Origin of the sequence: Sphaerisporangium flaviroseum (assembly GCF_039537005.1) — a bacterium.
Taxonomy (GTDB): Bacteria; Actinomycetota; Actinomycetes; order Streptosporangiales; family Streptosporangiaceae; genus Sphaerisporangium; species Sphaerisporangium flaviroseum.
Genome location: NZ_BAAAZR010000002.1, coordinates 828479 through 885965, shown reverse-complemented (window position 1 = coordinate 885965; position 57487 = coordinate 828479). Strand labels below are relative to the sequence as shown.

The following is a 57487-nucleotide window of genomic DNA, read 5'->3' as shown; positions in this document are numbered from 1 at the left end:
CGTCACCCCGGCGAGGGAGTCTGCGACGCCTTCGGCGAGGTCTTCGACCACCCCGGGCTGTTCATCGCCGACGGCGCCGCGCTGCCGGGTCCGGTGGGGGCCAACCCGTCGCTGACCATCGCGGCGCTGGCCGACCGCATGTGCACCCGGCTGCTCGAACAGAGGCCCGTGGGAATCCGGCACAGGAAAGAAGGACAGACGCGCATGACCGTGGGAACCGGGCGGGTGGCGGCTGACCCGTCCGAGAAGGCGACCAGCCTCGCGGCGGCCGATCCCGCCGAACGTACATCGCTGTCGTTCACCGAGGAGATGAGCGGATTCATCGCCCTTGGGGGAAACGATCCTCGATCTGGTGACATGGCCGGACGGTCGCATGGCGACCGGTTCTCGTTCCGGCTCACCATCCGCGTCGACGACGTCGACCGCTTCCTGGCGGAGCCCGAGCATCTCGCCCGGGCGGAGGGATGGGTGGACGCCGCCGTCTGCGGGGGCCGGCGGCCGATCGAACGGGGTTGGTTCAACCTCTTCGCGCCCGGCGACACGCCGGACCGGCGTGAGATGCGTTACCGGCTGTGGTTCACCGACACCCAGGACCGGCCTCGCACCCTGTCCGGCTGGAAGGACGTTCATCACGGGCCCGCCACGCGGCTGTGGCTCGACACCTCGACCCTGTACACACGATTGTTCGAGGGTCACGTACCGGAGGGCGAGGACGACGAGGCGACGGTGGCCGGCGCGGGGACGCTGCACATCCAGCCCATGGACCTCGCCGCGACCCTGAAGAGCTTCGACCCGGAGGGCCCGCACGGAATCGCCGCGCTGGCCCGGTTCGGGAGGTTCTTCGTCGGTCAGCTCTGGGACGTCTACGGACCGGGGTGAGGCGGAAACCCCGAGGCGGCCGATCGGTGAGAGGGAGGTGGATCCCCCGCCGATCGGCCGCCGGCTCCGGGGGTTCGGCGGCGCCGGTCGCGGTCGAGAGCGATGGCTGGTGGAGCAGATGGCGTTTTGCGGCTTCGTCCCCTATTTGGAGGGGTTAGGGGAGGGAGGCGGGGGCGTGGGCAGGGCGGCGAAATCGACTCTGCCGGTGCTCTCGAGAAGCGTCATGTGCTTCATCACCACATCGACCGCGACCTGCGCGAAGGAGCGGATCTCGGCGTTCTTGGTGCCGGCGCGGACCGCGGCGACCGCCGTGAAGACCTTGCCGTGGGCCGCGCGAAGGCGGTCGGCGAAGGTCTTGTCGTATTCCTGACCCGTCTTGGTGGACAGCTCGGCCATCCACCCCTGCTGGTCGGGGTTCGGCGTGCTGGGCAGCTCGACGCTCAACTTGGCGGCGAGAGCCAGTACCTGGGCGTCCAGCTTGGTGTGGTCCTCGATCAGATGCCGGCCGACCTCTTTGACCCGGTTGCTGCCGGCGCGCTGCTGCGCCTGCTGCCCGGTCGGGATCTCCCACAGACCGGCCTGGCGGACCTTGACGAGGAAGTCCCGGTCAGCGGGTCCGAGGGGGCCGGAATCGGTGTCGCTCCAGTCGCTGGGGGACGCTCCGATCGCCGCGGTGAAGGCGTTGGGGGCGATCGTGAAGACCGTGATAGTGGCGATGACCAGGAAGCCGAGCGCCGCGATGACCTCGACGATCCGCATGGACTTGAGTTGAAGACGGCTCACCGAATGCTCTCTTTCCTTTCATGTCCCGGATCCTCCCGGCGCGCTTGCACGGGGAGGTACGGCAGCACCGCTTCGACGGTTCAACCGATGTGACGAGATTTTCGAATCTTTACGGAAGTTGCCCGATTTGCCCACGCGACGCCTGATCCACTGCCACCATGTGCCTGTGCAGCGTCATCGCAGCGTCCGGTCCCTACCGGAGGAATCGCACGACGACTCCGAAGAGCAGCTGGTCACAACGCTCTACCGCGAGTTCGGCGGCCCACTCCTTCGCAATGTGCGCAGATTGACTGGAGGCGACCAGCAATGGGCAGAGGATGTCGTACAAGAGACGGTCTTCCGCGCATGGCGGAACGCGGGCAAGCTGAACCGGGAGCCTGGCCTCCTGTGGGCGTGGTTGATGACCGTCGCCCGCAGGATCGTCATCGACACCCATCGTCAGCGCTCCGTGCGCCCGCAAGAGGTCGAACCTGACAGGCTCGACAGCGTCGCCATACCCGACGGGTCTGAGCCGATGCTGTCGGCGATGGTGGTATCGGAGGCCTTGTACAGCCTCTCGGAAGAACACCGGGAAGCGCTCGTGCAGACCTACCTCCACGACCGTACGATCAATGAAGCGGCAGAAGTGCTGGGAGTTCCGCCCGGGACGGTCAAGTCCCGGGTGTACTACGCGCTTCGCGCCCTCCAGAAGACGATGAAGGAGAGGGGGTGACCGGTCTCATGGATTCACCCCCTCACGTCGAGGTGGCCGCGTACATCCTCGGAGCCCTCAACAAGGAGGACTCCGAGGCGTTCGATCGCCACCTGCTCGACTGCGCGAGCTGCCAGGACGAGCTAATGGACATGTACGAGCTGCCAGACGCGCTGGACGTGATCAAGCGTGGCATGAAGGGGACGGTGAACGGCGCGGCCCGGGGCACGGTGAACGGCACGGGATACGGGACGGGGTACGGGACGAACGGCGCGTCACGCGGCGCTGTGAACGGCTCCCCCCACAACGGCGTGGCCAAGGACCTGTGGTCACCTCATCCGCGCCAGCGGTCCCCCGTTCCGAGCCATCGGCGGGTCGACCATCGGGCCGACAGGCACGACGATCTGGCCGAGGCCCGCGGGCGGCGCCGGCGGGCCATGTGGCTCGGCGTCGCCGCGGCCCTGGTCATCGGCATCACCGGCACGGCCACGGCCCAGCTGGTGTGGCCACGCGGAACCTCTGCCACGATCGTCGCCGCTCCTCCGGACGGCTCCACCAAGCCGGACGTCCGGGAGGGCACCAGCCCCGACACCGGGGTGAGCGGTTCGGTGGGCCTGGTCGCCAAGGGGTGGGGCACCGAGGTGGCCTTCCAGCTCAGCGGGGTCACCGGGCCCGAGCGCTGCAGCCTGATCGCCGTATCGCACTCCGGGGACACCGACGTGGTGTCCGGCTGGCGGGTGCCGCCCGGGAAGGGGTTCGGCGTTCCCGGGTTTCCCGATCCGCTGCGGCTGACGGGCGGCACGGCGCTGGCCAAGACCGAGATCGACCATTTCGAGGTACGCAGGGACGACGGGGTCCGCCTGCTTGCCATCCCCGTCGCCTGACCAAGGGCAACGGGAACGCGGGGGCCAGGCCAGGCGACGATGCCTGGCCTCGACCATCGGCATACCGCGCCCGTCCGGGCGGCGGCGACGCCGGACCCGGCCGCCGGGCCAGCCCGGGGCCGTGAACGGGGACGGGGAGTTCCTTCGATGTGCTACCGCCTGCTCTCGGTGGGCGCGGGGGTGAGCCGGAGCGCGAGCGCGGGGCACATCTCGATCGCCCTGCGCGCGTCGCCCTCGAGCCGGTTCGGCACGGACGCGGTGCTGACCACCGGGTAGCCGTGCTGGTCGAGCCTGATCAGCTCGGGTATCACCAGGGAGCACAGGCCATGGCCCTCGCACCGTGACCAGTCGAGGATGAGCTGCGCCTCGGCGGCACGGGACCCGGGCTCGGCCGGCAGCGGCAGCACGCCGCGGACCGGCAGCCCGCAGGTGCCGTACGCCGCGTGCGTCATGATGTCCTCGGCGAAGACGTCGATGGCCGACAGCACGAAACGGGCGGTGCCGTCGGGGTGGCCGCAGGCGCCCCGCCCTCTCATCGTCGCGGCGGCACGCTGCACCGCCTCGATGTGCCCGTTGCCGTCGGCGAGCGCGCCGAACGTCTGCGCCAGGTCGGGCAGGCCCATGTAGCACGGCCCGCACTGGCCGGCGCTCTGGCCTGCCATGTACCTCGCGACCCTGGCCGTCTCGCCGAGCGGGCAGGTCTCCCAGCCGAGCGGCACGACGATGCCGGCGCCGAGCGCTCCGCCCATCGCCTCGAACCCGGCGCGGGACACCTCCACCCGCTCCGCCGCCTCAGGGGTCATCCACTTGCCGTGGTAGCCGCCGAGCAGCACACCCTGGCCCACCGTGGCGTCGCACAGGTCCAGCACCTCGCGGAGCCGGACCCCGGTGGGGGTCTCCACGACCGCGGGGCGCCTTGCGGCGCCGGTGACGCTCAGCAGCACCGTTCCCGGTTCGGACGGCAGGCCGACCGAGGAGTACATGTCGACGCCCAGCATGGCCATCAGGGCGAGTTGGGCGTAGGTCTCGGCGTTCGACAGCATGGTGGGCATCCCGCCCACGCCGCTGTCGCTGGAGCGGACCTTCCTGCCGGGCGGAATGGGGCGCTCGCCGTTGATGCCTCGCACCAGCGCCCCTCCCTCGCCGGAGATGAAGCGGTCGGGCATGCGGACCACCCGTACGGTGTCCGTCATGCCGCGCTCGTGGATGGCGTTGAGCAGCGAGCGCTCACCGGGGCCGCCGTGGGCCACGCCCACGACGATCTCCACGGCCGAGAGCGCACGCGCCACCAGGTCGGCGCCGTCGAGGATCAGGTGCGGTGCCCGCGTGAGCAGCACCTTGTCCTTGTGGGCCGCGGGCTCGCCCTCGGTGGCGTTGACCACCACCGTGATGGGCGCCCCGCGCCGGCCCGCCGAGTCGATCACGGCCCTCAGCTTGCGGGCGAAGGGGAAGGCCGCGCCGCCCCGGCCGCGCAGGTCACCGAGCTCGGCCAGCGCGATCAGGTCGTCGATCGGCAGCCGGGGCATGTGACCGTGCACCCGCCGGTGGGTGTCGTAGTCGAGGCGCGGCGAGCTGTCGAGGCCCGCGGTCAGGCGACCCGGCCCGATGCGGAACACGTCCTGGACGCCGTAGGTGGTCATCGCCGTACCTCCTTTCGCAATGTGACCCAGAACTCCTCGTCGAACACGTCGTCGACGCGGATCTGCTCCGCCTTCCGCCCGATGTTCGCAGGGCGGACGACGGCGGGACCGTCCTTGGGCCCGACGGTCACGACCAGCCTTACAAGCACGACCAGCGAGACTCCTACGAGCGAGCCGACGTAACACATGGTCACCCAGTCGCCCGCGGGGCGGCCCGCGGTCAGCCCGTGCACGATGGCGACGGGCCAGGAGACGTAGGCGAGGACGTGTATCACTCGCCACAGCCACGGCCACTTGATGCCCACGAACCGCCCGCGGAAGGCGCCCGAGGCCGCCACCAGGATCATCAGATCGGAGGCGATGGTGCCGAGGCCGACCGCGAAGCCGGCGTCGCCGAACGGCAGGAACACGTCCGCCGTGACCACTCGCCCTCTGAATATCTGCAGGATGACGTGCGTGATCAGGAAACCGACGGCGAAGACGGAGAAGGCACGATGCAGTCCCTGCATGAACACGCGGTGCCGTACCGCGAGGATTATTCGATCGGTGGCGGCCAGTCCGACGACCACCGTTCCAGTCAGTCCAAGGAGAGTGAACACCCCCGAGTAGAAGATCAAAAACTGTTGTACCGACGCGAGGACCGATGCTCCGAGGAGAGCGGTTCCCGCGAGGAGCGACGTGGACGTGAACAGTCCGACCACGATTGGGGCCCGTGATCGAGACCGTTGCGGAGCTCGTCGATGTCGCGTTTGATTCATCCCGTCCTCCGCCAGATAACGCGGTACCGGCATAAACCGGACAACGTGCCGCTGGGTGCCTACCGGGATCTATCGGGACATTTGCGCGCGCGATCACACTAGCGCCTCCGCAGCCCCGCTGGTACCAGAACGTTACAGAATTTCGGTTCACTTGGCGTTGTGCTACCTGAGGGTAATACTTATACGGACAATCCCGACAAAGTCCCACATATGTCCGCAAACCACCCGAAAACTAGTGGCCAGACGCTGCCGGCCCACTCTACCGTTTCACAACGTGGAGACTCTCAGCCGTCAGACGATCACCGATCGCGTGGGCCGTCCGGTGCTCAGCTATGTCGAGGGCACCCGTGACGGACGCCCGTACGCCGACCTCGCGCAGGTTCTCGGACCAGGCGCCGTGGAGGTCATCCTCCGCGAGCTGCCGGGCTGGGTCGTCTCGGGTGACGAGGCGCTCGGCCGGAGCCTGCTCGCGGCCGGCGCGAAGCGGCTACGGCACGCGCACACCTACTCGCGCGACCTGCGCGCCGAGCCCGCGCCTCCGCAGTGGGCCGAGACGGGCTACGGCGTGGTGGCCTGTGACGCGGTGCCCGCCGCCGAGGTCTTCCCCGTGTGGCGCAGCGCCTACCCGCCCGGCCATCCGGACCACCACGCCACCGACGACACCGCCGCGCTGGAACTCGACCTCGCGCCGATGCTCGCCGGCACGTCGTACGGGCCGATGCTGCCCTGCGGCGGCCTGCTCCTGCGGGGCGAGCGCGTGGTGGCCGGGGTCCTGGTCGGCGAGCTCCACGGCGATCTGCCCTTCGGCGGCCCGTGGGTCCTGGACGTCTTCCGCGACCCGAGCCCCGAGTTCGCCGGCCTCGGCTCCGTGATGCTGCGCCGCGCCCTGGCCCTGGCCACCCTGCACGGCCTGCCCGCGCTCGGCCTCGCCGTCAGCGACGGCAACCCGGCACGGCGCGTGTACGAACGCCTCGGCTTCCGCCACACGATGTCGTCGATCACCGTGATCGTCCCTGGATGATCCGGTGACCTCCGGGGTCAGGAGCGCAGGTAGGCCAGGACGGCGAGGACCCGGCGATGCTGGTCGCCGTCGTCCGCGTACAGCCCCAGCTTGTTGAAGATGCTTCTCACGTGCTTCTCCACCGCGCCGTCGGTGATGACGAGCTGGCGCCCGATGGCGGGGTTGGACTTGCCTTCCGCCATCAGGCCGAGCACCTCGCGCTCCCTCGGGGTCAGGGAGCCCAGCGGGTCGTCTCTGCGACGCCGGACCATCAACTGCGCCACCACCTGCGGGTCGAATACGGTGCCGCCGGAGGCCACACGCCGGAGCCCGTCGAGGAACTCCTCGACGTCGGCCACCCGGTCCTTCAGCAGGTAGCCGACCGCTCCGCGCGCGTCGGCGAGCAGATCGTCGGCGTAGGAGACCTCGACGTACTGCGAGAGGATCATCACCGGCGAGCCGGGCACCTGGCGCCGGGCCTCGACGGCGGCCCGCAGGCCCTCGTCGGTGAAGCTCGGCGGCATCCGCACGTCCACGACGGAGATGTCCGGACGGTGGGCGGCGACGGACTTGACCAGCGCGTCGCCGTCGCCCACGGCGGACACCACCTCGCAGCCGAACTCCTCCAGCAGCCTCACCAGGCCGGATCGGATGAGAACGGCGTCATCGGCCACGACTACCCGCACGGAACCTCCGCAATGATCGACGTCGGCCCGCCGACCGGCGACTGCACGACCAACTCGCCGTCGACCGCCCGCAGCCGGTCGGCAAGGCCGGCCAGGCCGTGCCCCTTGGCGACGTGTGCGCCGCCCACCCCATCATCGCCGATCGCCAGCAGAAGTGTGTCACCCGTACGGCTGAGCGAGAGGGTGCACAGCCCGGCCCGGCTGTGCTTCGCGACGTTGGTCAGCGTCTCGGCCGCCACGTAGTAGATCGAGTTCTCCACGCCGGCGGTGTACCGCTCCACCGTCTGCACGTCGAGCTCGACCGGGACGGTGCAGCGGCCGGCCAGCGCCGCCAGCGCGGGCGCCAGACCGCGGTCGCTCAGGATCGGCGGGGCGATGCCCCGCGACAGCGCCCGCAGCTCGTCGAGCGTCTCGCGGGTCGCCGTGATCGCCTCCGAGAGCGTGGCGTGCGCCGCCTGCGGGTCCTTCTGCAGCTGGCGCTGGGCCCGGGAGAGCTCCATCGCCAGGTACACGAGGCGCTGCTGCGGCCCGTCGTGGATGTCCCGCTCGAGCCTGCGCAGGGCGCTCGCTTCGGCCGACACCGCGGCGGCCCGTCCCTCGGTGAGGTCGTCGATGCGCTCGTGTAACTCGGCCACCCCGGTCAGCAGGGCCCTGCCGAGCCCGGCCTGGAGCAGCGCCGCCCCCCGAACGATGCCCGGCAGGGTGATGGCGAAGACCGCGCCGAGCACCAGATAGAACGCGCTGTCGGTGAAGTAGCCCCTGCCGAATCCGAGCAGCTCGGGCAGCTGGGTGTTGCCGGGGATGTTGGAGGTGATCCAGCCGTAGAGGGGGTAGAGCAGGCCGGCCACCGTCACCGCCCACCACGTCACGGTCACCACGAACGTGACGATCGCCACGGGGAACACCACGACGCCGTGCAGCAGGTCGAGCCAGGACTGGCCGTTGGCCAGCGGCTGGACCAGCCTGCGTGCCCACCCGGCGCTCTCCGGTGGCTTCTTGTAACGCGGCCGGGCGACCGGGCGGCCGAGGATCTCGGGGAGCCAGCGCCGCTCGACGTCGGCGAAGGCCCGGGCCGCCAGCAGGGTCACGGCGAGGATGGGGAGCCCGACCCACACCACCATGGTGCCGAGCCCTGCGGCCACTCCGGCGATCAGCAGGCTGAAGCTCAAGATGGCCAGCGGCAGGCCGAGCAGGGTGTACCGGGTGTCGGTGCCAAGGTGCTTGAGTAGGGATCTCATGGTGACAAAGCTAAGAGTCCCCCACGAACCCGTTCGAGCCCGTGCGCAGGCATTGCGGGAGTAGGGACAGCCCTACCGGATACGGTCATGCGATCTCCCCTGAGTCGCGCGCCCGGGCGGAACGGGTGCCATGGTTTCCCGCAATCTACCTGGTCACGGCAGTGCTCGCTCCTGTGCCGCGTCGCGGGATGTGGGCTCGCGCCCGGCCTCCAGCCAGACATAGCCCGCGAACCGGCCGGTGAGCCGCTCCCTGCGATGAGAGTAGAGCCCGGCCGTCTCGATCGTGCAGCGGTCGTCGTGCCGGATGTCGGTGACGCCCGCCCTCCCGAGCTGGGCGGTGATGCCCGCCCGCAGGTCGAGCGCCGGGGTGCCGTGGCGGGTCACCGACCACGCCTCCGGCAGGACAGCCGCCACCTGCTCTCGCAGGGGGTGCGGCACCTCGTAGCACCTGCCGCACGCCAGCGGGCCGACCAGCGCGACCAGGTCGGCGGCGCCGTACGAGCGCATCGCCTCCACCAGCGCGGGGACCACACCGGCCGTGGTGCCGTCCCGCCCGGAGTGGGCCCCGCCGACCAGGCCCGCGACCGGGTCGGCGAGCAGGACGGGCGCGCAGTCGGCGGCGAGCACGGCGATGCCGAGCCCCGGCCGGTCGGTGAAGACGCCGTCCAGCGAGGGCGGATCGGCCCCGAACGGCTCGGCCACGTAGCGCACGTCACGGCCGTGGACCTGCCGCATGAACACGACGCCGCCCGGGTCGAGACCGAAGCCCGTGGCGGTGCGCGCGCGGTTCTCGGCCACGGCCGCGGGGTCGTCCCCGACCGATCCACCGAGGTTGCGCGTGCCGTACGGCCCGGCGCTCACGCCTCCGTGACGGTCGGTGAAGGCCATCCTGACCCGGTCGATCGCAAGCACGCGCACAGTGTACCCAGCCACCAGGACCAAGATCACGATCAGGGAGGCGGGCAGTGTCAGGTGGCCGGCCGGGTGATGGTGCCGACGCCGGCGGAGCTGTGCCCGAAGCCGATTGGTGACCAGGACGAGCGAGATCGGCAGATCGCGGACCAGCAGCACGGTCCTTGACCGTCGGCAATGGTGGATGACCGGTCCGAGGTCGAAACGCCCATATGACGACGGAACAGCGCGAAAGTCGTCATCCAGCAATTCGGCCAGGACTTTGGTTCGGAAAGCACTGTCAAGGTATGCCCCGGCGCAGAGATGTCGCGTCACATTGCTCATGCGAATAGGTTGCGCACCCGAAGGAACATGCTGTTGACCTGCTCTAGAGTTGTGGATTACCACTCACCCTCTCGCTGACGGTGACGTCGTGGCGAGTTCAGGCGCTTTAGTATTCCCATAGAGAGTGATTTCTGAAATATGGTCGTCCGGTGGCCAAGACCGCTGGAAATGCGCCGTGCGCAATATATCCCAATTATCCATTCCTAGGCATTATTCGACATTGGTGGGATTATCCGACTTTGAGGGGGAAGTGCTTTGGTGAGCGAATCCAGGTCCGGTTCTCTCTGCGGACGTTGCGGAGCCGACGCGGGGAGGCTCGCCCGGTGCCCCCGTTGCGGAGCGGCGCTCGCCTCGCCTGAGCACCCGCCCCCCGTCGCCGAACTCGATTTCCGGAGGCCGGCGAAGCGGCGGCGCGCCCGGCACGCCCGGCGGCCGATCCTGGTCCTTGCCTGCGCGGCGGTCGTCCTCGGCCTGGCGTGGTGGGCCTTCGCCGCCCGCGGCGCCGGCGGCATCGACACCGCCGCGAACCCGGAGGCCATCGGCGGCCCGGCGGGCGGCACCCCGGCCTCTCCCGCCCCTCCCGCCGACCCCTCGCGAGCCGACCCCTCGCGGGCCGAGCCCTCCCCCGCGGCGAGCGGCTCCGCCGCCGCGGGCCCCGATCGGGCCGCCGAGCAGGCGGCCCGCATCGACGACCTGCTCTCCGAGAGCAGCCACGCACGCTCGGGTCTCGGTGACGCGATCGCCGCCGTCAGCCGGTGCCGCCGCGGCGGGCTGGCGAGCATCGGCAGGATCACCGCGTCCCGCCGCGCGCAACTCGCCCGGGCGCGCGAGTCGCGGGTGGACGCCCTGGCCGGCGGCGCGCCGCTCAAGCGGGCCCTGGTCGAGGCCTTGAGCGCCTCCTACGAGGCCGACACCGCGTTCCTGTCCTGGGCGTCACGCCATCTGGAGGGCGGATGCCGGGGCACGATCGCCGGCGACCCGCGCTACCGCGCCGGCCTGGCGCGATCGGAGGAGGCCGGGGCGGCCAAGCGCCGCTTCGTCCGGGCATGGCGGCCGATCGCCGCCGCGCACCGCCTCGCCGAGCGTAAGGTCGACGAGATCTGAACCCCGGCCCGCGGGTCCGGCGCCAGACGGCACCCGACCGCCACGTGCCCGCCGGGAGACGCTACGCGAGCGTGGCGTACAACTGCTGGGTCCGGGCGGCGATGGCCGGCCAGGAGAAGTGCTCGACGGCCCGCCGCCTGCCGGCCTCGCCCATGGAGGTCGCGCGCCCGGCGTCGGACAGCACGCTGTTGACCCGCTGGGCGATGGCGTCGGCGAAGGCCGCGGGATCGCGGGGCTCGCCGTCCGCTCCCTGGTCGATGGGGACCAGCAGCCCCGTCGAGCCGTCGGCGACGACCTCGGGGATGCCTCCGGTCGCGGTCGCCACGACGGCCGTCTCGCACGCCATCGCCTCCAGGTTCACGATGCCCATCGGCTCGTACACCGACGGGCACACGAACACGGTGGCGTGCGTCAGGATCTGGATGACCTCGCTCCTCGGCAGCATCTCGGAGATCCAGATCACGCCCTCCCTGCTCTCTCGCAGCTCGCCGACCAGCCCGGCGACCTCGGCGGCGATCTCAGGGGTGTCCGGGGCGCCCGCGCACAGCACGAGCTGGGCACCGGGGGCGAACGACCGCGCCGCGCGGAGCAGGTGGACCAGCCCCTTCTGCCGGGTGATGCGCCCGACGAACACGATGTACGGCCGGGCGGGGTCGATGCCGTGCCTGAGCAGGACGTCGGTGCCCCGGTCGGGGGCGTACTCGCCCGTGTCGATGCCGTTGTGGATCACGCTCACGCGGTCGGGCGGGATCTCCGGGTAGCAGGCCAGCACGTCGCGCCGCATGCCCTCGGACACCGCGATCACCGCGTCGGCGGCCAGCAGCGCGGTGCGCTCGGACCAGGACGAGAGGGTGTAGCCGCCGCCGAGCTGCTCGGCCTTCCACGGGCGCAGCGGCTCCAGGCTGTGCGTGGTGACCACGTGCGGTGTGCCGTAGAGCAGCTTGGCGACGTGTCCGGCGAAGTTCGCGTACCAGGTGTGGCTGTGCACCACGTCGGCGCCCTCGCAGGCCGCCGCCATCTCAAGGTCGACCCCGAGCACCTGGAGCGCCGGGTTGGCGGTCTCCAGGCCGCCGGGGATGCGGTAGGCGTCCACCCCCGCCTCCTCGCGCCGGGCGCCGAAGCACCGGACCCGCACGTCGGCCAGGCTCCGCAATTCCCTTGCGAGGTACTCCACATGGACCCCGGCCCCGCCGTAGACGTCGGGTGGATATTCACGGCTCAGCAGATCGACACGCATGCGTAAAGCTTAGCGTTCTATGGTCTTTCGTCGGGTTTAGCTGGGTAAAGCCGGGTAACGTCCTCTCATGACGTCCAGAATCCTCGCGATCGTGCTGGCCGGTGGTGAGGGAAAGCGGCTGATGCCGCTCACGGCCGACCGTGCCAAGCCGGCGGTGCCCTTCGGAGGCATCTACCGGCTGGTCGACTTCGTGCTCTCGAACCTGACCAACGGTGGCTACCTCAAGATCGTCGTCCTGACCCAGTACAAGAGCCACAGCCTCGACCGGCACGTCACGCGGACCTGGCGAATGTCGACCATGCTCGGCAACTACGTCACGCCCGTGCCCGCGCAGCAGCGGCTCGGGCCACGCTGGTTCGCCGGGTCGGCGGACGCGCTCTTCCAGAACCTCAACCTGATCTACGACGAGCTCCCCGAGCACTGCATCGTCTTCGGCGCCGACCACATCTACCGCATGGACCCCCAGCAGATGGTCCGGCAGCACATCGAGTCCGGGGCCGAGGTCACGGTCGCCGCGATCCGCCAGCCGCTGTCGATGGCCGACCAGTTCGGCGTGATCGAGACCGACCCCGCCGGGCACCGGATCGTGGCGTTCCGGGAGAAGCCCACCGACGCCATCGGCCTGCCGGACGCCCCGGACCAGGTCTACGCCTCGATGGGGAACTACGTCTTCAGGACCCAGGCGATGATCGACGCGCTGAGGGAGGACGCGCTCGACCCCAGCAGCAAGCATGACCTGGGTGGGAACATCATCCCCATGTTCGTGAAGTCGGGCACCGCCGAGGTCTACGACTTCGCCGACAACGTGGTCCCCGGCTCCTCCGAACGGGATCGCGGCTACTGGCGGGACGTCGGGACCCTCGACGCGTACTACGACGCGCACATGGACCTGGTGTCCGTGCACCCGGTGTTCAACCTCTACAACGACCACTGGCCGATCTACACCGGCCACGACCCGCTCCCGCCCGCCAAGTTCGTGCACAACGAGGGCGACCGGATCGGGCACGCCGTCGACTCGCTGGTGTCCCCGGGGGTGATCGTCTCTGGAGGGATGGCCTCGCGCTCGATCCTGTCCCCCGGAGTGGTGCTGCACTCGCACTCCCAGGTCGAGGACTCGGTGCTCATGGGATGCGTCAAGGTCGGCAAGGGTGCGATCGTCCGCCGCGCGATCATCGACAAGAACGTCGTGATCCCCGATGGCGCCAGGATCGGCGTGGACCTGGAGTACGACCGCTCCCGTTTCGCCGTGACGCGAGAAGGCGTGGTCGTGATCGGGAAGAACGAGGTCATCGAGAGGTAGCCGGGCGGCACCGGCCCGCGGCGCGAGGGTCCCCTCGGTGAGATCTAGCCTATGGTGATCGATTTCATGACCGCTCATGGGCCGGAAATTGCCATACATGGGTAGGGCACAGATATGACCGAAACCAGACGCGGGCCCGACGACATGGGCGATGACGAGCAGTTGACCGAAATCGAGGAATGGACCGAGAACCTGCCCATCGGTCACGAGATCGTCGAGGACGATCCCGGGGAGCGGGACGGCATCTCGCGGCGGGTGTGGCAGGAGGCTCCCAGCCGCGATCGCGTCCCGCGCGAGGAGCATCGGTTCGTGGCCCCGGACGAGGGCGCCCATTCCGACGTGGACGCCGAGGAGTACGCCCAGGAGATCGGACCGGACGACGGCGACCTGTCCGCCGAAGAGCGGGCGATGCACATCGAACCCGACTAAACAGCCCGCCCCGGCCAACTGACCGGCGCGGGTCCTAGCCCGCGATCCGATCGTCCGTACGGGTGTCGCCGGCCCTCTCCGCCTGCGGCCGGGCGGAGCCGCCCGGGCCGGAGCCGGTGACGCGTTCGGTCGGCAGGTCCTGAACGCGGAAACGCGGCAGCGCCTGGGGATGGTTGTCGCGGATGTAGGCGACCAGGTGCTCGCGGATGTCGCACTTGAGGTCCCACACGCTCGGCGCGTCCGAGGCGCTCATCAGGGCCCGCAGCTCCACCAGGCCGTTGGGCTGGACGTCGGTCACCTGCAGGATCCAGTCCTTCTGGTCCCACAGCGGGTGCTCGCGCAGGCGCCGGTACAGCTCCGTCCTGATCTCCTCGACGGGAACGGACCAGTCGACGCTGAGCGTCACGTGGCCGATGACGCGGCTGCCGTGGCGGGTCCAGTTCTCGAACGGGGTGGTGGTGAAGTACGAGACCGGCAGGATGAGCCGCCGTTCGTCCCACAGCCGCAGGACGACGTACGTCAGGGTCAGCTCCTCGATGCGGCCCCACTCCCCGTCGACCACCACGACGTCATCGAGCCTGATGGCGTCGCTGAAGACGAGCTGCAATCCCGCGATGAGGTTGCTCAGCGTGGACTGCGCGGCGATGCCCGCCACCACGCCCGCGATCCCCGCCGAGGCCAGCAGCCCCGCGCCGAGTGCCCGGACGGCCGGGAAGCTGAACAGCACCGCGCCGGCGGCCACCACGATGATGACCGCCGCGGCGGCGCGCCTGACCAGCGTGATCTGCGTGCGGATGCGGCGCGCCTTCTTGTTGCCGTCGCCCTCGACCGTGCCGAGCCTTTCCAGCACCACGTCGGTCACCGCGTACGCGGCCTGGATGACCAGCCACGCGACACAGGCGATGATCAGCACGGTGATGGTCTGGCGCACCGCGTAGTCGGCGACGATGCCGGTCATGCCCGGCGCGTAGACCGTGTTGAACGCGGTCACGCCCGCGGTCGCGAACCCCGGCCACGTGCACCGCTCGACGATGGGACCGGCCAGGGAGAAGCTGCCGTTCACGCGGCGGGATCGGAGCAGCCGCCTGAGCAGCTCGACCGACACGATCGCCGCGAGAACGACGACCACCAGGGTGATCCAGTTGAATGCCGGCGACACGGAGGGCGGCTCCTTTCGTCGTCTTTTCTACCGTGCGCCCGAGAAAGGGGGAATCGCGGGGTCCGCTAGAACGCCTCGTCGAGGCTGACGCTGCCCTCCACCGCCATCTGGTAGGCGGAGACCCTGCGCTCGAAGAAGTTGGCCAGCTCCTGCACGTCCTGCAGCTCCATGAAGGCGAACGGATTGGCCGTACCGTACCGGACGGGCATCCCGAGCCGCACCAGGCGGTGGTCGGCGACGTATTCGAGGTAGTCCCGCATCTGGTCCGCGCTCATCCCGGCCAGGCCCTCCCCGCACAGGTCACGGGCGAACGCCAGCTCGGCGGCCACCGCCTCCTCGATCATCCGGGTCACCTGGGCGGCCAGCTCGTCGTCGAACAGGTGCGGTTCCTCCGCCCGTACGGTGTCCACGACCGAGAAGGCGAACTCCATGTGCATGGACTCATCGCGGAACACCCAGTTCGTCCCGGTCGCCAGCCCGCCCAGGAGGCCACGCGAGCGCAGCCAGTACACGTAGGCGAAGGCCCCGTAGAAGAACAGGCCCTCGATGCAGGCGGCGAAGCAGATCAGGTTCAGCAGGAACGCCCTGCGGTCGTCCCGGGTCTCCAGGCGGCTCAGCTCGTCGATCGAGCCGATCCACCGGAAGCAGAATTCCGCCTTGTCCCTGATCGAGGGGATGTGCTCCACCGCTGCGAACGCCTTGGCCCGCTCGTCGTGGTCGGGCAGGTAGGTGTCCAGCAGCGTGAGGTAGAACTGCACGTGCACGGCCTCCTCGAAGAGCTGCCGCGACAGGTACAGCCGCGCCTCGGGGGCGTTGATGTGCTGGTAGAGGTTGAGCACGAGGTTGTTGGCCACGATCGAGTCGCCGGTCGCGAAGAACGCCACCAGCCGGTTGATCAGGTGCCGCTCCCCCGCGCTCAGCCTGGCCAGGTCGGCGAGGTCGGACTGCAGGTCCACCTCCTCGACCGTCCAGGTGTTGCGGATCGCGGCCCGGTAGCGCTCATAGAATTCCGGATACCGCATCGGCCGCAGCGTCAGGTCCATCCCAGGGTCGAGCAGCATCACTGGCAGGCCTCGCAGATCTCGGGGTTCTCCAGGGAACAGGCGACGGCCTCCGGATCGAGCACGGCGACACGTGCCGGCACGACATCCAGGGGCGGGGGCGCCGCGCCGGCCTCGGCGGCCACGGTGGTCTGCGCGATGCGCGTGGCCGGGCGCGAGCGCAGGTAGTACGTGGTCTTCAGCCCGGCCCGCCAGGCATAGGCGTACATCGACGAGAGCTTGCCGATGGTCGGGGTCGCCATGAACAGGTTCAGCGACTGCGACTGGTCGATGTACGGCTGGCGCGCGGCGGCCAGGTCGATCAGGGCCTTCTGCGGCAGCTCCCAGGCGGTGCGGTACAGCCTCTGGAGGTCCTGAGGGATCGAGGGGACGTCCTGGATGGACCCGTCGGCGCGCTTGACCGCGTCCCTGACCTGCGGCGTCCACAGCCCGCGCTCCTGGAGGTCCCTGACCAGGTAGCGGTTGACCTGGAGGAACTCACCCGACAGGGTCTCGCGCTTGAACACGTTGGACACCTGCGGCTCGACGCACTCGTAGCACCCCGCGATGGAGGCGATGGTCGCCGTGGGGGCGACGGCGAGCAGCAGGGAGTTGCGCAGGCCGGTCGCCGCGATCCTGTCGCGCAGGAGCGCCCACTCCTCCGGGTGGACCGGATCCGCCGCCGGGAAGTGGTCCAGGTGCAGCACTCCCCCGGCCGCCCGCGTGTCGGCGTACGAGGGGTGCGCCCCGAGCGCCCCGGCCAGGTCGGCGGAGGCCCCATAGGCGGCCAGCGCCATCTCCTCGGCGATCCGCGTGGACAGCGCGAGCGCCTCGGGCGAGTCGAAGGGCAGCCGCAGCGCGAAGAAGACGTCGGCCAGGCCCATCACGCCGAGCCCGATCGGCCGCCAGCGCTTGTTGGCGGCCTCCGCCTGGGGCGTCGGGTAGAACCCCCGGTCGATGGACCTGTCGAGGAACCGGACGGCCGTGGCCACCGTCGAGCGCAGCCGTGCCCAGTCGACCCCTCCCCGCTGGAGGTGGGCGGCGAGGTTGACCGAGCCGAGGTTGCACACGGCGGTCTCGGCGTCGCTGGTGACCTCGAGGATCTCGGTGCACAGGTTGGACAGGTGGATGACGTTCTCGGGCCTGGCCGTCTGGTTGGAGGCGCGGTTGGCGGCGTCCTTGAAGGTCATCCAGCCGTTGCCCGTCTGGGCGAGCGTGCGCATCATGCGGCCGTACAGGGTCCTCGCGGGCAACTGGCGGACGTACCGCCCGGCGGCCTCCGCCTCCCGGTACCTCGCGTCGAACTCGGCGCCCCACAGGTCGACCAGTTCCGGGACCTCCTTGGGGTCGAACAGCGACCACACGCTGTCGGCCTCGACCCGGCGCATGAACTCGTCGGGGATCCAGTTGGCCAGGTTGAGGTTGTGCGTGCGGCGCGCGTCCTCACCGGTGTTGTCGCGCAGCTCCAGGAACTCCTCCACGTCGGCGTGCCAGGGTTCGAGGTACACGCAGGCCGCGCCCTTGCGCCGCCCGCCCTGGTTCACCGCCGCGACGCTCGAGTCGAGCGTGCGGAGCCACGGCACGATGCCGTTGGAGTGCCCGTTGGTGCCCCTGATCAGCGAGCCGCGCGCCCGTACCCTGGTCCAGGAGATCCCGATCCCGCCTGCGTACTTCGACAGCCGCGCGACCTGGCCGTACCGCTCGTAGATGGCCTCCAGCTCGTCGCGGGGCGAGTCCAGCAGGAAGCAGGAGGAGAGCTGGGGCCGCCGCGAGCCGGAGTTGAACAGCGTCGGCGAGCTCGGCAGGTACGACAGAGTCGTCATCAGCCCGTACAGCTCCGCGGCCTCGGCGACGGTGCCGGCGAGCCCGCACGCCACGCGCAGGAAGAAGTGCTGCGGGGTCTCCAGCACGCCCCGGGTGACGGGGTGGCGCAGCAGGTAGCGATCGTAGACCGTCCGCAGCCCGAAGTACTCGAAGCGCGCGTCCCCTTCCGGGTCGGTCAGGTCGTCGAGCACGGTGGCGTTGTTCCGTACGAACTCGGCCAGGTCATCGTGGACCAGCCCGGCCTCGTGCGTGGCGGCGACCGACTCCGAGAACGACCGCACCCCGTGCGCCGCCGCCTCGGCGGCGATCTCCTCGGCCAGCAGACGGGCGGCGACCCGCGAGTTCGCGGGATCGGCGATGACCCGGGCCGCGGCCTCCTCGATGGCCAGCCGCCGGCCCTCCCGGGTCGTATCCTCCTGAGACGGCAGCGGCAAATCGCGTGTCACGGTCATGTGCTCTCCTCATAGCGTTCGGATCCTCGCTTGAGCGCACGCGTCGGAGCACGACCGCAGGCCTCGCCGCACGGGCACGCCGGTCACCCCCGCCGCGGCCCTCCCTCGAGGCCTGGACGACAACGTCACCGGCAGGTCTTCGGACTCGCGGGCGCTCTCACGTCCTGCCTACTGGCCGTCGCTTCCCAGGCCGCCGCGCGGCCCAGTGCTGTATGACGGCGGTCGTTCCCGCTCACCGCTGCGGGGCAGCCCCGGAATCACACCAGGTTCCCTCTTACGCCGCTCCAAAGAGCGAACCAGCAACGGTCAGGATCCTACATGTAGTGGCGCCCCCAACAACAACCCCTAGAAGTTGTGTCCGGTGTGGTAATCCAGGGTCACGATGCCCCGTACCGCACAGGGGCCGTCCGGCGTCAGACGCGAAGGCCGAGGTCCCCCAGCGCCCGGCTCAGCCGGTTGGATTCGATACGCAGCCACTGCCGGAAATCCTCGCCCTCCAGGTACAGCGGGGTCCATCCGTTACGCGCGCAGGTCTCTCTCCAGCGGGCCGACCCGGCGAGCTCGTGGCACAGGCCGACCAGGGCGTCACGGTCGTCGTCGGGCAGGCGGCCGACCCCGAGCAGGCCACGCCAGTTCGCGCAGTACAGATGCACATCGCACTCCAGCAGCGTCGGAGCCTCCACCCCCTGGATGCGGTCGGGCGAGGACACCGCGAGCACGTGCAGCTCTCCGGCCTGGACCCGCCGCCGTACTCCGGCGTGGCTGGAGAGCACCGCCCTCACCCGCCCGCCCTTGAGCGCCGTGATCGCCTCCTCGCCGGAGGGGTAGGCCACGTACTGGAGCAGCCGCGCGTCCACGCCGAGGCTCTGGGCGAGCATTCCGAACAGCATGTGGTCCACGCAGCCCGCCGCCCTGCCCGCCACCGCGAGGGCGGCCGGGTCCCGCCTCATGGCGTCGGCGAACGCGCCGAACGACGCCAGGCGCGAGGTGACGGGAACGACCAGCACCTCCCACTCGCCGCAGAGCCTGGCCAGCGGCGTGGTGCCGGAGAAGGCGCCCGCCGGCCGGACGGCCCGCACGGTGGCGACCAGCTCGGGCTCGGCCATCAGCAGCCGGCCGGTGGTGCGCGCGCGGGCGAACTCCGCCAGAGCGGCGTGCGCCGGGCGGTTGACCACCTGCACCCGGCCCGCCAGCGACTCCCGCTCGGCCACCCCCTTGAGCGAGCGCGCGACCCTGTCCGAGTCACCCCCGTACGGGCCGGGGACGACCATCGAGAGCGGCATCGAGGCGAGCTTGCGCGCGTCGGTGGCGCTCCCGCATCCGGCGGCCAGCGCGACGAGCCCCGTACCGAGCGCGAGCACCTGGCGACGACGCATGCTTCACGCCCTTTCCCCCCATATCTGGCTAAATGCCCATTTCGATGGCCGTACACACGAGTTGAGGCGGACGGCGCCGCGAACGTGGAATCATGGCACCCGGACGGCGGTGGGGAAGGGCAGAGATGTGAGCACGGTCGAACAGGAGGGGGCGGCGTTCACGGGCAAGGAGGTCAGGGCTCTCCTCCTGGAGGGCGAGCGGCTCCTCGCGGCGGCACGCACCCTGCTCGCCGACCACACACGCGTCCGCGCCGACGTGCACGAGGCGTTGTCCTCGCTCCGCGCCGATCTGGCCCGCGACGACCTGGCCGCGATCCCCCTCGCGCGGCTGAAGGACGTCACCAACGGGCGGTTGCGCCTCGGAGCCCTGGAACAGGCCGGGTACACGACGGTCCAGCACGTCCTGGACGCCACCCCCTACGCTCTGCAACTCGTCCCCGGGATCGGCGCGCACACCGCGAGCCAGGTCCAGGCCGCCGCCAGGCAGATCGCGCGAGCGGCCGAGGAGACGGTCGGCATCCAGATCGACGTCGAGCGGCGCGACCCCGCCACCACGGCGATGCTGGTCGCGTTGAACCGCCTGGTCACCGCCGGTCCCGACCTTCCGCGGGCGTGCGAGGCCGCCAGGGGCGTCATCGAGCGGCTGACGCCGCTCCTGCCCGCCGCGCGTGCCGCGCGAGGACGGCTGCGGATGCTGTTCACGAGCAGGCAGGGCCGCGAGCGGGCCTGGGAAGCCGTCGCGGACATCGCCGCCCTGCTCGCGGAGGCGGGCTCGGGCGGCACGCGCCTGCTCATCTCCCAGGCCACCACCGACCTGCTCCGCCCGCCGGTCTCGGCGACCGAGGCGTGGATCGACTTCGAGATCCAGTCGCCCGAGTACTACAACCTGCTCGCCGAGATCGCGGCCCTCGAACCCGACCGCGTCGCCTCCGAGGGCTTCCTTCCCGGCGAGGTGTCCGCGCGGGTCAACGCCCAGGCGCTCGACGACACCCACCGCAGGGTCTCGCTGCGCGGCTACCAGGCGTTCGGCGCCCGTTTCGCCCTCGCCCAGCGACGGGTGATCCTCGGTGACGAGATGGGCCTGGGCAAGACCATCCAGGCCATCGCCGCGCTCGCGCACCTCAAGACCGAGGGCCGCACGCACTTCCTGGTCGCCTGCCCGGCCAGCGTCCTGATCAACTGGTCACGCGAGATCGAGACGCGCAGCACGCTGAAGGCCTACCGAGTCCACGGCACCGACCGGCCCGCCGCGCTGGCCGAGTGGGCGCGGAACGGCGACGTCGCGGTGACCACCATCGACGCCCTGCACCGTCTGGAGCTCCCCGGCGACGTCACGCTCGGGATGCTCGTGGTCGACGAGGCGCACTACGTGAAGAACCCCGCCGCCCGCCGGTCCCAGGCGGTCGCCGCCTGGTGCGCGCGTACCGACCGGGTGCTCTTCATGACTGGAACCCCGATGGAGAACCGCGTCGAGGAGTTCCGCAACCTGGTGGGCTACCTCCAGCCCGAGCTGGTCCCCGGCATCCACGCCGGCGACGCCGCGGCGGGCCCGCAGGCGTTCCGCAGAGCCGTCGCTCCGGCCTACCTGCGCCGTAACCAGCAGGACGTCCTGGCCGAGCTGCCCGAGCTCGTCCACGTCGACGAGTGGGAGGAGCTGAGCGCGGCGGACACGGAGGCCTACCGCGAGGCCGTGGCCGCCGGGAACTTCATGGCCATGCGCCGCGCCGCCTACGCCGACCACGAGAAGTCGGCCAAGCTGGAGCGGCTGCGCGAGCTCGTCGTCGAGGCGGCCGACAACGACCTCAAGGTGGTCGTCTTCTCCTACTTCCGCCACGTCCTCGCGGCCGTCCAGCGGGTTCTCGGCGACGGTGTGCACGGTCCCATCTCGGGCGGCCTCACGGCGGTCCGGCGCCAGGAGGTGGTCGACGAGTTCACCGCCGCCACCGGCCACGCCGTGCTGCTCAGCCAGATCCAGGCGGGCGGCATCGGCCTCAACCTCCAGGCCGCCTCGGTCGTGATCATCTGTGAGCCGCAGGTCAAGCCCACCATGGAGAGCCAGGCGGTCGCGCGGGCGCACCGCATGGGACAGGTGCGCAAGGTCCGCGTCCACCGCCTCCTGGCGGCCGACAGCGTCGACCAGCGCATGCTGGAGATCCTGCGCCGCAAGAGCTCGCTGTTCGACGAGTACGCCCGGCGCAGCGACCTCGCCGAGGCCAGCTCCGAAGCCGTCGACATCTCCGAGCAACTCCTGGCACGCGAGATCGTCGAAGCCGAGCAGCGCCGCCTCGCCCTGTCTCCCCACGTGCCCACGGCCCACGACGCGCCCTGACCCCGCGCCGCTCCCCTGTCGCCCCGCGTGCCGAAGCGTTCAGGGTGGCCGCACTGGCCGCCGTTTTCCCCCGTGCGGGGGACGCGGTTCCCGTGCCGGGGGGAGTCGCCGGCACGGGCCCCGGCGCGAACGTGGGTGGTGCGGATCTCCCGCACCACCCGCCAAGGGGGCGCCTTGTCATCCTCATCCCTCACCCCGCCTGCCGCCGTGGCCGATCCGACCATGTGGATCATCTCCGACGACGCCCTCGCCGCGTGGATGCACCGGTCGCTCGCCGGCGTCGAGGCCCTGCTGCGCACCACGGTGCACCACCCCGGCGACCCGTTCCTGTCCACCGTGGCCACGCATCTCCTCGCGGCGGGCGGCAAGCGGATCCGCCCGGCGCTGGTGCTGCTCGCCGCGCGGTTCGGCGACCCCGACCGCCCCACCGTCCTGCGGGCGGCGGCGGCCGTGGAGCTCATGCACGTCGCCTCGCTGTACCACGACGACGTCATGGACGAGGCGGCCACGCGCCGCGGCGTGCCAAGCGTCAACGCGCGCTGGAGCAACCGGGTCGCCATCCTGGCCGGCGACTACCTGGTCGCCAAGGCGGCCGAACTCGCCGCGCCGCTCGGGGCGGAAGCGGTGGAGGAGCAGGCGCGGATGCTGACCCGGCTGGTCACCGGCCAGCTCCGCGAGACGGTGGGCGCCGGACGGCACGCCGACCCCGAGCGGTACTACATGGGCGTGATCGCCGACAAGACGGCGGCCCTGTTCACGCTCGCCGCGCGGCTCGGAGCGCACGCCTCGGGCGCTTCCGCGGAGGCCACCGACGCCCTGGGAGCGTACGGAGAGGCGCTCGGCATCGCGTTCCAGCTCGCCGACGACGTCCTCGACCTCACCGAGCCCTCCCTGCGGGCGGGCAAGCCGGCCAACGCCGACCTGCGGCAGGGCGTGGCGACCCTGCCGTTGCTACGGGCCGTGCGCGGGCGCGGCCGGGGATCGGCACGGCTGCGCAAGCTGCTGGCATCCGGTCCCATCAGGGACGCGGACAAGCTCGCCACCGCGGCACGCCTGCTCCGGCGCTCCCCCGGCCTGGCGGAGACGCGCGCGGAGGTGGAGCGCTACGCGAGCCGGGCCGGCCAGGCCCTGCTCCGCCTCCCGGCGTCCCCGGCGCGCGAGACCCTGACCACCATGTGCGACCACATCGTCTCCCGTGCCGGGCCTCAGCCGACCGGGCTGACGAACCCCGACTCGTAGGCGGTGATGACGGCCTGGGTGCGGTCGCGGGCGGCCAGCTTGGTGAGCACGTTGCCGACGTGGGTCTTGACCGTCTCCGCCCCCACCACGAGCCGCGCCGCGATCTCGGCGTTGGACAGGCCGGTCGCCATGAGCCGCAGGACCTCCTCCTCCCGTTCGGTCAGCCGGGCGCGGCGGAGCCGGTCACCGGCGGGACCGCCGGCCGCGCCGTACGAGCGGGCCAGGCGCCGGATCGCCGCCGGGAACACCAACGACTCTCCGCGTGCCACCACCCGCACCGCCTCCACGACCTCCGCCGGGCGGGTGCGCTTGAGCAGGAACCCGCTCGCGCCCGCGCGCAGCGCCTCGTACACGTAGTCGTCGTTCTCGAAGGTCGTGACGACCAGCACGCGTGGCGGCCCGCCGGAGGCGGCGAGCAGCCGGCGCGTGGCCTCGATGCCGTCGATGGCGGGCATCCGCACGTCCATGAGCAGCACGCCGGGCCGGGTGCGGGCCACCATCGCCATGACCTCGGCCCCGTCGGCGGCCTCGCCCACCACCTCCAGGTCGGGCTGGGCATCGATGATCACCCGCAGCCCGACCCGGACCAGCTCCTCGTCGTCGACGATCGCCACCCTAATCGTCACGCCCACTCCCCCTCGTCACGCCCACTCCCCTCGTCACATCCACTCCCCCTCGTCACGGCCACTCACGGCTCCCGCGTGGGCAGGCACACCGAGACCCTCCACCGCCCGCCGTCCGGCCCGGCCGTCATGGTCCCGCCGAGCAGGGTGACGCGTTCGCGCATGCCGTCGAGCCCCCGGCCGCCGCCCCGCCGTGGATACGAGCCCGTGACGGGATTGGCCACCTCGATCGCGAGCGTAGGGCCGTCGACGGCGACGTGCAGCGTGACCGGCACGGGACCGGCGTGGCGGAGCGCGTTGGTGAGGCTCTCCTGGATGATCCGGTAGCCCTCGCGCGACGCCGGGACGGGCACCTCGCTCAGGGAGCCCTCGACACGCGTCAGCACCTCCGCTCCGGTCCCGCGCGCGTGCGCCACGAGCGTGTCGAGGTCGGCAAGCCCGTGGTGCGGCGGCCGGCCGGTGGGCTCGTCCTCGCGCAGCATGCCCAGCACGCGGTCAAGGTCCTCCGTCGCGGCCCGCCCGGTGTCCTCGATCGCGACGAGCGCGCCGCGCACGAAGGCCGGATCGGTGCCGAGCACCTGCAGCGCGGCGGCCGCCTGCAACGTGGTGACGGTCAGGGCGTGCCCGATGGAGTCGTGCAGCTCTCGGGCGAGCCGGTTGCGTTCGGCCAGCCGCGTGGCGCGCGCCTCCAGCGCCGCGATGCGCTCCGCCGGGGAGGGCCCGAGCAGCACCGGGGCCATGACCGCCGCCAGCGCCCCGAGCCCCGCCACGGCGTAGACGACGCCGACCAGCATCACCACGCCGAGCAGCGTCAGCCACCCGGTGTCGTGCTCGGTCAGCGGCCCGGCCCGGAAGCCGTCCAGCGCCCCGCCCGCGAGGCCGAACCGCTGGACGATGAAGAACACGCCCAGCACCAGCGGGACGAGGAGCAGCAGGACCACCAGCCCGCCGATGGCGAGGTGGAGGGTGAACCACAGCGCGGCGCGCAACCGGGTCTCGCGCTCCTCACGCCAGGACCCGGCGGTCGCGGGCGGGTCCGGCAGCGGCACTCCGAGCAGCGACCGAGCGGCCACGATCTCCAGCGCGCGCGTGCCCCGCAGGAACGGCGGCACGCAGGCCACCAGGACGGCCAGCGCGAGCACCAGCAGGATCAGCGCACGCGGCGTCTGCGGCACGCTCAGCATCCGTGCGAAGGCGGCGCCCATGAGCACGTACGGCAGCAGCAGCACGCCACCCAGCAGCAGATGGATCCCCCGCCGATAGGTCGCCCCGCTGACCAGCGGCGCGACCGCGGCTCCCATTCTCACGCCGCCATTGTGGCGCGAATCGCGCGCCGGGGCTCAGTCCGGGCGGGGACGCACCTCCACGTACGACACCGCCGGCATGGGAAGGTCGAAGGCGAGCCGGACCGTGCCGTCGACGGGACGCGCGAGGACCGGAGGGTGGAGCCAGTCGAAGCGCTTACAGTGCCCCGAGTTTGTCGCCGTGTGTCCAGGATGTAAATGCCGCGAACGGTTCAAGTGATCCCTGGCGGTTCGCCGCGAGTGCCAACGGATCGAGTGCCTCGGCTCGTATGTGGAGCAGAGGAGGTGTCGTGGATCGTCATGAGGAATTCCGCGAGTTCGTGGCGGCTCGGGGCCAGGCGCTCATGGGGACGGCCTATCTGCTGACCGGTGGGCGGCATCAGGCCGAGGACCTGTTGCAGACCGTGCTGACCCGGCTGGTCACCAGATGGCACGGCATCCAGGCCGACGGCAACCCCGAAGGTTACGTGCGCACCGCCCTGTACCGGGAGTTCGTGTCCTGGCGCCGGGTCGCGAGGAACCGCGAGATTCCTCGTGCGGACATGCCCGATATAGCAGGACATGAGAACCATGAGGACACGGCGGTCCAGCGGGTGGTGCTCGAACACGCCCTGCGGCGGCTGACCCCTCGGCAGCGGGCCGTGCTGGTGTTGCGGTTCTACGAGGACCACAGCGAGGCCGACACCGCACGCATCCTCGGGTGCTCGGTCGGCACGGTCAAGAGCCAGACGCACCACGCCCTGCGCAGGATGCGCACGCTGGCGCCGGAACTGGCCGATCTGCTGTCCGAGACCCACCTGACGACCCCTCGGAGCAGATGATGACGCGGCTCAAGGACATGCTGGGAGAGATCGCCGCCCAGGGGCCGGCGATCGGAGACGTGGCCGACCGCGCGATCGGCGGCGCCAGGCGGCACAGGAGGCGGCTCCTGCTCCTCCCGGCGCTGGCCGTGGTCGCCTCGATCGCGGTCGCGGTCGCACTGGCCCGGCTCCCCACGACAGACAAGGACATGGTTCCGGCGATGCGTCCCGAAGTGACCAAGACCATCACGTTGCCGTCGAGGACGCCGGCGGCGTTGCCGTCCGGCGCGGTCCCGCCCGCGCTGCTGGCGTACACCTCGCCCTGCGAGCTCGTGCCCGAGCCGAAATGGCGGGACTGCGCCCAGTGGCGGCTGCTCACCGTCGACGGCCGGCACTTCCGCGTGCCCGACGCGATCGCGCCCGAGATCCGCAACGGCATGGTGGAGAACGACGGCGCCCTGGCGATCGCGCCCGATGGACGCATGATCGCCTACTTCGACGAGGCGGGACGCCTGCTCGTCCACGACCTGGCCACCGGTGAGGTCCGCACCGCCTTCACCGTGGAACGGGCCGTCCTGTCCACGGTGACCGCGCACATCGCCTGGGCACCGGACGCCCGGCGGCTGGCGGTCGGCTTCGAGCCGCTGGACGACGCCCGGCCGGCACGGCAGCCCGCCATGCTGGTGGATCTGGCGACGACACGCGCCACCGAGCTACCGGGACACTGTTGCGTGCTGGGGCTCGGAGCGGGCGACGCGTTGATCCCCATGTACGACGCCTACGCGAACACCATGGGCAGCGGTCATCTCAGGCTCGTCGCGGATGACGGCACCGTACGGAAGCAGGTGTCCATGGCGGGAGTGGAGCTCCAGAGCGTCTACGCCCAGAGTCCCGGCAACACCGCCATGTCCCCCGACGGCCGGCGCCTCGCCGCCCTGATCTGGCCGCAGGGCCCTGGACGGGTCCATGAGCGGGCCCCCGACCTCAGGATCATCGACGCCCACCAGGGGAGCATGGGCGAAGGTCGCTCCTACCCCCAGTTCAGGCAGGCGATGGCCGAGGCGCGGCTCATGGGGTGGCGGGACTCCTCCACGGTCCTGGTCGGCATGATGTGGGAACGGCTGGGGATCTACGCGGTCCGTACCGACACCGGCGAGGTCGACCAGCTCATCCGGTTCACGAACCGCCCCGACAGGCTGAGCGTGGCCACCGCCCTGCTCTGACCACCACCCCGGAGCGCCCTCCGGGGTCAGCGCCGGCGGCCCCGGGGCTTGAGGGGCGTCGCGGGGAGGGCCGGGGCGGGGAGGGGATCGCCGTCGTAGCCCTGCACGGTGCCGAACTCACTTCCCCTCGACCACTCCTCGCGGAACCGTTCGATCTCCTCGTGGCCGCGGCCGACGAAGTTCCACCACATGACCAGCTCCTCCTCGAACGGCTCGCCGCCAAGGAACAGGACGCGGCTGGGACGCCGGGCGTGGAAGACCAGCTCGGACCGCCCGGGTCCGAAGTAGAGGAGCGGCCCGCGGTCGAGCTCGACCCCGTCCGCGTCGATCCCGCCCGACAGGGTGATCACGCCGTACTCGAAGTCCGGCCGCACGGGGACTCGGATCCGCGCCTGGTCGTCGAACGCCATCTCGGCGCCGACCAGAGGCGTGTAGGTCCGCGCCGGTGAGACCAGCCCGTCGAGCTCTCCGGCGATCACGGTCACCGTGACGCCGGGCAGGGTGAGCGCCGGGAGGACCGCATGGTGGTCGAAGGAGGGCTCGACGTGACGGAAGGCGTCCGGCAGCGCCACCCACAGCTGCACGCCGTGGAGCACCGCCTCCTGCGGCGACTCCTCGGAGTGGGAGATCGCACGGCCGGCCGTCATGAGGTTCAGCCCGCCGGGCTTGATCAACTGCTCGCTGCCGATGCTGTCGCGATGCAGCACCTCTCCCTCGAGCAGCCAGCTCACCGTCTGCAGCCCGGTGTGCGGGTGCGGTGGCACCCGCATGCTCGCCGGCTCCGGGCCGTAGTGGTCCACGAAGCACCAGGCCCCGACCATCCGGCGGTCCCGGTTGGGCAGGGTCCTGGTGACCTTCATCCCTCGCGGCCCGCCCAGCACCACGTCGCGGCCGATGAGCAGCTCGCGCGCCGGCCCTTCCGCGCTCTCGCTCCGGCCGCCGCACGCCGTCTCCTGCGGATCCCGTTCCAGGTTGCTCACCAGACGACTGTACGACTCCTCCCGCTATCGCATGTTGGTCATTCGACCGTCACGCTCTTGGCGAGGTTGCGGGGCTTGTCGACGTCGCGTTCGAGGGCGACGGCCGCGTGGTAGGCGAGGAGCTGCAGGGGGATGCCGAGCAGGATCGGGTCGAGCTCGACCTCGTTCTTCGGCACCACGATGACGTCTTCGACCAGCTTGCTGTCGGGCACGCGGTGGCCGACCATCAGCACCTTGCCGCCACGGGCGCGGATCTCGCCGAGCGTGGTGAGGTTCTTGTCGAGAAGCTCGTCGTCGGGCACGATCGCCACGGTCGGCATCTCAGGGCCGATCAGCGCCAGCGGGCCGTGCTTGAGCTCGCTCGCCGGGTACGCCTCGGCGTGCACGTAGGAGATCTCCTTGAGCTTCTGCGCGCCTTCGCGGGCGACCGGATAGCCGCGCACCCGGCCGACGAACATCATGCTGGGATGGGTGGCGTACTTCTGCGCGAGCGCCTCGATGATGTCGCCCTGCTTGACGATCTCCTCGATCTGGTCGGGGAGCTTCCGCAGCCCCTCGACGATGCGCCGCCCGTCGGCCGGCGACAGGTCGTGCACCCGGCCGAAGTGCAGGGCGATGAGGGCGAACGCCACGGCCGTCGAGGTGAAGGCCTTGGTGGAGGCGACCGAGACCTCTGGCCCGGCGTGCAGGTAGACGCCGCCGTCGACCTCGCGCGCGATCGCGCTGCCGACCGCGTTGACGACGCCGAGCACCCGGCCGCCCTTGCGCTTGAGCTCCTGCACGGCCGCCAGGGTGTCGTAGGTCTCCCCCGACTGGCTCACGGCGACGTACAGCGTGTCGTGCTCGACGACCGGGCTGCGGTAGCGGAACTCCGAGGCCGGCTCGGCGTCGGCGGGGATGCGGGCCAGCTCCTCGATGAGCTGGGCTCCGATCTGGCCCGCGTAGTAGGCCGAGCCACAGCCGATGATCTTGACGCGCCGGAACGCGCGGGTCTCGCGGGGGTCGAGGTTGAGGCCGCCGAGGTGGGCGATGTTGAACCGGCCGTCGAGGCGGCCGCGCAGCGTGCGGGCCACCGACTCGGGCTGGTCGGATATCTCCTTGAGCAGGTAGTGCTCGTAGCCGCCGGTGTCGTAGTGCCCGGCGTCCCAGTCGACGGTCAGCGGCTTCTTGGAGGTGGCGCGGGCGTCCATGGTGAAGGTGTGGAAGCCGTCGGCCTTGAGCACGGCGAGTTCGCCGTCTTCCAGGTGGACGACCTGCCGCGTGTAGCGGACCAGGGCGGCCACGTCGGAGGCGCAGAACATCTCCTTCTCGCCGATGCCGATGACGATCGGGCTGCCGTTGCGTGCGACCACGATCTCGCCGTTGCGCTCGGCGTCCAGCACGGCGATGCCGTACGTGCCGACGATGCTCTTCAGCGCCTTGCGGACCGCGTCCTCCAGGGAGTCGGTCTCCTGGACGGTGCGGGCGATGAGGTGGGCGAGCACTTCGGTGTCGGTCTCGGAGAGGAAGACGGCGCCGTCGGCGACCAGCTTGGCGCGAAGCTCGTCGGCGTTCTCGATGATGCCGTTGTGGACGACCGCGATCCGGTTCTCGGTGTCCAGGTGCGGGTGGGCGTTGACGTCATTGGGCACGCCGTGCGTGGCCCACCGGGTGTGCCCGATGCCGAGGCCGCCCTTGAACCTCGCCGGCACGGCCGCCGCGAGATCGGCGACCCTGCCCTTGACCTTGCGTACCTTGAGTCCCTTGTTGTTCACCACGAGACCGGCCGAATCGTAGCCGCGGTATTCCAGGCGCTGCAGTCCCTCCAGCAGGATCGGTGCCGCATCTTTCGGCCCGATATAGGCGACAATTCCACACATTTTCGATCTCCTTGGCGCTAGCCGTACACGATGCGGCGCAGTTGGCGCAGGGACAGCTCCGGTGCCGCGACACGGCGCATGGACAACTCGGCGATGATGCCCGGGAAGATCTGGTCGTTGGTGAGGCCACGAGCCTTCATCTCGGCGTGGCGGCGCCGGACGAACTCCTCGACGGACTCGGAGAAGTACGCGACGACCTCCGCCACCACTCGTGTGGCCTCTCCCGGCCCGAGCGACGTCGTGCGGGTCAGGTGAGCGATCAGATCCTCATAGGAATGCCGTGCGGTTGACACAGGCCAGGACTTTACGCAGGAATCAGTCGACACGCCAAGGATTCTGCCCGATTTCGGGCAGGATCACGCTCGCCTCAGCGGAGCCCGCCCCTTCCCCGCCATCACGGCGGGCGGTGGGCCGCGCCGGGCGCACACCTGTTGAACATGCCAAAGACTCGCTAAAGGCCCGTCGTTCGCGCTGGGATCGCGTCGTGGACTGCACACGCCGGGTCCGTGAACGCGCTAGAGTCTTTGCGTGGCCCGGGGAGCGTTCTTCGGGTTCACGCGGACGTGGCTCAGTGGTAGAGCATCACCTTGCCAAGGTGAGGGTCGCGGGTTCGAATCCCGTCGTCCGCTCGTCAGAGCCTGGTGGAGTGGCCGAGAGGCGAGGCAGCGGCCTGCAAAGCCGCGTACACGGGTTCAAATCCCGTCTCCACCTCGAGAGGTTCTCGCATCGTCGGGATCCGGTAAAGTTGGAGAGGCGTCACCGGGGCCACGGCCTCGCGTGATCGCGCGGACGTGGCTCAGTGGTAGAGCATCACCTTGCCAAGGTGAGGGTCGCGGGTTCGAATCCCGTCGTCCGCTCTGATTCCTCATCGAGGGCGATTAGCTCAGTGGGAGAGCGCTACCTTGACACGGTAGAGGCCACTGGTTCAATCCCAGTATCGCCCACCACCACCCAATCCCCAGGCCCGCGGCCTGGGGATTCCGCTTTCCCGTCACCAGGGTGCCGGGCACACGGCCTTCCGGAGGCGGCTCCTCAGTGGTCCGGGTCGTGGTCGGTGGGCTCGGCGGGCAGGGTGTAACGCTCGTCGATCATTTCGGCCACCCGTCGCCTGCTGTCCTCGGCCGCGGGGTCCTTCTCCGCCTCCACGCCGGCCACCTCCTCGGCCAGCTCGTCGTCGCCCAGCGACTCGCGGATCCACGCCGAGTAGTCGCCGCGGCCGAGGTGGTGCAGCCAGGTCTCGTCGTCCACGCCCTCGGCGAGCTCGACGAAGGTGTGCAGGTTGCGTGCGCGCAGCCGCATCCGGTCGTCCGGACCGGTGAAGTAGAAGCTCTTCTCCTTGGACATCGTGCCCGCCGCGTACTTGCGCCGGTGGCGGCTTCGCTCGGTCCGGCCGGGTAGCAGTTTCACGCGTTCGGCGCGGTCTGCATCGGTGTGCCACAGGGCGATGTCGCCCTCGTCCCCCTCCTGGGTGGGAGCCGGGCGGTGCAGCGGCTCGGCGAACGCGGCCAGCGTCTGGTCGCCGTCCGGGCCGACGGCGATCACGGAATTGACCAGCCGCAGCGCGGCCGGGCTCAGTGCCTCGGGATGCACGGTGATGAGCATCAGCGAGCCGACGTCCCGGGGATCCTTCAGGGGAACCTCGCTGAGCTCGGCCGGCATCAGATGGTGCGCCTCGTCGACGATCACCCAGTGGGGGTGGCCGAGACGGGCACGGAGGCTGGACAGCCGTGGAAGCAGTTCGGCGAAGAAGGCGGGCCGGTCGCGCAGCGCGAGCCCGATCAGGTTCACGACGACGTTCTGCCTGGGCGGCTCCAGCAGCCGCAGCACCTCTTCCACACTCGGTGCCCGTTTGGTGTCGCCGAGCACGTTCGCGTCGGGATATTCGCTGTAGTCGCCTTCGGGATCGATGACCACGCACTGGTACTCGGCCTCGGTGAGCCTTTCCAGGAGGGCGGTGGTCACCGTGGACTTGCCGCTCCCGGAGGGGCCCGCCACCGCCAGCCCGGTGCCGTACGGCACGAGCCGCACTTCCCGTTCCTCGTGGTGTCCGAGCAGGACGTGCCGGCGGCCGACCTCCACTCCGTCGAGGTCGGTGGCGAGCAGCAGCTCCGCCAGTTCGGTGACGCCCTCGCCCGCCTCTTTCGAGAGCAGCAGATCACAGCGCTCTTTGAGCGAGGGCAGGGCGTTGGCCACGGCGGCCCCGCATTCGGCGGTGGTCAGGAACGCGTGGTCGTTCTCGGCGTCGCCGACGGCCACCACGTTGTGCGGGGAGACGTCGAGCCGTTCCAGCGCCGCCGCCAGCCCGGTGGCCTTGTTCACCCCCGGGGGGAGCACCATGACCGCGCCCTTGTTGTGGATGACCTGAAGCTCCAGGCCGAGGTCACGGATCGCTTCCAGCACGTCGGTACCGTACGGTTCCCGGGTCGCCACGATGACGTGACCGGCGCCCAGCGGGGTGGCCCCCTTCTCGCGCAACCGGTTCACGAACTCCACGGGCGGGGGCTGGGCCAGGGCGTCCCTGGTGCGCTGTCCCGGGTCGTAGAGCAGGGCCCCGTTCTCCGCGACGATCAGGTCGAACAGCTCCGCACTCGGAAGGTGGCCGAGCAGGTCGTCCAGCTCACGCCCGGTGACGAGGATGAGCTTGCGACCGGAACGTGAGACCCGTTCCAGCGCCTCCGTCGTCGCCTGCGGAACCTCACCTTTCGTGGCCAGGGTCTCGTCATAGTCACACGCCAGTACGTGATATCGCATGCGGGGCTCTCTACCCCGGCATATCCGGAGACTGCCTGCCTTCCGCTTAAATATCCGCAGAAAAGGCGCAAGGTCCGCGTGGCCTCTCCATCATTGCCGTTAGCCCCTGAAACCACTTCTGTCATGTCGTTTGGCACATCACGTCAAACGGGTTACAGCTTGGACAAGCTCCCCACAGCCGGAGAAATGTTACTTATGATCTATCCCTGTGAGTGACGCGGACTCCGTCGGCGCGGCCGCCGATCAAGCTGCACGTCGCAAGCGATTACTGGTCATGGCGGGTGTCCTTCCCGGCACTCTGCTTCTGGCCTCGGCGGTGATCATCGCCTCCGGGTCGTTCACCTCAGACGTAAGGGTGACGCCCGGCCCTCCGATCGACGGCCTCAAGTGGCCGCTACAGCCCGCCACCTCGGCCCCGGGCCCCGTCTCCCCCACCTCGTCACCGACGTCACCGTCGTCGCCGGGAGTGACGGCCTTCCCGGCCCGGAGCCCGGGGCGGTCCACACCCGCCGCGACGCCCAGCCCTCTCCCACGGCCGACCGCCTCCTCCAGGCGCAGTACCGTGCCCTCGCCCAAGCGCCTGCCGTCGGCGTCACCGGAAGGCCGGCCGCGTTCGACCGCCACCCGCACGCCGTCGCCGACCGCGCCGACACCCACCGGCCGGCCCACCGAGCAGTCCACCAGGCAGCCGGTCACCCCGGCACCGACGACCAAGCAGCCGCATCCGCCTGCCACCAAGCATCCACCGGGCGAGAAGCCCGACAAGACAAAGGGCCCACACGGCTCACCGTGAGGTGTCGCCGCCGGTCAGCCGGTCGCGGGGACGCGGGCGGCGGGGGTGGCGTTGAGGAACTCCTCGATGACCAGCGTGGCGGCGCCCAGCGCCACGGCGTCCGGGCCGAGGCGGCCCAGCACGATGGAGCTGGCGGCGTACGGCTGCGCCAGGGAGTTCGCGGCGACCACGTCGCGGATCTCGGGCAGCAGGGCCTCGCCGAGCAGGAGCCCGACCCAGCCGCCGATGATGATGCGCTCGGGATTGAGCAGGTTGACCAGATTGGCCAGGCCGACGCCGAGATATTCCACGGTCTCCTCCACCACGGAGGATCGCGACGCCAGCACGCGGGTCAGCTCCTCCTGCCAGCCGGCCTTCTGCGTGGACACCCCCGCCCTTTCGAGGATGGCCTCCGCCCCGATGTAGGCCTCCAGGCATCCCCGGCCGCCGCACCGGCACGGCCGGCCGCCTGCGACGATCTTCGTATGGCCCCACTCGCCGGCGCTGCTGCTCACGCCGTGGAACGTCGCCCCGTCGGCGACGACGGTGGCCCCCACGCCCGCGCCGATCAGGACGATGACGGCGTTCGCCGCGCCCCGGCCGGAGCCGAACCACAACTCGGCCTGGCCCATCGCCTTGGCGCCGTTGTCGACGTACAGCGGGAGCGAGGTGCTCGCGCGTAGGAGCGCTCCCATTGGCACGCCGTTCCAGCCGAACGCCTTGGCGTGGATCACGTCGGTGCCGCGCTCCACGATGCCGGGGACCCCGATCCCGACGCCGAGCACCCGCTCGGCGGGGATCCCGGCGTCGGAGAGCACCACCTCGATGCCCGCGAGGATGTGCATGGCGACCAGCTCGGGCTCGTGGCGGGCCGGCCGCAGGGCGTACTCGACCTTGGCGCGCTGGTGCATCTCCAGGTCGAACAGCTCGACGCGCACGTGGGTCTCGGCGACGTCGACGCCGATGGCGTAGCCGTACAGAGGGTTGACGCGCAGGAGCACTCGCGGTCGCCCGCCGTCGGAGTCGACCTGGCCGGCTTCGACGACGATGCCGTCGCCCAGCAGGCCACCGGTCATGGTGCTGACCGTGGCCGCGCTCAGGCCGGTCAGCCCGGAGAGGTCGTTTCGGCTGGCCGGGCCGTCGAAGTACAGCGTTCGCAGCAGCATGGCGCGGTTGCCTCTGCGGACATCCCGCACCGTCCTGCGCTCAGGCCTTGCCATGACGTACCTCCACGAGTTCACGGCCATGTTAGTTCAGCGACCGAAGGAACCTGCCGATACCCGGCTTCCACCCGGGCCGACGTGGCCTGATCACCGTGTTACCAAAGCGTTTCTCAGAAGGACTGACCTTATTTCGACACTTAGATTATCTTCTGTGAAACCCCCCGTTGAGGAGAGCGAAATGATCAGGAGAGTGACAGGGACGGCCGCCGCGATGGCGCTGCTCGCCGGACTCACCGCGTGCGGCGGTGGCTCCGAGGGAGCCGCGGCGACCACCACGCTGACCTACTGGATGTTCCAGGACCGCACGCCACAGGCCGGTGAAGTGGTCGAGAAGCTACGCACGGACTTCGAGAAGGCGAACAAGGGCGTCAGCGTCAAGATCGTCAAGATTCCGAAGGACGACTACAACACCAAGCTGGGCAGTGCCGTGGCCAGCGGGTCCGTCCCGGACGCCGGGGTGCTCGACCAGCCGCTCGTCGCGCGCTACGCGCTCGACGGCACGATCAAGGAGATGCCCGCAGGCACGGTCGACGAGAAGGCGCTGTACGCCGGCGCCCTCGACACCAACCGTGTTGACGACAAGCTCTACGGCGTGCCGCTGGACCACACCACGGTCGGGCTCTTCTACAACAAGAAGCTCGTCCCGACGCCGCCCAAGACCTGGGACGAGCTGAAGCAGATGGCGGCGCAGATCCACCAGAAGGACCCGAAGGTCGCGGGCATGGTGGTGCCGAAGGGCGACGGCTACGGCGGCTGGATGTGGCCGGGCTTCGTGGCCGGCGCCGGCGGCGAGATGGCGGACATGAAGAACAAGAAGATCCTCTTCGACCAGCCGCCCGCCGTCGAGGCGCTGCAGCTGTGGGTCGACCTGCTCAAGTCCTCGCCGAGGGAGATCACCGACTCCGACAAGCCGTTCGAGAACGGCCTGGCCGGCATGATGATCTCCGGCCCCTGGGACGTGGCCAACATCAAGGACCAGTTCCCCGACCTGGAGTTCAACGTCGCGCCGCTGCCGTACAAGACCGAGCCGGCCGGCAACATCGGCGGCGAGAACGCCGTGGTGTTCACCAAGGGCAAGAACGCCGACCTTGCCTGGAAGTGGCTGGCCTACCTGACCAACGCCGACAACAACACCAAACTGGCCCAGGCGCTTGGCGGCTTCCCGACCAACATCGCCGCCGCCGAGAGGGACGCGGCGACGTTCGGGACCGAGCAGGCCGCCTTCCTCGAACAGCTCAAGGTCGCCCAGGCCCGCCCGGCCGTGCCGCAGTGGATCCAGATCAACGACGAGATCATCGCCCCCGCGATCGAGTCGGCGCTCAGCGGCAAGGCCACCGCCCAGCAGGCCCTGACCGGCGCGGCGGAGAAGACGCGCGTCCTGCTCGGCTGGACCGGCTGACCGAAAGGCAGGCAAGCGTGGCAACTCCAGTGGTGGCCGACAGGCCCACTGTGACGCCCCGGCCCGGGCGGCGCCGCCGCCCGGGGTTCGGGGGGAGCGATCGCGTCATCGGCTGGCTCCTGATCGCTCCCGCGATGGTGTACTTCATCGTCTTCCTGCTCTATCCGGCGCTCGCCGCCCTGTACTACAGCTTCACCGACTGGAACCTGCGCTCCGCGCCGAACTGGGTCGGGCTGACCAACTACACCGACCTGCTGTTCGACGACGCCAAGTACCCGCACTTCTGGCAGTCGGTGAAGGTCACCCTGCAGTACACGCTGATCGCGGTGCCCCTGACCATGGGCACCGCGCTGTGTCAGGCCCTGCTGCTCAACGCCATCCGCAGGGGGTCCAACCTCTTCAGGCTGCTGCTCTTCCTGCCCGTGGTCACCGCGGAGACGGCCGTCGGCGCGATCTGGCGCTGGCTCTACGATCCGCAGTACGGACTGATCAACGTCTTCCTCGGGCTGGTCGGCATCCCGCGGCAGAACTGGCTCAACACCCCCGAGCTGGTCATCCCCGCCCTGGCGTTCATCGCGGCGTGGCAGTGCGGCATCTCGATGATCATCTACTTGGCCGGGCTCAAGGGCATCCCCTCCTCGATCCGCGAGGCGGCGATCATCGACGGAGCGGGTCCGGTCCAGCGGTTCTGGAAGGTCGTGGTCCCGATGCTGAGACCCACGACGTTCTACCTGCTGGTGACCGGAGTGATCGCGGCGCTGCAGGTGTTCGGCCTGGTCTACGTCATCTTCTCCGGCGGTGGCGGCAGGAGCGTCACCGGCGGGCCCGAGCAGTCGGGACTGACCTACGTCCTGCACCTGTACCTGTTCGCCTTCCGCTACGACGCGATGGGCGCGGCCTGCGCGATGTCGTTCATCCTGCTCACCTTCATCATGATCATCACCGCGCTCCAGTTCAGGTTCGTCAAGCAGGAGGTGTCGTGAGCAAGCTACGGCTCTCCCCCATCTACGTCACGCTGGTGCTGCTGGTGCTGGTGTCGGTCGTCCCGTTCGCGTGGATGCTGGCCACCTCGTTCAAGCACGGCCCGGATGTGTACACCAAGGTGCCCAGCCTGCTCCCGCTCGATCGCAAGACCGGCGAGTGGTCCCCCACGCTGGACAACTACGAGCACGTCATCCAGATCGGCGGGCTCGGCCGGGCGTTCCTCAACAGCGTGTGGGTCTGCCTGATCCTCGTGCCGGCCAAGCTCCTGATCGACGCGCTGGCGGCCTACGCCTTCGCCCGCATCCCGTTCCCCGGCAGGGACAAGCTGTTCGCCGTGCTCCTGGCGGGCATGATGGTGCCGACGATCACCCTGCTGGTGCCGCGCATCCACATCACCCAGTCGCTCGGCATGTTCGACTCCGGATGGGGCCTGATCCTGCCGAACGTGGCCTCGGTGCTGGACATCTTCCTGCTCCGCCAGTTCTTCCTGTCGCTGCCGACCGAGCTGGAGGAGGCGGCGCTCATCGACGGCGCCGGACGGATGCGGATCTTCTGGAGGATCGTGCTGCCGCTGTCGAAGCCGGTGCTCGCGGTCGTCACGATCACCAGCTTCATCTTCCACTGGAACGACCTGGTGTGGCCGCTGGTCGTGCTCAACGACCCCGAGCTGTACACGCTGCCGCTCGCCCTGCAGCAGCTGGCGAGCAGCGAGTCCGGGCGCGCCTACTACATCATGGCGGGCGCCGCGCTGGCCGTCATCCCGGTGATCATCGTGCTGATGGTGTTCCAGCGGCGGATCATGGACGGGATCGCGTTCAGCGGCCTGAAGAGCTGACCCCACGTTCAGGCGGTGATGGACAGCGTCTCCAGGTCGACCCGGTGCAGCAGCGGCTCACCGGCGGCGAGCCGGAGCACCTCGTCGGCGGCGGCGGCGCCGAGCCTGGCCACCTCGTTGCCGAGGGACCCGGCGAGGTGGGGCGTGAGCACGACGTTGGGCAGCTCCCACAGCGGTGAGTCCGCCGGGGGCACCTCGGGCTCTGTCACGTCCAGCACCGCCGACAGCCGCCCGGTGACCAGTTCGGCGATCAGCGCGTCCTGGTCGACCAGCGACCCGCGGGCGGTGTTGATGAGGGTCGCGCCGTCGCGCATCGCCGCGAGCCGCCCCGCGGTGACCATGCCGCGGGTCCGCGGCGTAGCGGGTGCGTGCACGGAGACGACGTCGCTCAGCGCGAAGATCTGGTCCAGCCCGACGAGCCGCGCCCCCAGGGAGGCGGCCGTCCCCGCGTCGACGTGGGGATCGGCCAGCAGCGGCTCCAGGTCGAAGGGACGGAGCAGTTCGAGTACCCTTCTGCCGATCCGTGACGCCCCGATCACCCCGACGACCCTGCCGTGGTTGCCGACGTCGTGGCCGCGCCGTAGCAGCGCGAGGTCCTCGCGCCGCGCGTGGTACTCCCGGGCGAGGGCGGGGACGGCCTTGTTGGCCAGCAGGATCATCGCGAGGGTGTACTCGGCCACCGGGACGGCGTTGGCCGCCGCGGCGGAGCTGACCTGGATGCCGCGGGCGAACACGGCGGGCGGCAGGTGCCCCTTCACGGTGCCCGCGGCGTGGACGACGGCCCGCAGGCGTGGGGCGTCCGCCAGGGCCTGCTCGTCGAGCGGCGGGCTGCCCCAGCAGGTGAGCAGGATCGTGGCCCGCCGCAGGCGTTCCCTGGCTTCGGGCGAGCGGAACTCGGTGAGCGGCGAGGCGAGATCGACGCGGGCGGCCGTGCGAAGGCGCGTGGCCACGGCGGGGGCGAACAGCCGGCCCGGAAGCTCGGGGTACATGGCCAGCTCCACGACCGTCATCGGGCCGCCCCCACCGTGCCGGTCCCACCGAGGACCTTCCTGTCGCGCCGCTTTCCCGGTGATGGGCTCACGTACCTCCTGGTATGCACAGTCATGAGCGGGATTCTAAGCTTGAAATTACCTCTGAAACCAGATCACCCCATGGCGACCCGTCCGATGCCGCACCCCTTTTATAAAGATCTTAAACTAAGCATTGACAAGATCGGGAGCGGCGGGCCAGTCTCGGTCGGAAGCCAAAGTCGATGTCACCGAGGGAGAGCCACCGGATGGAGTGGATCCGGCCGGGCGTGCCGCGCGACCGCGAGGACCTGCGCCGGCTCGTACGCGACCCGCGCGACCGCGAGGACCTGCGCCGGCTCGTACGCGAGCTGACCGAGCCGCTGATCCCCCATTTCCGCTCCGGCGGGGCCCGGCCGCGCATCGGCGGCAACGCCGCGCACTACTCCGACGCCGCCGCCGAGCTCGAGACGTTCGCCCGCCCGCTGTGGGGGCTGGCGCCGCTCGGCGCGGGCGGGGGCTCGTTCGACCACTGGGAGCTCTGGCGCCGAGGGCTGGCGCGGGGCACCGACCCCGGGCACGAGGAGTTCTGGGGTTCGGTGACCGACATCGACCAGCGGCTGGTGGAGACCGCCGCCATCGGCCTGGCGCTCGCGCTGGTCCCCGAGGCGGTCTGGGACCCACTGAGCGGCAGGGAGCGCGACAACCTGAGGGCATGGCTGCTCCACGCGATCGCCGCCGAGCCCGCGGACAACAACTGGCGGTTCTTCCCGGTCCTGGTGGGACTCGGCCTCGACCGCGTCGGCGTCGCCTACGACCCGGCGCCCAACGCCGCCCGCCTCGACCGGCTGGAGTCCTTCGCCCTCGGGCGCGGCTGGTACAGCGACGGCCCCACCGCCCAGCGGGACTACTACATCCCCTTCGCGATGCACTACTACGGGCTGGTCTACGCGGCGCTCGCCGGGGAACGCGACCCCGCCCGGACCGGGCGGTTCCGCGAGCGCGCGGCAGAGTTCGCGCTCGACTTCCAGCACTGGTTCGCCTCGGACGGAGCGGCCGTGCCCTTCGGCCGGAGCCTGACCTACCGGTTCGCCCAGGGCGCCTTCTGGGGCGCGCTGGCGTTCGCGAACGTCGAGGCCCTGCCCTGGGGCACGGTGAAGGGCCACCTGATGCGCCATCTGCGCTGGTGGCTGCGGCGGCCGATCCGGGACGCCTCCGGGCTGCTCACCTTGGGCTATGGATACGCCCAGCCCTCGCTCGCCGAGCAGTACAACGGTCCCGGCTCTCCGTACTGGGCGCTCAAGGCCTTCCTGCCCCTGGCGGTGCCCGCCGGCCATCCCTTCTGGGCATCGGAGGAACAGGCCGCACCGCCCCTGCCCGAGGTCAGCGACCAGCCCGAGGCGGGCGTGGCGCTGATGCGCTGCGAGGAGGGACGCCAGGTCGTCATGCTGAGCGCGCGGCAGCACCACACCTGGGTGCGCAACGGGGCGGCGAAGTACGCCAAGTTCGCCTACTCCACCTCCTTCGGATTCAGCGTGCCGACCGGGCCGTGGGGGCTGGAGCAGGGCGCGCTGGACAGCACCCTGGCGCTCAGCGAGGACGGGATCCACTGGCGGCCGTGCGAGGTGCCGCGGGACTCCACGGTCAGCGACGGGCTCCTCCACCTGCGGTGGACGCCCTGGACGGACGTGGAGGTGGAGACCTGGCTGCTCGCGTGCCCGCCCTGGCACATCCGGGTGCACCGCCTCACCACGCAGCGGCACCTGCAGTCGGCGGAGGGCGGGTTCGCGGTGGACCGCGACGAGCCCTTCCACCGTGTGGACACCGGTCCCGGACGCGCCCGGGTGGACTCCCCCGCGGGCGCGTGCCTGGTCGACGACCTCGCCGGGGCCAGGACCGGACGGCTCGTCCAGGCCCTGCCCGGCACCAACGTCATGGCGCCGCGCACGGTGATCCCCACGTTGGTGGACGCGCACGCGCCGGGCGAGCACCGACTCGCCTGCGCGGTGCTGGGCGTGGCCGAGGCGCGGCCGGCCGCGGGCTGGCCCGCGGCTCCCACCTTGGAAGCGGTCACGGAGGTGCTCACCCGCCACCGGGCCCCCGAGGCCGCCCGGCTGCTCACGACGCTCCGGAGCACACCCCCGGTCGTATGAGGACGGCAGCGTCTCAGCCGGAGGGAGGAGCGTTCTCGGTCTTACGGCCGATGGTCCGACGTCCCCACAGCGAGGAGTCTGGAGAGCGGGAAGAGTCCCGGATCGCGTCCCCGAACCACGTCGCGGCTCGGGAGAGCAGAGGCGAACACCTGGGGGCGGTCATGGAGCGAACGGTCCGTACGAAGCGGTGGCCAGGAGGGGCGGCTCTCGTCCTGGCGGTGGGCCTGCTGGTCGCGTCATGTTCGGGAGGCGGGGATCCGGCGCCCAAGAACCCGAGCGCGGCGGCCGCCACCGCCACGCACGGCGGCCACGGAAAACCGTTCCAGGCGCCTCCGGCCGCGCCTTTACGGGCCTCCGAACGGTTCGTCGACCTCAAGCTGGCCCAGCCGTACACCCCGGCGGCGCCCTCGGGCGGGACCGACGAGTACCGCTGTTTCCTGGTCGATCCCAAACTGGCCGATCGGGCCTTCCTCACCGGCAGCCAGTTCCTGCCGCAGAACACCGCGCTGGTCCACCATGCGATCATCTTCCGGATCGGCCTTGACCAGGCGAAGGAGGCCGAGAAGCTCGACGCCGGCACGCCGGGTGAGGGGTGGACCTGCTTCGGCGACGCCGGGGTCGACGACGGCGCGTGGGTCGGCCACTGGGCGCCCGGAGCAAACGAGACGCTGCTGTCCGCGAAGGTCGGCTACCCGATGCCGGCCGGCAGCCGGCTGATCGTGCAGGTGCACTACAACCTGCTCGCGACCGGGGGCAAGCCCGGCGGCAGCGACCGGTCGGGGATCCGGTTGCGGCTCACCGACGGCAAGGCCGATCTCGCCGCGCTGGACACCGCGCAACTCGTGGCGCCGATCGAACTGCCCTGCGCGACGGACGAGTCCGGCCCGCTGTGCGACCGTGAGGCCGCGGTGAAAGACGTCGCCGGCCGTTTCGGGAAGCAGGCCGAGAACACCGTGACGCAGCTCAACCAGTTCTGCAACGACGCCAGGCCTCCCGTCCCCGGACCCACCCAGCACTGCGACCAGCCCGCCCGCCAGGCGGGCACGGTGTACGCCGTCGCCGGGCACATGCACCTGCTCGGACGCTCGATCAAGGTGGAGCTCAACCCCGGCACGTCCCGGGCGCGAACGCTGCTCGACATCCCCACCTACGACTTCGACGAGCAGGCCATCCGCCCTCTGGCCAAGCCGGTCAAGATCAAGGCCACTGACGTGGTGCGGGTGACCTGCACGCACGACGCCGGTCTGCGCAAACTCCTGCCCGCTCTGCACGGCACCCCACCGCGCTACGTCGTCTGGGGCGAGGGGACCAGCGACGAGATGTGCCTCGGGCTGCTCGTCTGGACTCCCCGGCCGCCGGTGGAAGGCTGAGGCCTACCGCCCCACGTCGCGGCGCGTCAGGTCCTCCGGGTCCTCCCGGCGGACCTGTCGTGCGGGGATCCCGGGAGAACTGACGCGTTCTTGACGGCGACGGTTCAGGCCGGCCGTGCCGCCGTCCACCGGGTGAGGGCGCGAGGGCGAAGGTACCGAACGCGACCGCGTCGAGACCCTAGGGTGGTCTCAGGGGTGCGACCCCTGAGACCGAGGGGATAGTTGATGCTGCACGCGAAGCTGGCGTCGATCTACGACAACGTCCTGCACCGCAATCCGGGCGAGGCCGAGTTCCACCAGGCCGTCCTGGAGGTGCTCGAAAGCATCGGACCGGTCCTGGGCAAGCACCCCGAGTACGCGGAATCCAAGATCATCGAACGGATCTGCGAGCCGGAGCGGCAGATCATCTTCCGGGTGCCCTGGGAGGACGACCGCGGCGAGGTGCACATCAACCGGGGCTTCCGGGTCGAGTTCAACAGCGCCCTCGGCCCGTACAAGGGCGGGCTCCGCTTCCACCCGTCGGTCTACCTGGGCATCGTCAAGTTCCTCGGCTTCGAGCAGATCTTCAAGAACAGCCTGACCGGGCTGCCGATCGGCGGCGGAAAGGGCGGCTCCGACTTCGACCCCAAGGGACGTTCCTCCCGCGAGGTCATGCGTTTCTGCCAGAGCTTCATGACCGAGCTCTACCGCCACATCGGCGAGCACACCGACGTGCCCGCAGGGGACATCGGCGTCGGGCAGCGTGAGATCGGCTACCTGTTCGGGCAGTACAAGCGCGTCACCAACCGCTACGAGTCCGGAGTGATCACCGGCAAGGGCCTGAGCTACGGTGGCGCGCAGGTGCGGACCGAGGCCACGGGGTACGGCTGCGCGTTCTTCGTCGACGAGATGCTGCGGGCGCGCGGCACCTCGTTCGACGGCAGGCGCGTGGCGGTCTCGGGATCGGGCAACGTCGCCGTCTACACCGCCGAGAAGGTTCAGCAGCTCGGCGGCATCGTGGTCGCCTGCTCCGACTCCTCCGGGTACGTCCTCGACGAGAAGGGCATCGACCTCGATCTGCTCAAGCAGATCAAACAGGTCGAGCGCGGCCGGCTCGACGTCTACGCCGCGCGGCGGGGCACCGAAGCCGTCTTCGTGCCCGGCCGCAGCGTGTGGGAGGTGTCGTGCGAGGTCGCGATGCCGTCCGCCACCCAGAACGAGATCAGCGCCGCCGACGCCGAGTCGCTCGTCCGGTCGGGATGCATCGCGGTGGCGGAGGGCGCCAACATGCCGACCACGCCGGGCGCCATCCGGGTGTTCCAGGACGCCGGCGTGTCCTTCGGGCCCGGCAAGGCCGCCAACGCGGGAGGCGTGGCCACCAGCGCGCTGGAGATGCAGCAGAACGCCAGCCGCGACTCGTGGACCTTCGAGTTCTCCGAACAGCGCCTGCGCGACATCATGGCGGACATCCACGACCGCTGCCTGCTGACCGCCGACGAATACGGCATGCCGGGGAACTACGTCGCGGGCGCGAACATCGACGGATTCAAGCGCGTCGCCGACGCCATGCTCTCCCTGGGCCTGATCTGACGACCATCCCGGGAAGGGAGCGGGCCTCCCTCCCCGGGCTCCGGCCTTGCCGGCCGTGGCACGCTACGCGGGCGGTGTTCCGGGGTCGATGACGTCGTCGTCCGGGACGACGCGATGACGCTCCCACCACGCCGTCCAGCGCGACTCCACCTTGGTGAACGCCGGGTCGTCCAGACCGTAGGTGGTCAGCACGGCCAGCACGCCGCCCTCGGGTCGGTGCGCCGCGTGGGGCTGCTGCGCGAGGACGGCCAGGCCGTCGCCGAACTGCTCCACCGTGAGCAGGAGCTGGTAGGGCGAGCTCGCCCACACCTGCCCGCTCAGCTCGCCACCGGCCGCCGTCTCGGCCTTGTACGGCGAGCCGGGCGGCAGCGTGGCGACCTCCCGGAGGCCCAGCGCGTCGACCAGGACGCCGGGCTCCTCCAGCGTGCCCTCGATGAAGACCGTCCGCCGCTCGGCGAGGCCATGACGCTCCAGGCCGAAACGGAGCTGGTGGAGGAAGGTGTACCAGCCCTCGGTGATGTCGTCGTAGTAGGCGTCCCACTCGGGGAAGGTGCCGATCGGCGCGCGGGTCAGGCGTACCACCGTGCCCTCCCCGCTGCTGTGGAGGCTGAACCGGTCGCTCCCGCCGACCTCCAGCACATGGGCGGTGGCGTCCTCGGTGACTCCGGTGAGGTAGATGCTCTGGACCTCCTCGTCCAGCCCGTCGAAGTCCCATCCGTGCCAGCGGCGGATGAGCCGGGGATCACGCAGTGCCTGCCAGACGGTCTCGACGGGCGCCGCGATCGTGACTTCGATGCGGGGGCCTTCACCGGAATCTGCCATGGCCGTCCTCCTGATTGTGGTTCTGTGGTTCGCTTCGATCGTCGGGTCGGGGAGAGGGGTGACCGGCTCCTATGACGCGGTAGAGACGGCCCCCCTCGGCGGCGGTGTGCATGCGGGTGACGTCCCGGACCGTGGAGGAGGCGACGGCGACCAGGCGATTGACCGATTGGCGGTCGGCCGCGCGTGTGCTCGGACGCGAGCGCCCAGTCTTCAATAGACAAATAAAACTGTCAATTGGGAACGATCACCGGGCTTCCGGGACTGGTCCGGGCGAGGCGCTGACGGACCTGGGCATCATCAGGTGACGACGAGCTCGCCGTTCTTCCACACGCGCGCGATCAGGGGCACGCCTGGCCGGTACGACAGGTGGACATGCGACGGAGCGTTCAGCAGGACGATGTCGGCGCGGGCTCCGGGGGCCAGATGGCCGATGTCGGTGCGGCGCAGGGCGCGGGCGCCACCCAGAGTCGCGGCCCACACGGCCTCGGCCGGGGTCAGGTTCATGTCGCGTACCGCCAGCGCGACGCAGAACGGGATGTTGGTGGTGTAGCTCGACCCGGGATTGCAGTCGGCGGCCAGCGCGACGGTCGCGCCGGCGTCGATCAGGCGGCGCGCGTCCGGGTACGTGGATCGGGTGGAGAACTCCGCGCCGGGCAGCAGCGTGGCCACCGTGTCCCCGGACGCCAGCGCCTCGACGTCGGAGTCGCTGAGATGCGTCACGTGGTCCGCCGACGCCGCGCCGAGCTCCACCGCGATCGCCACACCCGGGCCTGGCTGGAGCTGGCCGGCGTGCACCCGTGGCACCAGGCCTCGCCGCTTCCCCTCCGCCAGGATCGCCCTGGTCTGGTCTCCGTCGAAGGCGCCACGGTCGCAGAAGACGTCGATCCACTTGGCGTACGGGGCGCACGCGTCGAGCATCGGACCCCGCACCAGGTCGACGTAGGCGTCCGGGTCGCCCGCGTATTCCGGCGGGACCACGTGGGCGCCGAGGTAGGTCACCTCGTCGGTGTGCTCGGCGGCGAGGCGCAGGCTCCGGGCCTCGTCCCCGACCGTGAGGCCGTACCCCGACTTGCACTCGATCGTGGTCGTCCCCGACCGGAGGGCCTCGGCGACCAGGCGGCGGACGTTCGCCCGCAGCGCGTCGTCGGTCGCCTCACGCGTGGCGGCGACGGTCGTGCGGATGCCACCGGCGGTGTAGGGACGGCCGGACATCCTGGCCTCGAACTCCGCCGTACGGTCGCCGGCGAACACCAGGTGCGCGTGGCTGTCCACGAATCCGGGGATGACGGCGCGTCCGCCGGCGTCGAACCGGTCTCTTGCCGCCCCTTCGGGGACCTTCGACCGCGGCCCCGCCCAGGCCACCCGGCCGTCCGCCAGGACGAGCGCCGCGTCGGCCACCAGCCCGAGCGCCCCCTCGCCGAGCGCCGGGTCGTTGGTGACCAGGGAGCCGATGTTGTCGATGAGAACAGAACCCATGTCAGCTCCGGCGATGCGATGGATTGTGCGGTGGGGAGCTCATGTCAGCTCCCCGATGGCGGTGGCGAGGGCCGCGGGGACGTCGTCGATCAGCCGGTGGCGGCCCTCCGTGACGATGTGGTGGCCGGCCACGATCACCTCACGCACGTCGGCGCCCGTGGCGGCGAACACCAGTGACTCGACCAGGCAGTCCGCGGGCGCGCCTGCCATCCGTACCGAGTCGAGGGTGACGGTGACCAGGTCGGCGGGGGCGCCCACCTCGATCCGGCCCGCCTCCGGCCAGCCGAGCGAGGCGTGGCCGTCCGAGGTGGCCGCCCGCAGCAGGTCGGCCGCGAGCCAGTGTCCCCGGTGGCGGCTCGCCAGCCGTTCGTCCAGCTCCACGCCGCGCGCCTCCTCGAAGAGGTCGACGACGGCGTTGCTGTCGCTGCCGAGCGACAGCGGCGAGCCGGCGTCCGCCAGCGTGCGCGCCGGCCCGATCCCGTCGGCGAGATCGCGCTCGGTGGTGGGACACATGCACACGCCGGTGCGTGACCCTCCGAGCAGGGCGATGTCGTGGGGGGTGAGGTGGGTGGCGTGCACCGCCGAGGACAGCGGGCCCAGCGCGCCGTGCTCGGCCAGCAGCTCCGCCGGGGTGCGCCCGTAGGCGGACAGGCACGCCTCGTTCTCGGCGACCTGCTCGGACAGGTGGAAGTGCAGCGGTACGCCGCGCTCGCGTGCCCAGCCGCTCACCGTGCCGATCTCCTCGAAGGGCACGGCCCGGACGGAGTGGACGGCCGCGCCGACCCGGGTGTGCTCGCCGCCCTTGAGGCCCGCGGCCCTGTCCGCCCAGGCGGCGGCGTCCCCGTCGCCGAAGCGCAGCTGGGGGCCTTCGAGTGGCATTCCGAAGCCTCCCCGCAGGTAGCAGGTGTCGAGCAGGGTGATGCGGATCCCGGCCTCCGCCGCGGCGGCGAGCAGCGCCTCGCCCATGGCGTTGGGCGAGGCGTAGCGCCGTCCCCCGGCGTCGTGGTGGACATAGTGGAACTCCCCGACGCAGGTCACCCCGGCGAGCGCCATCTCGGCGTAGGCGGCCCTGGCCAGCGCGTGGTAGGTGTCCGGGGTGAGGCGGGCGGCGACGTCGTACATCTGGCGGCGCCAGGTCCAGAACGTGCCGCGCTCGCGCTGGGTGCGCCCGCGCAGTGCCCGGTGGAAAGCGTGCGAATGGGCGTTGGCGAGCCCGGGCACGGTGATCCCGCGCAGGTGGACCGCCCCCGGCGGCGGCGCGGGCACCTCCTGGCGTACGGACGTGACGCGCCCGTCCGCGACCTCGATGACGACCCCGCGGGCCGTCCCGTCCCCGCCCAGCCACGCGTGATCGGCGTAGAAGACGCTCACCGGCATGCCAGGTCCTCCAGCACCGCCGCGAGGGCGGTGATCCCGGTGACGCAGTCGTCGGGGGTGGCGTGTTCGGCCGGGCTGTGGCTGACCCCGGTGGGGTTGCGGACGAACAGCATGGCGGTCGGCACGGCGGCCGACAGGATGCCCGCGTCATGACCCGCCCCGGTGGGCAGTGCGGGGACGCCGCCGAGGGTGGCCGCGATCCGGTCGCGCAACTCGACGCCGAACTCCACCACGGGGCTGGAGGACTCGGCCACCACCTCGACCCGCACGCCGTGCCCTGCGGCCGCGGCTTCTGCGGCGGCGGTGATCTCGCCCACCATCTTGCCCACCGTGGCCGCATCGGGAGCCCGGCCGTCGAGCCAGGCGTCGACCCGGGAGGGGATCGCGTTGGTGCCGTTGGGATGGACGCGTACCTTGCCGAACGTCGCGAGCGCCCCCATCTCGCCCGCGACCTGCCTGGCGGCCAGGACCGCCGAGGCGAACGGCAGCATGGGGTCACGCCGGTCCGCGAGCCGGGTGGTCCCCGCGTGGTCGGCCTCGCCGTGGAACGTGCAGCGCCACCGGCCGTGCGGCCAGATGGCGCTCGCCACGCCGATCGGCGCGTCCAGGCCGACGAGCCCCCGGCCCTGCTCGATGTGGAGCTCGACGAAGGTCCCGATGCGGGCGAGTGCCTCCTCGTCGCGGCCGAGCGCGCCGGGGTCGGCGCCCGCCGCCAGCATCGCCTCGGCGAGGGTCACCCCGTCGCCGTCGCGCAGGGCACGGGCGTCGTCCGGGGCGAGGATCCCGGTGAGCAGGCGGCTGCCGACGCAGGCCACGCCGAAGCGGGCACCCTCCTCGTCGGCGAAGTTGACCACCGCGATGGGCCGCGACGGGACGGCCCCCCGCTCGCGCAACTCGTCGACGGCGAGGAACGCGGACACCACGCCGAGCGGGCCGTCGAAGGCGCCGCCACCGGGCACGCTGTCCAGATGGCTCCCGGTGACCACGGCCCCGGGAGCGGGGGTGCCCCACCACGCCCACTGGTTGCCGTTGCGGTCCCGCTCGTACGCCATGCCACGCAGCGCCGCCTGCTCCTGGAACCAGCCGCGCAGGGCCAGGTCGACCGGCGTCCAGGCGAACCGGTGGTACCCGGCCGCCCCTTCGCCGCCGATCGCCGCCAGGGCGTCCCACGTGCGCCGGAAACGAGCGGCGAGCGGGTCCGGGTGATCGGGCGCGCCGTCCGGGACGGGCCGCGGCCTTCCGGCCGGGCTCGGTGCGGGGTGGTCTGTCATCGAGTTTCCCCGGTCGCCATCGGGATCGGCACACCGCGCTCGCCGGCGACCTCGGTGGCCCTGTCGTAGCCCGCGTCGACGTGCCTGATGACGCCCATACCCGGGTCGTTGGTCAGGACACGTTCCAGCTTCTGGGCCGCCAGCTCCGTGCCGTCGGCCACGGCGACCTGGCCGGCGTGGATGGAACGTCCGATGCCGACGCCGCCACCGTGGTGGATCGACACCCAGGACGCTCCCGAGGCGACGTTGACCATGGCGTTCAGCAGCGGCCAGTCGGCGATGGCGTCGGAGCCGTCGAGCATCGCCTCGGTCTCGCGGTACGGCGAGGCGACCGATCCGCAGTCGAGGTGGTCGCGGCCGATGACCAGCGGGGCACGCAGCTCGCCCGAGGCCACCATCTCGTTGAACCGCAGGCCGGCCTTGTCGCGCTCGCCGTACCCCAGCCAGCAGATCCGGGCCGGCAGCCCCTGGAAGGCCACCCGCTCCCCCGCCAGCTTGATCCAGCGGGCCAGCGACTCGTTCTCCGGGAACAGGTCCAGCATCGCCCGGTCGGTCGCGGCGATGTCGCGGGCGTCGCCCGACAGCGCCGCCCAGCGGAACGGGCCCTTCCCCTCGCAGAACAGCGGGCGGATGTAGGCGGGCACGAAGCCGGGGAAGTCGAAGGCGCGCGTGTATCCGGCCAGCCGGGCCTCGCCGCGGATCGAGTTGCCGTAGTCGAAGACCTCCGATCCCCGGTCCATGAAGCCGACCATCGCCTCCACGTGCCGGGCCATCGCCTCCCGCGCACGCAGGGTGAAACCGGCCGGGTCCTTCTCCGCCTCGGCGCGCATGTCCTCGAAGGCCATGCCGAGCGGCAGGTACGACAGCGGGTCGTGCGCGGAGGTCTGGTCGGTGACGATGTCGATCGGGGCGTCCATCGCCAGCAGCCTCGGCAGCACGTCGGCGGCGTTGCCGAGCAGCCCGATCGAGAGCGGGCGGCGGGCGTCCCTGGCCTCCACCGCCAGCCGCAGCGCGTCGTCGAGATCCTTGGCCTCGACGTCGAGGTAGCGGTGCTCGATCCGGCGGGCGATGCGCGAGGGGTCGCACTCGACGCAGATCGCGACACCGTCGTTCATGGTGACGGCCATCGGCTGTGCGCCGCCCATGCCGCCGAGCCCGGCGGTCAGCGTGATCGTCCCCGCGAGGGTGCCGCCGAACCGCTTGGCCGCGACCGCCGAGAAGGTCTCGTAGGTGCCCTGCAGGATGCCCTGGGTGCCGATGTAGATCCACGAGCCGGCGGTCATCTGGCCGTACATGGTGAGCCCCGCCGCCTCAAGGCGCCGGAACTCCTCCCAGTTCGCCCAGTCGGGGACCAGGTTGGAGTTGGCGATCAGCACGCGGGGCGCCCACTCGTGGGTGCGCATCACGCCGACGGGCCGGCCGGACTGCACCAGCAGGGTCTCGTCCTGCTTCAGCTCCCGCAGCGTGCGGGCGATGGCGTCGAACGACGGCCAGTCGCGTGCCGCCTTGCCCGTCCCCCCGTACACGACGAGCTTGTCGGGATGCTCGGCCACCTCCGGGTCGAGGTTGTTGTGCAGCATCCGGTAGGCGGCCTCCTGCTGCCATCCCTGGCAGGAAAGATCCTGTCCCCGGGGAGAGCGGATTGTCCGCCGGACGTCGTCACTCATCGCTGATCTTCTCCTTGCTCGGCCGCCATGCCCTTCGGGCCGGCGGCTCGGTGATCCAGATCCTCTTGTTCGACATGCTGTTCGCCGGTCATTCCGGCAGGAACAGCCGGCGTTCCGCGGCGCTGTTCTCGAACTCCTCGATCGACGCCTGTTCCCGCGTGGGCAGCGCGTAGAACATCGAGTGGACCAGCGCCACGCACAGCACGCTCGGCGCCGCCTGCGAGTCGAAGGCGAACTGCGAGCTGACGGGCGCCGTGAGCACGACGTCCGCGTGCTCTGCCAGCGCGCCGACGGAGTGGTCGGTGACCAGCACCACCCGCAGGCCGGCCCGCCTGGCCCAGACGAGCCCGTCCCTCAGCTCGCGGGGGTATCGGGGCAGACCGAACGCGAGCACCCATTCGGCCCCGGAGTCGGCGGCGCGGCTCAGCCCGTCCTCCAGCGTCGACCCTGGCGTGTCGATGACCCTCACATCAGGATGCGCCTTGGCCGCCAGGTAGCCGAACAGGTGGGCCAGCGGCGCGGACACCCGCAGCCCGATGACCGGGAGGGGCCGGGACGCCGCCAGGGCGGCGGCGGCCTCGTTCAGCCTGCGGGTGTCGCCGAGGGCGTCACGCAACAGCTCCAGGTTGCGCAGCTCGGAGTTGACCATGGCCTGGATGGGGTTGAGCTCCGTGGGCTCCGCGTACAGTGCCGGGCCGTCGCGCAACGCGGCCCGGAGGTGGTCGCGGAACTCCGGAAAGCCGGTGAACCCGAGGGCGAACGCGAAGCGCGTCACAGACGGCTGGCTGATCCCGACCGCCTCCGCGATGTCGATGCTGTTGAGGAACACCGCCTCGTGGGGGCGCTCCAGGAGGTAGCGCGCGATCCGCCGCTGGGAGGGCGACAGCCGATGGCCCTCGACGATCTCCCTGAGCCGGGCCGCGATCCGCGACGCCTCTTCGGAGGCGACCGCCACTCCGGGGTTGACTGGGTCACTCACCTGCTGCTCCGCTTCTGTCCTGGACGCACTGACCTGTGCCTCCGGCCTCGCCCTTGTACCACGGCCGTCGCGCGCCGGGTGGACCGGTCAGGAGACCAGGCCGGTGGACTTGAGCCACTCGTCGGCGACGTCCTCCGGGTCTTCCTTCTCGACGTCGGTCTTGTGGTTCATCTGGATCAGGGCCTCGGTCGTCAGCTTGGGGTTGAGCGCCTCGAAGGCCGCGGTGAGCTTGTCGTCGGCCTTCTGTTCCCGCACGACGGGCGCGATGTTCTCGTTCGGCTGCAGCCGCTGCGGGTCTTCCAGGCCCACCCAGTCGTTCGAGGAGATCTCGGCGTCGCTGCTGAAGATGTCGGCGACGTCGATGTCCCCCTTCTTCAGCGCCGTCTTGGTGAGCGGACCGCCCGCGTCGAGCGCCCTGAACGCCTTGAACTCCGCGCCGTAGACGTCCTTCAGGCCGACGATCCCGACCCTGCGTGTCTTGTCCTCCGGGGGGCCGCCGTAAACAAGCTTGCCGTTGGCCTTCTTGAGGTCCTCGAGCGACTTCAGGCCGTACTTGGCGGCGGTGGCCCGGGTCACCATCCAGATCGTCTTGTCCTCGGCCGGCGCGAAGGGGAGCAGCTTGAGCCCGGCGGGCAACTTGCCCTTCAGCTCGGCCGCCTGCGCGGCGCCGTCGGCCGCCTTGCTCTCCTTGTCGAGGTAGAGCAGCAGCGATCCCTGGTACTCCGGCAGCAGGTCGATGTCACCGTTCTGGAGCGCGGGGAAGATCACCTCGCGCGAGCCGAGGTTGGGCTTGACGGTGACTTCGTATCCCTTGCTCTTCAGGTAACCCGCGTAGACGTAGCCGAGTGTGACGTTCTCCGTGAAGTTGGCCGTGCCGATCACGATGGTGCCGCCGGAGGAGCCGGTCGAACCGGCCCTGCCGGACGGTTCCGCCAGAGTGGTGGTGCCGCCGCCGCAGGCGGTGACGGTCAGCGCGAGGGCCGCGAGACCCGCGATGGTGCTCAATTTACGCATCGTTCTGTTCCTTCGTGGAGCCTTGAGTGGGGGTTGGTGACGGTGGAGCGGGGATGGGCGTGGGCTGCCGGAGGTTCGTACGCGCGCTCAGCCGCCCGCCGAGGCCTGCGCCCGCCGCAGGCGCAGGCCCCGCGGGAGCAGGACACGCTGGAGCGCGGCGAGGAGGAGGTCGGTGACGACGGCGAGGACGGCCACGGCGACCGCGCCGGCGAGGACCTGCGGGAGGTCGCGCTGCGCGAGGCCGTCGAAAAGGTAGCGGCCGAGGCCGCCGAAGCTGACGTACGCCGCGATCGTGGCGGTGGCGACGACCTGTACGGCGGCCAGCCGGATACCGGTGAGGATGAGCGGCAGCGCGACCGGCGCCTCGACCTTCCAGAGCCGCTGCCAGCCGGTCATCCCCATGCCGCGGGCGGCGTCCCTGAGATCGGGCTCGACTCCGGCCATGCCGGCGTAGGCGTTGGTCACGATCGCGGGCACGGCGAGCACCACCAGGGCGATGTACACCGGCCAGATCGACAGGCCGCTCACCAGGAAGACCAGGGTGACCAGGCCGACGGTGGGCAGGGCACGCCCGAAGCCGCTGAGGTTGATCGCCAGGAACGCTCCCCGGCCGGTGTGGCCGATGAACAGCCCGATGGGAAGCCCGATCAGCGCGGCCACGACGGTGGAGAGCACGGAGTACTCCAGATGCTCCAGGAGCCGGACCGGGAGCCCGTCCTCCCCCGACCAGTGCGTCGCCTGCGTGAACCACTCGGCGATCTGCTGCAGAAGGCCCATGGCCTTACCTCCGGGTCCACGGTGTGAGGGCGCGCTGGACGCCCACGAGCAGGACGTCGGCGACCAGGGCGAGCAGGAGGGTGAGCGCGATGCCCGCCACGATGGGTTCGGGGAAGTTGCGCTGGAATCCGTCGATGAAGAGCTGTCCCAGCGCCCCCTGGCCGATGAACCCGGCGACGCTGACGAGGCTGATCGTCATGACCGTCGCGATGCGCACGCCGGCCATGACGACCGGGAGCGCGAGGGGCAGTTCGACCGCGAGCAGCACGTGCGTCCGCCCGTAGCCCATCGCCCTGGCCGCCTCGCTGATGTGCGGGGGCACGGAGCTGAGCCCTTCGATGGTGTTCCGTACCAGCACGACCAGCGTGTAGACGGTGAGCCCGATGACGGCCGTGGTCATGCTGAGGCCGGTGAACGGCAGCAGCAGGATGAAGAGGGCAAGCGAGGGAATGGTGAAGAGCACGCCGGTCAGCGCGAGCACCGGCCCCCGTACCCGGCCGACCCGATGGGCCAGGATGGCGAGCGGGACGGCGATGAGGATGCCCAGCCCGACCGCGAGCACCGTCATCTGCAGGTGCAGCAGGGTGAGGGACGCGAGGTCGTCGGCGTGACCGGGGAACCAGGACCACCTCACGACGCCATCACCCCGTCCCGGTAGCGCGACGCCGCGTCGATGACATCCCTCTCGGTCGAGGCTCCGGCGACCCGGCCCTGATCGTCCACCCGGACGACCAGGCCGCACGGCGAGGCCACCACGGCGTCGAGCGCGGCCAGGAGCGAGTCGGCGCCACCCACCGCGGCGGCGGCCACGAGGACGTGGCCGGCGACACTTCCCTCCGTACCGTCCAGGCCGTCGGTGTCGAGCCATCCGCGGGGCGCGCCGTCCTCCCTGACCGCGAGAAGCCACCGGTCACCGGCACGGGCGGCGGTCGCCAGGGCCTCGGCCACGGAGACGCGCTGCTCCACGGTGGCCACCGGAATTGTGGGCACCTCGGAGAGCGAGGTCAGTGACAGCAGCTTCAGCCCGCGCTGGGCGCCGAGGAAACCTGCCACGAACTCGTCGGCCGGGCGGGCCAGCAGCTCGGCGGGCGGCGCGAACTGCACGAGGCGCCCGCCGGTTCGGAACACAGCGATCCGGTCGCCCAGTCGCACCGCCTCGTCGATGTCGTGCGTGACGAACACGATGGTCTTGCGCAGCTCGGACTGCAGGCGCAGCAGTTCGTCCTGCAGGAGGGTCCGGACCACGGGGTCGACCGCGCCGAACGGCTCGTCCATGAGCAGGACGGGCGGGTCGGCGGCGAGTGCCCGGGCGACGCCGACGCGCTGCTGCTGGCCGCCGGAGAGCTGATGCGGGTAGCGGTCGGCCATGCTCTCGGGCAGGCCGACCGTCTCCATGAGCTCGGCGGCGCGGGCCCTGGCCTTCTTCTTGTCCCAGCCGAGTAGTCGTGGAACGGTGGCGACGTTGTCCAGCACGGTCTTGTGCGGAAATAGCCCGCTCTGCTGGATGACGTAGCCGATGCCGCGGCGCAGGGTGTTCTCGTCGAGGTCGGCGATGTTCCTGCCGCCGACGGTGACCGTGCCGGACGAGGCCTCGATCATCCGGTTGATCATTCGAAGCGTCGTGGTCTTCCCGCAGCCCGACGATCCGACCAGCACCGTGATCCGGCCCTCCGGGATGACCATGTCGAGGGTGTCCACCGCCGTCGTGCCGTCTGGATAGACCTTGCTGACCGCATCGAATCTGATCACGGGTTTCACCCCTTGCCTCGAATGCATAGTTTCATGCAGGATTGTTCCTGCATAAGTTCATGTCAACTGGTAGGCCCGAAATCCCGAGTAAAGTGTGTGTTAAGGGGCTCTTTGATGGCGTCACGGATGATCACCCTGGACGGGACCCGAACCCGTCCGGCCGACATCACCGACATCGCACGTGCCGGTGCCGCCGTCCCCCCTGTTCGCACCGCTCCAGCGGCTGCTTCCCCGCTCCCGGCGCTGTCGCTTCCAGCGGCTGTTCCTCCCACCGCCCCCCTTGCCGTCTCCCTGGCCGCCGAGGGCCTGGACCGGGCCGCCGCCGCATACAAGGCGGCCAAGGAGATCGTGATGCGGCGCCCCGTCTACGGGCGCAACACAGGGGTGGGCGCCAACCGCGGTGAGGGCGTCGCGGAGGCCGACAGCGACACCCACGGCCTGCGCCTGCTGCGAAGCCACGCGGGCGGCATCGGCCCCCTCGTGCCCGCCACCCAGGTCCGTGCGATGCTCGCGGTGCGGGCGAACCAGATCCTGGCCGGCGGCGCAGGGCTGCAACCGGCCTTCGCCGAGGTGCTCGCCCACGCGCTCAACTCCGGGCACCTGCCGGAGGTCCACGAGATCGGGGCCATCGGCACCGGCGACCTGACCGCGCTCGCGGAGGCCGGGCTCACCCTCATCGGCGAGCGACCGTGGACCGGCGGGCAGGGATCGCCGCCCGCGCCGATCACGCTGGAGACCGGCGACGCGCTCGCCTTCTGCAGCAGCAGCGCCCTCACGATCGGGCAGGCCGCGCTCGGCTGGTCGGACATCACGGCCCTGCTGCGGGCGACCCAGGTGATCACGGCCCTGTCACTGCTCGCGGTGGACGGCGGCACCGAGCCGTACGACGAGCAGGTGCACGCCGGGCGCCCCCACCCTGGCAACATCGCGGTGGGGGCCGAGATGCGGCGGCTGCTCGGCGGGCCGCGGCACGCGACGGCACGGGTCCAGGATCCGTTCGGCTACCGCTGCTTCCCCCAGGTGCACGGCCCGGCCGTCGAGGCCGCCGCGGCGCTGGAACGCGTCCTCGACATCGAGATCAACTCGGCGTCGGAGAACCCGCTCGTCTCGGCCGCGCACGGCACCGTCCACCACCACGGCGGATTCCACCAGGCGACGCTCGGGCTCGGGCTCGACCACCTGCGGGTCGCGCTGCTCCACACCGCGCACCTGTCGACCGCCCGGCTCGCCACGCTGGTGGAGCCGGCGTTCACCGGCCTGCGCCCCTTCCTCGCCGAGGGCGCCTCCGCCAGTTCGGGCGTGATGATCCTCGAATACTCCGCCAACTCCGCGCTGGCCCAGCTCCGCAACGCCGCCTACCCGGCCGCGCTCGGCCACGCCGTTCTCTCCCGGGGCGTGGAGGAGCACGCGAGCTTCGCCTCCCAGTCGGCGCGGCAGACACTCCAGGCGGCCACGGCCTACCGGCTGGTCCTCGCGTGCGAGCTCGTCGCGGTGGTGCGGGCGCTGCGACAGCGCGGCATCACCCCCGACCCCAAGGCGCCCGTCGGCACGGCCTTCGCCAAGGTGGCACCGTACCTCGACCCCCGAGCCGAGGACCGCTCCCTGAGCCCGGACGTCGAGACCGCCACCACACTTCTCGACGTCCTCGCCGACATTTGAGTGCCCGCCGGCGAGGTCGGTCCAGAGCAGGACGGATTCGCCGACGATCTCTCGACAAGCCCGGGTGCCGTGCGGATCAGGCGGTTCTGCCGTAGAAGAGTTTCTGGGTCAGGTCGTTGAGCTTGCGGCCGGGCTTCTCGGCGTACGCGAGGACGGCGTTCACCCGGGTCCTGCCGCCCTTCACCGGCGTGACGCGGTGCATGGAGTAGTGCCCCCGGAAGAGGCTGAGCGTGCCCGGCTCGTTGACCAGGGTGATCACGCCGTCCCGCGAGCCGGTGAGGCGCTCTCGCACGCCCTCGTGGTTCTCGTCCTGCTCCGTGCGAAGGTTCGGGAAGAACTCGAACTCGCCGCCGTGCCGCGCGCCCTGCAACATGAGCGTGACGACGAAGTGGGCGCGGTCGAAGTGCCAGCCGAGCTCGTCGCCCTCCTCGAACAGCATCAGCGAGCACGCCCCGAGCGGGTCCTCGTCGCGGTGGCAGGCCGGGAGCCCGAACGCCTCTCCGACGAACGTGGTCAGCGCGTCCCACTCGTAGGCGATCCGCACCGGGGAATCCGGGTCG

General features: G+C 70.8%; 49 protein-coding genes, 4 tRNA genes and 1 riboswitch (2 of these 54 cut by a window edge). Of the genes, 22 read left to right on the top strand and 31 right to left on the bottom strand.

The features are described 5' to 3' along the window. Positions 1–879, top strand: the final stretch of a protein-coding gene (locus tag ABD810_RS10140) for a GMC oxidoreductase (RefSeq protein ID WP_344937171.1). Its footprint begins 1470 nt before the window's first position; 879 of the gene's 2349 nt are visible here — the last part of the coding sequence; its start codon lies beyond the left edge, outside the window; its stop codon occupies positions 877–879. Between the two features lie 141 nt (positions 880–1020). On the opposite strand, the gene ABD810_RS10135 is transcribed toward ABD810_RS10140, so the two are convergent. After that, the gene (locus tag ABD810_RS10135; protein ID WP_344937170.1) at positions 1021–1662 is read right to left on the bottom strand and encodes a DUF4142 domain-containing protein; all 642 of its coding nucleotides are present in this window, start codon (positions 1660–1662) and stop codon (positions 1021–1023) included. Between the two features lie 160 nt (positions 1663–1822). Between ABD810_RS10135 and ABD810_RS10130 the strand changes: the two genes are divergently transcribed. Together ABD810_RS10130 and ABD810_RS10125 are read left to right on the top strand one after the other, a co-directional pair. Then, positions 1823–2374, top strand: coding sequence for a sigma-70 family RNA polymerase sigma factor (locus tag ABD810_RS10130; protein WP_344937576.1), 552 nt, complete (start codon positions 1823–1825; stop codon positions 2372–2374). Then, positions 2371–3237, top strand: coding sequence for an anti-sigma factor family protein (locus ABD810_RS10125; RefSeq protein ID WP_344937167.1), 867 nt, complete (start codon positions 2371–2373; stop codon positions 3235–3237). The genes ABD810_RS10130 and ABD810_RS10125 overlap by 4 nt, the downstream gene beginning before the upstream one ends. Before the next feature lie 152 nt (positions 3238–3389). Here ABD810_RS10125 and ABD810_RS10120 read toward each other — a convergent pair whose 3' ends face one another. After that, positions 3390–4877, bottom strand: coding sequence for an NADH-ubiquinone oxidoreductase-F iron-sulfur binding region domain-containing protein (locus ABD810_RS10120; RefSeq protein WP_344937165.1), 1488 nt, complete (start codon positions 4875–4877; stop codon positions 3390–3392). Continuing rightward, the gene (locus ABD810_RS10115) at positions 4874–5446 is read right to left on the bottom strand and encodes a ferric reductase-like transmembrane domain-containing protein (protein ID WP_344937162.1); all 573 of its coding nucleotides are present in this window, start codon (positions 5444–5446) and stop codon (positions 4874–4876) included. Before ABD810_RS10115 ends, ABD810_RS10120 begins: the two co-directional genes overlap by 4 nt. 463 nt (positions 5447–5909) lie before the next feature. Between ABD810_RS10115 and ABD810_RS10110 the strand changes: the two genes are divergently transcribed. Beyond that, positions 5910–6656, top strand: coding sequence for a GNAT family N-acetyltransferase (locus tag ABD810_RS10110; protein ID WP_344937159.1), 747 nt, complete (start codon positions 5910–5912; stop codon positions 6654–6656). A 17-nt stretch (positions 6657–6673) separates the two neighbouring features. Here the strand turns inward: ABD810_RS10110 and ABD810_RS10105 are convergent, their stop codons facing one another. The 3 genes from ABD810_RS10105 to pgeF all read right to left on the bottom strand — a co-directional run bounded on the left by ABD810_RS10105 (position 6674) and on the right by pgeF (position 9630). Next, entirely contained in the window at positions 6674–7321 is a 648-nt protein-coding gene (locus tag ABD810_RS10105) for a response regulator (RefSeq protein WP_344937157.1), read from the bottom strand. Beyond that, positions 7312–8559, bottom strand: coding sequence for a sensor histidine kinase (locus ABD810_RS10100; RefSeq protein WP_344937155.1), 1248 nt, complete (start codon positions 8557–8559; stop codon positions 7312–7314). Before ABD810_RS10100 ends, ABD810_RS10105 begins: the two co-directional genes overlap by 10 nt. A 153-nt stretch (positions 8560–8712) precedes the next feature. Continuing rightward, positions 8713–9630: a peptidoglycan editing factor PgeF gene (gene pgeF / locus ABD810_RS10095; RefSeq protein ID WP_344937153.1), complete on the bottom strand. Its 918-nt coding sequence runs from the start codon at positions 9628–9630 to the stop codon at positions 8713–8715. 423 nt (positions 9631–10053) lie between these two features. Here pgeF and ABD810_RS10090 point away from each other — a divergent pair, with 423 nt between their 5' ends. Next, positions 10054–10899: a hypothetical protein gene (locus tag ABD810_RS10090; protein WP_344937151.1), complete on the top strand. Its 846-nt coding sequence runs from the start codon at positions 10054–10056 to the stop codon at positions 10897–10899. Between the two features lie 61 nt (positions 10900–10960). Here the strand turns inward: ABD810_RS10090 and glgA are convergent, their stop codons facing one another. After that, on the bottom strand, positions 10961–12136 hold the full coding sequence (glgA, locus tag ABD810_RS10085) for a glycogen synthase (protein WP_344937149.1): 1176 nt from the start codon (positions 12134–12136) through the stop codon (positions 10961–10963). Positions 12137–12203: 67 nt separating this feature from the next. Here glgA and glgC point away from each other — a divergent pair, with 67 nt between their 5' ends. Continuing rightward, positions 12204–13436: a glucose-1-phosphate adenylyltransferase gene (glgC, locus tag ABD810_RS10080; RefSeq protein ID WP_344937147.1), complete on the top strand. Its 1233-nt coding sequence runs from the start codon at positions 12204–12206 to the stop codon at positions 13434–13436. Between the two features lie 114 nt (positions 13437–13550). After that, the gene (locus ABD810_RS10075) at positions 13551–13865 is read left to right on the top strand and encodes a DUF5709 domain-containing protein (protein ID WP_344937145.1); all 315 of its coding nucleotides are present in this window, start codon (positions 13551–13553) and stop codon (positions 13863–13865) included. A gap of 34 nt (positions 13866–13899) precedes the next feature. Here the strand turns inward: ABD810_RS10075 and ABD810_RS10070 are convergent, their stop codons facing one another. The 4 genes from ABD810_RS10070 to ABD810_RS10055 all read right to left on the bottom strand — a co-directional run bounded on the left by ABD810_RS10070 (position 13900) and on the right by ABD810_RS10055 (position 19716). Continuing rightward, positions 13900–15024 (bottom strand): mechanosensitive ion channel family protein, encoded by a 1125-nt coding sequence (locus ABD810_RS10070; protein WP_344937144.1) that lies wholly within the window; start codon positions 15022–15024, stop codon positions 13900–13902. Positions 15025–15089: 65 nt separating this feature from the next. Continuing rightward, entirely contained in the window at positions 15090–16085 is a 996-nt protein-coding gene (locus tag ABD810_RS10065; protein ID WP_344937143.1) for a ribonucleotide-diphosphate reductase subunit beta, read from the bottom strand. Beyond that, on the bottom strand, positions 16085–18340 hold the full coding sequence (locus tag ABD810_RS10060) for a ribonucleoside-diphosphate reductase subunit alpha (RefSeq protein WP_344937140.1): 2256 nt from the start codon (positions 18338–18340) through the stop codon (positions 16085–16087). The genes ABD810_RS10065 and ABD810_RS10060 overlap by 1 nt, the downstream gene beginning before the upstream one ends. 113 nt (positions 18341–18453) lie before the next feature. Continuing rightward, positions 18454–18656, bottom strand: a riboswitch (cobalamin riboswitch). Positions 18657–18753: 97 nt separating this feature from the next. After that, positions 18754–19716, bottom strand: coding sequence for a Bug family tripartite tricarboxylate transporter substrate binding protein (locus ABD810_RS10055; RefSeq protein WP_344937137.1), 963 nt, complete (start codon positions 19714–19716; stop codon positions 18754–18756). A 127-nt stretch (positions 19717–19843) separates the two neighbouring features. On the opposite strand from ABD810_RS10055, the gene ABD810_RS10050 reads away from it, so the two are divergent. Together ABD810_RS10050 and ABD810_RS10045 are read left to right on the top strand one after the other, a co-directional pair. Then, complete coding sequence (locus ABD810_RS10050) at positions 19844–22045, top strand: DEAD/DEAH box helicase (protein ID WP_344937135.1); 2202 nt, start codon at positions 19844–19846, stop codon at positions 22043–22045. 174 nt (positions 22046–22219) lie between these two features. Continuing rightward, complete coding sequence (locus ABD810_RS10045) at positions 22220–23284, top strand: polyprenyl synthetase family protein (RefSeq protein WP_344937133.1); 1065 nt, start codon at positions 22220–22222, stop codon at positions 23282–23284. Here ABD810_RS10045 and ABD810_RS10040 read toward each other — a convergent pair. After that, a complete protein-coding gene (locus ABD810_RS10040) occupies positions 23251–23910 on the bottom strand; it encodes a response regulator transcription factor (protein WP_344937130.1) in 660 nt (219 codons plus the stop codon). The two genes, ABD810_RS10045 and ABD810_RS10040, sit on opposite strands and share 34 nt — an antisense overlap. 62 nt (positions 23911–23972) lie before the next feature. Then, complete coding sequence (locus tag ABD810_RS10035) at positions 23973–25208, bottom strand: sensor histidine kinase (protein ID WP_344937574.1); 1236 nt, start codon at positions 25206–25208, stop codon at positions 23973–23975. A gap of 293 nt (positions 25209–25501) precedes the next feature. Here ABD810_RS10035 and ABD810_RS10030 point away from each other — a divergent pair, with 293 nt between their 5' ends. Together ABD810_RS10030 and ABD810_RS10025 are read left to right on the top strand one after the other, a co-directional pair. Beyond that, positions 25502–26032, top strand: coding sequence for a SigE family RNA polymerase sigma factor (locus ABD810_RS10030; protein WP_344937127.1), 531 nt, complete (start codon positions 25502–25504; stop codon positions 26030–26032). Further along, the gene (locus tag ABD810_RS10025) at positions 26032–27234 is read left to right on the top strand and encodes a hypothetical protein (protein WP_344937125.1); all 1203 of its coding nucleotides are present in this window, start codon (positions 26032–26034) and stop codon (positions 27232–27234) included. Before ABD810_RS10030 ends, ABD810_RS10025 begins: the two co-directional genes overlap by 1 nt. Before the next feature lie 26 nt (positions 27235–27260). Here ABD810_RS10025 and ABD810_RS10020 read toward each other — a convergent pair whose 3' ends face one another. From ABD810_RS10020 to ABD810_RS10010, 3 genes are read right to left on the bottom strand one after another with little or no spacing between them, the layout of a single operon-like run. Further along, complete coding sequence (locus ABD810_RS10020) at positions 27261–28214, bottom strand: pirin family protein (RefSeq protein WP_344937123.1); 954 nt, start codon at positions 28212–28214, stop codon at positions 27261–27263. A 38-nt stretch (positions 28215–28252) separates the two neighbouring features. Further along, the gene (gene glmS, locus ABD810_RS10015; RefSeq protein ID WP_344937121.1) at positions 28253–30073 is read right to left on the bottom strand and encodes a glutamine--fructose-6-phosphate transaminase (isomerizing); all 1821 of its coding nucleotides are present in this window, start codon (positions 30071–30073) and stop codon (positions 28253–28255) included. 17 nt (positions 30074–30090) lie between these two features. Then, positions 30091–30366 (bottom strand): hypothetical protein, encoded by a 276-nt coding sequence (locus ABD810_RS10010; RefSeq protein ID WP_344937119.1) that lies wholly within the window; start codon positions 30364–30366, stop codon positions 30091–30093. 264 nt (positions 30367–30630) lie between these two features. Here ABD810_RS10010 and ABD810_RS10005 point away from each other — a divergent pair. The 4 genes from ABD810_RS10005 (at position 30631) to ABD810_RS09990 (ending at position 31020) form a co-directional block, all read left to right on the top strand. Continuing rightward, positions 30631–30702, top strand: a tRNA-Gly gene (locus ABD810_RS10005). A gap of 11 nt (positions 30703–30713) precedes the next feature. Further along, a tRNA-Cys gene (locus ABD810_RS10000) sits at positions 30714–30784 on the top strand. 74 nt (positions 30785–30858) lie between these two features. Continuing rightward, positions 30859–30930: transfer RNA gene (locus ABD810_RS09995), tRNA-Gly, on the top strand. 15 nt (positions 30931–30945) lie between these two features. Further along, a tRNA-Val gene (locus ABD810_RS09990) sits at positions 30946–31020 on the top strand. 85 nt (positions 31021–31105) lie between these two features. Here the strand turns inward: ABD810_RS09990 and ABD810_RS09985 are convergent. The 3 genes from ABD810_RS09985 to ABD810_RS09975 form a co-directional block, all read right to left on the bottom strand. Next, positions 31106–32824 carry an HAD hydrolase family protein gene (locus ABD810_RS09985; protein ID WP_344937116.1) on the bottom strand — a complete coding sequence of 573 codons (1719 nt, stop codon included), beginning with the start codon at positions 32822–32824 and terminating at the stop codon, positions 31106–31108. Positions 32825–33067: 243 nt separating this feature from the next. Next, positions 33068–33559, bottom strand: a complete 492-nt coding sequence (locus tag ABD810_RS09980) for a hypothetical protein (RefSeq protein ID WP_344937113.1) — start codon at positions 33557–33559, stop codon at positions 33068–33070. Positions 33560–33631: 72 nt separating this feature from the next. Further along, a complete protein-coding gene (locus ABD810_RS09975; RefSeq protein ID WP_344937111.1) occupies positions 33632–34816 on the bottom strand; it encodes an ROK family protein in 1185 nt (394 codons plus the stop codon). A 181-nt stretch (positions 34817–34997) separates the two neighbouring features. On the opposite strand from ABD810_RS09975, the gene ABD810_RS09970 reads away from it, so the two are divergent. The 3 genes from ABD810_RS09970 to ABD810_RS09960 are packed head-to-tail and all read left to right on the top strand — an operon-like array spanning position 34998 to position 38037. Beyond that, positions 34998–36218, top strand: coding sequence for an ABC transporter substrate-binding protein (locus ABD810_RS09970; protein WP_344937108.1), 1221 nt, complete (start codon positions 34998–35000; stop codon positions 36216–36218). A 17-nt stretch (positions 36219–36235) separates the two neighbouring features. Next, the gene (locus ABD810_RS09965) at positions 36236–37201 is read left to right on the top strand and encodes a carbohydrate ABC transporter permease (protein ID WP_344937106.1); all 966 of its coding nucleotides are present in this window, start codon (positions 36236–36238) and stop codon (positions 37199–37201) included. Further along, positions 37198–38037 carry a carbohydrate ABC transporter permease gene (locus ABD810_RS09960; RefSeq protein ID WP_344937103.1) on the top strand — a complete coding sequence of 280 codons (840 nt, stop codon included), beginning with the start codon at positions 37198–37200 and terminating at the stop codon, positions 38035–38037. The genes ABD810_RS09965 and ABD810_RS09960 overlap by 4 nt, the downstream gene beginning before the upstream one ends. A gap of 8 nt (positions 38038–38045) precedes the next feature. Here ABD810_RS09960 and ABD810_RS09955 read toward each other — a convergent pair whose 3' ends face one another. Next, positions 38046–39047, bottom strand: a complete 1002-nt coding sequence (locus ABD810_RS09955; protein WP_344937101.1) for a hydroxyacid dehydrogenase — start codon at positions 39045–39047, stop codon at positions 38046–38048. Between the two features lie 266 nt (positions 39048–39313). Between ABD810_RS09955 and ABD810_RS09950 the strand changes: the two genes are divergently transcribed. The 3 genes from ABD810_RS09950 to gdhA all read left to right on the top strand — a co-directional run bounded on the left by ABD810_RS09950 (position 39314) and on the right by gdhA (position 44136). Further along, entirely contained in the window at positions 39314–41197 is a 1884-nt protein-coding gene (locus tag ABD810_RS09950; RefSeq protein WP_344937098.1) for a DUF2264 domain-containing protein, read from the top strand. 161 nt (positions 41198–41358) lie between these two features. Further along, positions 41359–42567, top strand: a complete 1209-nt coding sequence (locus ABD810_RS09945; protein WP_344937096.1) for a monooxygenase — start codon at positions 41359–41361, stop codon at positions 42565–42567. Between the two features lie 225 nt (positions 42568–42792). Continuing rightward, positions 42793–44136, top strand: a complete 1344-nt coding sequence (gene gdhA / locus ABD810_RS09940; protein WP_344937094.1) for an NADP-specific glutamate dehydrogenase — start codon at positions 42793–42795, stop codon at positions 44134–44136. A gap of 63 nt (positions 44137–44199) precedes the next feature. Here the strand turns inward: gdhA and ABD810_RS09935 are convergent, their stop codons facing one another. The 10 genes from ABD810_RS09935 to ABD810_RS09890 all read right to left on the bottom strand — a co-directional run bounded on the left by ABD810_RS09935 (position 44200) and on the right by ABD810_RS09890 (position 55268). Next, positions 44200–44958 carry an SRPBCC family protein gene (locus ABD810_RS09935; protein ID WP_344937091.1) on the bottom strand — a complete coding sequence of 253 codons (759 nt, stop codon included), beginning with the start codon at positions 44956–44958 and terminating at the stop codon, positions 44200–44202. Positions 44959–45255: 297 nt separating this feature from the next. Beyond that, on the bottom strand, positions 45256–46434 hold the full coding sequence (gene hutI, locus ABD810_RS09930) for an imidazolonepropionase (RefSeq protein WP_344937089.1): 1179 nt from the start codon (positions 46432–46434) through the stop codon (positions 45256–45258). Between the two features lie 39 nt (positions 46435–46473). After that, positions 46474–47811: a formimidoylglutamate deiminase gene (locus ABD810_RS09925; RefSeq protein WP_344937087.1), complete on the bottom strand. Its 1338-nt coding sequence runs from the start codon at positions 47809–47811 to the stop codon at positions 46474–46476. Continuing rightward, positions 47802–49082 (bottom strand): allantoate amidohydrolase, encoded by a 1281-nt coding sequence (locus ABD810_RS09920; protein ID WP_344937084.1) that lies wholly within the window; start codon positions 49080–49082, stop codon positions 47802–47804. The genes ABD810_RS09925 and ABD810_RS09920 overlap by 10 nt, the downstream gene beginning before the upstream one ends. After that, a complete protein-coding gene (gene hutU / locus ABD810_RS09915; protein WP_344937080.1) occupies positions 49079–50749 on the bottom strand; it encodes a urocanate hydratase in 1671 nt (556 codons plus the stop codon). Before hutU ends, ABD810_RS09920 begins: the two co-directional genes overlap by 4 nt. Positions 50750–50837: 88 nt before the next feature. Next, on the bottom strand, positions 50838–51728 hold the full coding sequence (locus ABD810_RS09910; protein ID WP_344937076.1) for a MurR/RpiR family transcriptional regulator: 891 nt from the start codon (positions 51726–51728) through the stop codon (positions 50838–50840). 87 nt (positions 51729–51815) lie between these two features. Further along, the gene (locus tag ABD810_RS09905; protein ID WP_344937074.1) at positions 51816–52742 is read right to left on the bottom strand and encodes an ABC transporter substrate-binding protein; all 927 of its coding nucleotides are present in this window, start codon (positions 52740–52742) and stop codon (positions 51816–51818) included. Between the two features lie 87 nt (positions 52743–52829). Then, positions 52830–53519 (bottom strand): ABC transporter permease, encoded by a 690-nt coding sequence (locus ABD810_RS09900; RefSeq protein WP_344937072.1) that lies wholly within the window; start codon positions 53517–53519, stop codon positions 52830–52832. A 4-nt stretch (positions 53520–53523) separates the two neighbouring features. Then, positions 53524–54153, bottom strand: a complete 630-nt coding sequence (locus ABD810_RS09895; protein ID WP_344937070.1) for an ABC transporter permease — start codon at positions 54151–54153, stop codon at positions 53524–53526. Then, the gene (locus ABD810_RS09890; RefSeq protein WP_344937068.1) at positions 54150–55268 is read right to left on the bottom strand and encodes an ABC transporter ATP-binding protein; all 1119 of its coding nucleotides are present in this window, start codon (positions 55266–55268) and stop codon (positions 54150–54152) included. Before ABD810_RS09890 ends, ABD810_RS09895 begins: the two co-directional genes overlap by 4 nt. Before the next feature lie 114 nt (positions 55269–55382). On the opposite strand from ABD810_RS09890, the gene ABD810_RS09885 reads away from it, so the two are divergent. Then, positions 55383–56927 (top strand): aromatic amino acid ammonia-lyase, encoded by a 1545-nt coding sequence (locus tag ABD810_RS09885; protein WP_344937066.1) that lies wholly within the window; start codon positions 55383–55385, stop codon positions 56925–56927. Positions 56928–57003: 76 nt separating this feature from the next. Here the strand turns inward: ABD810_RS09885 and ABD810_RS09880 are convergent, their stop codons facing one another. After that, positions 57004–57487 carry the 3' portion of a HalD/BesD family halogenase gene (locus ABD810_RS09880; RefSeq protein ID WP_344937063.1) on the bottom strand. It continues 329 nt past the right edge of the window, so the window shows 484 of its 813 coding nt (coding positions 330–813); its start codon lies off the right edge, out of view; it ends in the stop codon at positions 57004–57006.

Excerpts from the sequence above, each read along its gene's own strand:
- hutU (WP_344937080.1), bottom strand. The coding sequence starts at position 50,749 with ATGAGTGACGACGTCCGGCGGACAATCCGCTCTCCCCGGGGACAGGAT.
- ABD810_RS09950 (WP_344937098.1), top strand. The coding sequence starts at position 39,314 with ATGGAGTGGATCCGGCCGGGCGTGCCGCGCGACCGCGAGGACCTGCGC.
- glmS (WP_344937121.1), bottom strand. The coding sequence starts at position 30,073 with ATGTGTGGAATTGTCGCCTATATCGGGCCGAAAGATGCGGCACCGATC.
- ABD810_RS10065 (WP_344937143.1), bottom strand. The coding sequence starts at position 16,085 with ATGCTGCTCGACCCTGGGATGGACCTGACGCTGCGGCCGATGCGGTAT.
- ABD810_RS09945 (WP_344937096.1), top strand. The coding sequence starts at position 41,359 with ATGGAGCGAACGGTCCGTACGAAGCGGTGGCCAGGAGGGGCGGCTCTC.
- ABD810_RS09975 (WP_344937111.1), bottom strand. The coding sequence starts at position 34,816 with ATGGCAAGGCCTGAGCGCAGGACGGTGCGGGATGTCCGCAGAGGCAAC.
- ABD810_RS10035 (WP_344937574.1), bottom strand. The coding sequence starts at position 25,208 with ATGGGAGCCGCGGTCGCGCCGCTGGTCAGCGGGGCGACCTATCGGCGG.
- ABD810_RS09925 (WP_344937087.1), bottom strand. The coding sequence starts at position 47,811 with ATGCCGGTGAGCGTCTTCTACGCCGATCACGCGTGGCTGGGCGGGGAC.
- ABD810_RS10060 (WP_344937140.1), bottom strand. The coding sequence starts at position 18,340 with ATGACCGTGACACGCGATTTGCCGCTGCCGTCTCAGGAGGATACGACC.
- ABD810_RS09935 (WP_344937091.1), bottom strand. The coding sequence starts at position 44,958 with ATGGCAGATTCCGGTGAAGGCCCCCGCATCGAAGTCACGATCGCGGCG.
- glgA (WP_344937149.1), bottom strand. The coding sequence starts at position 12,136 with ATGCGTGTCGATCTGCTGAGCCGTGAATATCCACCCGACGTCTACGGC.
- ABD810_RS10055 (WP_344937137.1), bottom strand. The coding sequence starts at position 19,716 with ATGCGTCGTCGCCAGGTGCTCGCGCTCGGTACGGGGCTCGTCGCGCTG.
- ABD810_RS10120 (WP_344937165.1), bottom strand. The coding sequence starts at position 4,877 with ATGACCACCTACGGCGTCCAGGACGTGTTCCGCATCGGGCCGGGTCGC.
- ABD810_RS09900 (WP_344937072.1), bottom strand. The coding sequence starts at position 53,519 with ATGGGCCTTCTGCAGCAGATCGCCGAGTGGTTCACGCAGGCGACGCAC.
- hutI (WP_344937089.1), bottom strand. The coding sequence starts at position 46,434 with ATGGGTTCTGTTCTCATCGACAACATCGGCTCCCTGGTCACCAACGAC.
- ABD810_RS09920 (WP_344937084.1), bottom strand. The coding sequence starts at position 49,082 with ATGACAGACCACCCCGCACCGAGCCCGGCCGGAAGGCCGCGGCCCGTC.
- ABD810_RS09970 (WP_344937108.1), top strand. The coding sequence starts at position 34,998 with ATGATCAGGAGAGTGACAGGGACGGCCGCCGCGATGGCGCTGCTCGCC.
- glgC (WP_344937147.1), top strand. The coding sequence starts at position 12,204 with ATGACGTCCAGAATCCTCGCGATCGTGCTGGCCGGTGGTGAGGGAAAG.
- ABD810_RS10100 (WP_344937155.1), bottom strand. The coding sequence starts at position 8,559 with ATGAGATCCCTACTCAAGCACCTTGGCACCGACACCCGGTACACCCTG.
- ABD810_RS09955 (WP_344937101.1), bottom strand. The coding sequence starts at position 39,047 with ATGACGGTCGTGGAGCTGGCCATGTACCCCGAGCTTCCGGGCCGGCTG.
- ABD810_RS09885 (WP_344937066.1), top strand. The coding sequence starts at position 55,383 with ATGGCGTCACGGATGATCACCCTGGACGGGACCCGAACCCGTCCGGCC.
- ABD810_RS10075 (WP_344937145.1), top strand. The coding sequence starts at position 13,551 with ATGACCGAAACCAGACGCGGGCCCGACGACATGGGCGATGACGAGCAG.
- ABD810_RS09905 (WP_344937074.1), bottom strand. The coding sequence starts at position 52,742 with ATGCGTAAATTGAGCACCATCGCGGGTCTCGCGGCCCTCGCGCTGACC.
- ABD810_RS09985 (WP_344937116.1), bottom strand. The coding sequence starts at position 32,824 with ATGCGATATCACGTACTGGCGTGTGACTATGACGAGACCCTGGCCACG.
- gdhA (WP_344937094.1), top strand. The coding sequence starts at position 42,793 with ATGCTGCACGCGAAGCTGGCGTCGATCTACGACAACGTCCTGCACCGC.
- ABD810_RS10025 (WP_344937125.1), top strand. The coding sequence starts at position 26,032 with ATGACGCGGCTCAAGGACATGCTGGGAGAGATCGCCGCCCAGGGGCCG.